The following is a 51,555-nucleotide window of genomic DNA, read 5'->3' as shown; positions in this document are numbered from 1 at the left end:
AATATATCCAGTAATAGTTTATAAGAAGCATATTTTTTTCTAAAAATAAATTGGTAAATTTATCTTGATGTAATTCTACTAGCACATCAGGTTAACTTATAACAAATGTTATTCTAACAATACTGTAAGATATAATGGTAAACTTGAAAGGGAAATCAATACTATGATTTCTCTTGTTTTTTTATAATATATTTAGCAAAAGATAATAAATGGAGGTATTGATATGGCTGTACTAGAAACTAAAGGATTATCTAAAATATATGGTGGCAAAGGCAAAGGAATATCAGTAAAGGCTTTAGATGATTTTAACATGACTATAAATGAAGGAGAGTTTGTTGGCGTCATGGGGCCTTCTGGTAGTGGTAAAACTACTCTTTTAAATATACTAGCAACTATAGACTCACCGTCTTCTGGAGAAGTGCTTATAAGCGGACAGAACCCTCATAGATTAAGTCAAGACAAGCTAGCGCTATTTAGAAGAAATAGTTTAGGTTTTATATTCCAAGATTTTAATCTTCTAGACACACTTTCTGTAAAAGAAAATATAATACTGCCTTTAGTATTAGATGGAGTTAAAAATGTAGATATAGAAAAAAAGGTTAATGAGATGTCCTCAATACTAAATATTCAAGATATTTTAGATAAGAGAACCTACGAGATTTCAGGTGGACAACAACAGAGAACAGCTTGTGCTAGAGCACTTATTAATAGTCCATCTATAATATTAGCTGATGAGCCTACTGGTAACTTAGATTCAAAAGCATCTTATGACCTGATGGAGTCATTAGAAAAAATAAATAAAGAAAGAAAAGCTACTATAGTTATGGTAACTCATGATGCTTTCGCAGCAAGCTTTTGTCATAGAATAATAATGATAAAAGATGGTAAGTTTTTCTTGGAAATAAATAAAAGCTCAAACAGACAAATATTCTTTAAGAAAATACTGGATTCTCTGTCTCTTCTTGGAGGTGGCTATAATGAGAATATCTAATATGGCTGCCAAAAATATAAAAGGCAACCTATACAGATATATAATGTACTATTTAAGCAACGTATTTGCAGTAGGAGTATTTTTTATTTTTGCTAACTTTGTTTTTCATCCCGCATTAAATAGTGGATCGATTTCACCTAGTCAAGGAGCTAATGAAGGTGTTGCTAATGGTATTGTAGCTTGCCAGGTTATAATAGTTATATTTTCAGTATTATTTGTAAGCTATTCAACTTCTATATTCCTTAAGTCAAGAGGAAAAGAGTTTGGCTTGCTTTCTTTATTTGGAATGACTAAAGGTCAGATAAAAAAATATGTATTAATAGAAGCAACTATAATATCTATATTATCAATAGGCACAGGGATACTGACTGGAACTATTTTTTCAAAATTATTCTTCATGGCAATGGAAGCATTTATGGATATAAAATTACCATTTAATCTATCTTTGAAGGCTTTAGGACTTACTACAGGAGTATTTCTTGCATTATTTGAAGTCATTAACATAATCATGCTTTTCCAGATAAGAAACAAACAAATAATTCAACAGCTAAAAACAGACAAGACGCCTAAAGTAGTACCAAAATTTTCTATAGCTAAATCGATTTTAGGCGTGGGTTTAGTTGTAAGTGGATATGTTATAGCATGGCTTGTAAGTGGTGCATATGTCGTCCTAGCTATGATACCAGTTATATTAATAGTTGTAGCAGGGACATATTTTATATTTACTCAATTTAGCATAGCAGTGGCTAATATGGTCAGAAAAAATAAAAGAATTTTTTATAGCAAAACAAATATGGTAGCTTTTTCACAGATGATATTTAAGCTTCAGGATACAGCTAAAGTATTATTTTTGGCAGCTATACTAGGAGCAATAACTTTTTCTGCTACAGAAACTATATATTCCTTCTTCACTGAGATACCAATTATTTCAGGAATAGATACTCCACAAGATATGGTATTGATTCAGAAAGGAGAAACATTAGACGATACTGAAAGTATAGCTCAAGTAAGAGAAATTCTTCAAAAACATAACTTGAAAATATCTGAATTTTCTATAGTAAAAAATGTAAATGTTTTGAATGAAACCAAAAAAAATTCAGAGGGTAATAGTACCGAAATTTTAACTATGTCTAATTCTGATTACAATAAATTGGCTAAATCCATAGGCAAAAATCAAATCACAGTTAAACAAAATGAAGTAGTTTATAATTTTCCATACGAAATAATGGACTTTAATGGAAATATAGAAAATACTAAGAAATTTCCATTTGAAGCTGTAAAGTTAAATTTAAATGGAGAAATAAAAGAATTTAAGGTAAGAGAAGAAGTACATGGTGGTGTCATGGCATTATATAAAGTAGGATATTTCGATGTGCTCATAATGAATGACAGTGATTTTCTAAATTTGTTAAATAAGGCTAAAGACAATGATATAGTAATATATAACGGAGTAAATATTAATAAATGGCAAAAAGCTTTTAATGCTTCTTTAGAAATACAAGATATGTTAGGTAGTAAGTATGAAGGTAGTTATTATTCTAAAGCAATTCCATTTAAAGAAATTAGAAGAAGCTTTGGGATGACATTGTTTATAGGATTCTTTATCGCGTTCCTCTTCTTCATAGCATCAGGAAGCATTATATACTTTAAGCTATTTAACGAAATAAAACAAGATGGTGTTGAATATAATATTCTTAAGAAAATAGGAGTAACTAAAAAAGAAATAAATAAAATGATAACAAAGCAAATAGCTATAATATTTTTCTTACCTTTTGTTGTCAGTACAATACATTCATTATTTGCATTAAAATCTCTTTCCAATTTACTAATGAAAAATCTATTTGCTAATGGTATTGTAGTTATGATGGGATATTTTGTTTTCCAAGCAATATACTTCTTGATAATAAGAAGGATTTATATAAATAGGATAAAGTGCTTGACTATTGATTAGCAATTTAAAGGGAGAAGTTTACTACTTCTCCCTTTTCCCATTTTAACTAATGCTTACTATCTATAGGTTATCTTTTTTATATTTAAATGATGTAGACTATTTAGACTATTTTAAATCCAATTAAATATAGTGAAAATTCAAAAATACACATGTATTTTTGATTAATTAATAGTATAATGGTTATATTTAAATAAGAAGATGAATGCTAATTTAAGGAAAGGAAGAAGACTATGGAATATAATATTTCTGAGGGAAAAAATAAAATAATTATAAAAGATGTAAGAGATTTTGAGCCAAAGCATATTTTTGATTGCGGTCAGTGCTTTAGATGGAATGAAGAGCCAGATGGAAGCTATACAGGTGTGGCGCATAATAGAGTAATTAACGTTAATAAGACAGGAAACGATGTTATACTTTCTAATACCAATATGGAGGATTTCAATAATATCTGGTATGACTATTTCAATCTCGGTACAGATTATGGACAGATAAAAAAAGAGCTATCAAGTGATCCTATATTAAAAAAGGCTATAAAATTTGGGGAAGGTATAAGAATATTAAGTCAAGATGAGTGGGAAATATTAATATCATTCATTATATCCGCTAACAACAGGATACCGATGATAAAAAGGGCTATAGAGTTGCTAAGCGAGAGATATGGTAATTATATTGGTGAATATAATGGCAAAAAATACTATAGCTTCCCAACTGCGGATAAACTAGATAATCTTACAATAGAGGAAGTTGAAAACTGCAAGACTGGATTTAGGGCTAAATACATAGTTAGTGCAGCTACAATAATATCAAGCAAAGAGACAGACATATATAGATTTGTAAATTTATCTACTGATGATGCTAGAAAAGAGTTAATGACATTTGCAGGAGTTGGACCTAAGGTGTCTGATTGCATCATGCTGTTTTCTATGGGCAAATACGATGCTTTTCCTATCGATGTATGGGTGAAAAGAGTTATGGAATATTTTTATCTCAAAGAGGATTCAAAGCTTAATTACATTCAGCAATATGGACAAAATAAGTTTGGTAAATACGCAGGCTTTGCTCAGCAATATTTGTTTTATTATGCCAGAGAGCTTGGCATTGGTAAAAAGTAAAGGATATAACTAAAAAAGAACAACAAAATCTCATAAGCATTCTCTTATCTTTTTTGGTTATATTCTAACATATATGTCAGCGGACATTATAGATTAAGGGGGAGTGATGGTGTTAGGAACAGTAGTAAATGTTATAACAATTATTACAGGAAGCTTAGTAGGAGTATTCTTAAAAAATAGATTTAAGGAAAATTACAGAAATACTATTATGAATGGCCTTGGTATGATAGTAATAATTATTGGCCTAATGAGTGCTCTTAAAACTGAAGATATATTGTTAGTAATAATGAGTGTTGTAATAGGAAGCATAATTGGAGAATGGATTAGAATTGAGGATAGGCTCGAAAATCTAGGTAACATGCTTGAAAGAAAAGCCGGGCAAGGTTCATCTAATTTTTCAAAGGGATTTGTTACAGCTTCTTTAATATACTGTGTAGGAGCTATGGCTATAGTTGGCTCATTGGAAAGTGGACTTACAGGAAATCATCAAACACTTTTTGCAAAATCAATCATTGATGGTGTTTCTTCCATTATATTCTCATCTACATTGGGTATAGGGGTTGCATTTTCCGCTGTATCTGTGTTCGTTTATCAAGGCATTATAACCTTATCAGCATCATTTGCTAAAGAATTTCTTATAGAGTCAGTTATTAGAGAAATGGCGGCTGTTGGAGGAATACTGATTATAGGAATAGGTATTAACATATTAGAAATAAAAAGAATTAAAATAGGAAATATGCTTCCAGCTATCTTTATACCTTTATTATATTTTATTATAAGCAGCGTAGTATACAAGCTTATTTAGTGACATTTTTAGAAAAATAATGTATAAAGTAATAAAAAAATTAATATTAGAAATAAAATAGAGAAAAACAGATATATTAAATGAAAATTCATAATATATCAGGATAACAATCGTTATTCGTTTTAAAACCATGATTATGAATGAAAATGATAGTTGATTCCATATAAACCATTAGATAACATATATGTTGTAAGAATTAGCACTCGGCAATGAAGAGTGCTAACAAAATAGAAAAATATTAAAATTATAATAAATAAGGAGGGTAAAATATGAACATTAAACCATTAGGAGACAGAGTAGTTATTAAAAAGGTTGAAGTTGAAGAGAAAACTAAGAGCGGTATAGTACTTCCAGGCTCTGCAAAAGAGCAACCACAAATAGCTGAAGTTGTAGCTGTTGGTGCTGGTATTACAGAAGATGAAAAGAAGAAAGATGAAATAAAAGTTGGCGATAAAGTTATATTCTCTAAATATTCAGGAACAGAAGTAAAAATGGATGGAGAAGAATATACTATTGTAAAATTAGCAGATTTATTAGCAGTAGTAGAATAATTCTTATTTAAAATAGAATTTTGAAACTAAAATCATTAATATCAAAGGAGTGTGAATATAATGGCTAAGGAAGTTAGATTCGGTGAAGAAGCTCGTCGTGCAATGGAGAGAGGTATAAATAAATTAGCTGATACAGTTAAAGTTACTTTAGGACCAAAAGGAAGAAATGTTGTTTTAGATAAGAAATTTGGTTCGCCACTTATCACAAATGATGGTGTTACTATAGCTCGTGAAATAGAGTTAAAAGATGCATATGAAAACATGGGGGCACAATTAGTTAAAGAAGTTGCAACTAAAACAAATGACGTAGCTGGTGATGGAACTACAACTGCTACTTTATTAGCTCAAGCTATTATAAGAGAAGGACTTAAAAACGTTGCTGCAGGTGCTAACCCAATGATTCTTAAAAAGGGTATACATAAAGCAGTTGATGCTGCAGTAGAAGAAATTAAGTCATTTTCAAAATCAATTGAAAGCAAAGAAGCTATAGCTCAAGTTGCTTCAATATCAGCTGCTGATGAAGAAATAGGAAGCTTGATTGCAGAAGCTATGGATAAAGTAGGTAAAGATGGAGTTATAACTGTTGAAGAATCAAGATCAATGGGAACAACACTTGATGTAGTTGAAGGTATGCAGTTTGACAGAGGATATCTATCACCCTACATGGTAACAGATGCTGAAAAAATGGAAGCAGTATTAGAAAACCCTTATATATTAATTACTGACAAAAAGATAACTAATATTCAAGAAATATTACCAATATTAGAGCAAATAGTTCAGCAAGGAAAGCAACTAATAATAATTGCTGAAGATGTTGAAGGAGAAGCACTAGCTACATTAGTAGTTAACAAATTAAGAGGAACATTTACATGTGTTGCTGTTAAAGCTCCTGGATTTGGTGATAGAAGAAAAGAAATGTTAAGAGATATCGCGATCTTAACTGGAGGAGAAGTAATATCAGAAGAATTAGGATATGACTTAAAAGAAGCTACAATAGATATGTTAGGTAGAGCACAAACTGTAAAAGTTGACAAAGAAAACACTACTATAGTAAATGGTGCTGGAAACCAAGCAGATATCAAAGATAGAATTAAACAACTTAAAGCGCAAATAGAAGAAACTACTTCTGAATTTGACAAAGAAAAATTACAAGAAAGATTAGCTAAATTATCAGGTGGAGTTGCAGTAATCCAAGTTGGTGCAGCAACTGAAACTGAATTAAAAGAAAGAAAATTAAGAATTGAAGATGCGCTAGCCGCTACAAGAGCTGCTGTTGAAGAAGGTATAGTACCTGGTGGTGGAACAGCTTTAATCAATGCAATTCCAGCTGTTGAAAAACTATTAAGTACTGTTTCAGGAGACGAAAAAACAGGTATAAACATAATTTTAAGAGCATTAGAAGAGCCAGTTAGACAAATTGCTGCTAACGCAGGATTAGAAGGCTCTGTTATAGTAGAACATGTGAAAACTAAAGAGATAGGTATTGGATTTGATGCACTAAACGAAAAATATGTAAGCATGATAGAAGCTGGTATAGTAGATCCAACTAAAGTAACAAGATCTGCACTTCAAAATGCTGCATCAGTATCTGCTATGGTATTAACTACTGAAGGTGTAGTAGCAGATGAAGAAGAAGAGCAAGATATGCCACCAATGGGTGGAGGAATGCCAGGCGGAATGCCAATGATGTAAGAACTTCTAAAATAGAAAACATGTATTTTTAGAAGTTTGATAATTAAATAAGTATACAGAATTAACTGTTTGCAAACCAAAAGCCGATAAGAAATGGTTTTAGATATTTCTTATCGGCTTTATGTTTTTGTAAGAGATGAGAATAGTAGTATGAATAGTCACAAACACGTTTTGAAGCATTATCACAACAAACTATTAAACTGTTCGTAAAAATAGACAAAACTAAAGAAATGTTGTAGACATGAGTGTTTTTTATCTTGGTATATAGCTTCTCTCTAAACATGAATCTTTTATCTAGAAAATGCATGATCAAGTCAATAAAAGCTATAGAAATAAAAAATGACAATAATTTAAACAATGGATTCATAATGGTAGACCCTTACAAAGATTATTTCATTTTTTAGCAAACATAAAAGGTCTTGTTTTTATATCGTAAGTAAGCTTTGAATTTGAATTCTCTTCTTTCCAATATTCAATTAAAATCCATTTCTTGTTATTTATATCTATGTCAAAATCCTCTTCTATTTCTGCCCCATCTTCTGATAGAGCGTGAATAGTATGGCTTCCGTCTGCCAAATTATAATAGAAATATAACCAGTTATGCTGGTCTTCAACTTTAAAACTATTATCTATTATCTTTTTTCCATCTATGGCTACTTCTATTTCTACATTTCTATTCGAAAAACTTTGGTTTGAAATTATTATAATTAGGTTTGATACTCCCTCTTTTTCCTTTAAAGACTTATACCTATTATTAGATATAATTTTTCCTATATTGGTTTCAGTGTTAAGAAGTATTATTTTGTGACCTGCATAAGATAACATCATTAAGCATAAAAGTAGTGCTGAGGATAATATTATTATATTTAGTTTTAGCTTTTTCTTTTTCATATATTGTCTACTTCTTTCTTATGTAATCATGACATCGAATGCATTATATTACATATAACTTGTGAATTTTCAATATTGCTAATATTGAACAATCTACTTATCGAGAAAAGAATATTACAGTAATCTTGTAAAAAATTACTATAACCACTAATTTTTATTATAACATAAATTAGAAAAATATGTATAAAGATAAATTACTTTTAGCATAGTGTAAAAACAGTCAATTTTGATATATATCAAAAACCTCCTTGTTAGGAGGTTTTTTGATTATACACTTCGATTGTGCTTTTTATTTCTTTTTCTGTTACCAGCTTTATTCTATTCCATCCTCTTTTATCTATTGCATCATGTATAGAGTATTGAACACTTTGTGAAGACAGTTGGCACTTGGATAATATATCTCTAAGCTGCGAACATGAAGACTCTGTTATTGTATTACTATAGGAAAATGAAATATACTTTTCAGAATATATGAGGTCGTTTAATAAGTCTTTTTCGGTTAAGCTTTTATCTATGTACATAGATAAACCTCTCCTTTTTTTAATATATCCTAGGAATGAAGATAGGATAGTATTGATTGATAGTTTTCTTTGTGTTTTTGACTAGCATTATAGCATATATTTTTTAGTTCACTGTCATATATTTTTTCCCCATAATTCAAGCACTTTTTGTAAAGAAGAAATTCTTGATTTAAATGATCTTCAAGCATATGAAGTGTTTTGCAATCTATATCCACAATATGACCTCCAATCAATGATAGAAATAAAGCTTGTTATATATTATTATTCCGCTGTTACCTAAATATATAGCATGAAAAATATGAAATAGGAGACAATAAAATAGTTTAAATGATAAATTGTGTAAAATAATATGGGAAATAAGATTGTGAGGAGAAACATCTATAATTACAGCCTTAAGGTGAGCAATATGGAACAGAGAGATTATAACTTTATTATTATTAAGAAATATTCACATATTATCAAGAAGTATAAGCTTGACAAGCATATAAACTTTTGTTAAGTTATAAAGAAAAATATATACTGTATGCTCATATATATCCTAGAATATGGCTAGGAAGTCTCTACCAGGCAACCGTAAATTGTTTGACTATGAGTGGAATATATAATATCTTGAATCTTTTTAGATTCTGGTATTTATTGTGTTTTTCAATACACAATTCCACTCGAGGGATTGTGTATTTTTTATTATTTGTAATTGTACGAAGAATTTAGATTCTTAATTATAAATATGTGGGAGGTTAATATAATGGAAAAATTCTTGCAAGAAGGGCTGACCTTTGATGATGTGCTATTAGTGCCTGCAAAATCAGAGGTATTGCCAAAAGATGTTAGAGTAAATACACATCTAACAAAGAAAATAAAGTTAAACATTCCTCTAATGAGTGCAGGAATGGATACAGTAACAGATTCAAAGATGGCTATTGCAATAGCTAGAGAGGGCGGTATAGGTATAATACACAAAAACATGTCTATTGAACAGCAAGCTTTAGAAGTAGACAAGGTAAAAAGATCGGAGCACGGTGTTATAACGGACCCGTTTTATTTATCTCCAGATCATATAGTATCAGATGCTCTAGAGCTTATGGAAAGATATCGCATATCAGGTGTTCCAATTACGGATAATAATAAAAAGCTTGTAGGAATTATTACAAATAGAGACATAAGATTTGAAACTGACCCATCTAAAAAGATTGATGAAGTTATGACAAAGAAAAACTTAGTTACAGCTAAAGAAGGCATATCAATGGATGAAGCTCAGGAAATAATGAAGGCTCATAAGATAGAAAAGCTCCCATTAATTGATGATGAAGGTATATTGATTGGTCTTATTACTATAAAGGATATAGAAAAATCAATTCAGTTTCCGAATTCTGCTAAAGATAAAAGCGGAAGACTATTAGCTGGAGCAGCCGTAGGAATTACAGGTGATGTATTAGATAGAGTAAAAGCACTTGTAAACTCTAAAGTTGATGTTATAGTTGTAGATACTGCTCATGGACACTCAAAAGGTGTTATAGAAGCAGTTAAAAAGATAAAAACAGAATTTCCAGATGTTCAGTTAATTGCGGGTAATGTTGCCACTGCAGAAGCTACAGAAGATTTAATAAATGCAGGGGTAGACGCTGTTAAAGTTGGTATTGGACCTGGTTCCATATGTACAACAAGAGTTGTAGCTGGTGTTGGAGTACCTCAAATAACAGCTATATATAACTGTGCTGAGGCAGCAAAGAAGCATGGCATACCTGTAATAGGTGACGGAGGTATAAAATACTCTGGAGATATAGTAAAAGCTATAGCAGCAGGTGCAGATGTTGTAATGATGGGGTCAATGTTTGCAGGGACAGAAGAAAGTCCTGGAGAAATGGAATTATACGAGGGAAGAAGATTTAAGGTGTATAGAGGAATGGGTTCACTTGGAGCAATGGCAGCAGGTAGTAAAGACAGATACTTCCAAGAAGATAATAAGAAGTTTGTTCCTGAAGGAGTAGAAGGAAGAGTTGCATATAGGGGACCATTAAAGGATATAGTTTATCAACTAGTTGGTGGACTTAAAGCTGGTATGGGATACTGTGGAGCAGCTACAATACAAGATCTTAAAGAAAAAGGACAGTTTACAAGAATAACTAATGCAGGCCTAATAGAAAGTCATCCACATGATATACACATAACTAAAGAGGCTCCAAACTATAGTAGGAAGTAGTATTAAAATATGGGAGTACAGATATAAAAGAACGTTCATGCGATGAGATTTTTTGCTTCTTTCCTCTAGTTTTCTTATCAGAATCGCATAAGCACTTTCTTATCTTTTATATTCATGCTCCGATATCGATTTGTGTTCTAGACTTAATAAAAAAATGGAGGTAAAAGATGAATAATATGATTCTAATAATGGATTTCGGAGGGCAGTATAGTCAGCTTATTGCTAGAAGAGTAAGAGAGGCTAATATATACTGTGAAATTGTCCCATATAATTGCTCAATTGATAAGATTAAAGAAAAATCACCAAAAGGTATAATTTTTTCTGGTGGCCCTGCTAGTGTATATGCTGAAAGCTCACCTAAATGTGATGAAGAAGTATTTAAACTAGGAATACCTGTTTTAGGAATATGCTATGGTGGACAGCTTATGGCGCAGGTATTCGGAGGAAAAGTAAACAGAGCACAAGCGAGAGAATACGGAAAAATAGAGCTTAATATAAAAGATAGAGAAGGAATATTTAATGATATAAATGAAAGTATCATTTGCTGGATGAGCCACACAGATTTTATTGAAGTTCCTCCTGCAGGCTTTGAAATAACTGCACAAACAGATACTTGTCCTGTAGCCGCAATGAAAAGTAACGAAAAGAAGTTATATGCTGTTCAATTTCATCCAGAAGTTGAGCATACTGAAAGAGGTAAGGATATCATAAATAATTTCTTATACAAGGTTTGTGAAATAACTCCTGATTGGAATATGGGAGACTTCGTTAATGAATCTATTGCTCAGCTTAAGGATCAAATAGGAGATAAGAAAGCTATCTGCGCTCTATCAGGTGGAGTTGATTCATCTGTTGCTGCGGTATTAATACACAAAGCTATAGGCAAAAACTTGACATGTGTTTTCGTTGATCATGGTCTTTTAAGAAAAGATGAAGGGGATCAGGTTGAAGAAGTGTTTAGAAACAGATTTGACATGAACTTGATTAGAGTAAATGCTCAAGAGAGATTTTTAGGTAAGCTTAAAGGTGTAACAGACCCTGAAACAAAGAGAAAGATTATTGGAGAAGAATTTATAAGAGTATTTGAAGAAGAGAAAGCAAAGCTTGGTCAAATCGATTATTTGGTACAAGGAACTATATACCCTGATGTAATAGAAAGTGGAACAGACAAGGCTTCAGTTATCAAAAGTCACCACAATGTAGGCGGACTTCCGGAGGATGTAGATTTTGAATTAATTGAGCCATTGAGACAATTGTTTAAGGATGAGGTTAGGAAAGTTGGGAATGAATTAGGGATACCTGATGACATAGTAAATAGACAACCATTCCCAGGCCCAGGACTTGCTATTAGAGTATTAGGGGAAATAACAGAAGAGAAGCTTCATATAGTAAGAGAAGCAGACTGGATATTTAGAGAGGAAATAAAGATTGCAGGATTAGAAGGAAAGATATGGCAATATTTTGCTGCTCTACCAAACATAAAGAGTGTTGGAGTAATGGGAGATGAAAGAACTTATACACATACAATAGCACTTAGAGCAGTAACATCGTCAGATGGCATGACTTCAGACTGGGCCAGAGTACCATATGAAGTACTTGATAAGGTTTCAAGAAGAATTGTAAATGAAGTTGATGGAGTAAATAGAATAGTTTATGATATAACATCAAAACCACCAGCAACTATTGAGTGGGAGTAGAAAACAGGAAACCTGAAAACATATGTATATCTGTTTTCAGGTTCGTTTTTGCTTAGTAGTTCTATCCTTGGCAAACAATCTAAAAATAGAATTGTAAAGGGAATTGAATTTCTCAATTTTCACCTGATTTACAGGGTAAAGTAGACCGAACGAAAACGAATTATATAAGGCAATAATTCACTAAAAGGGGAGATAGAATGCCATATTCAGTAGATAGAGAAGATTTAAACTTTATGCTTTTATCATGCAAGGACATAAAGGATTGTAAGGATGAAGTTCTTAGAATTATTCCAGAGCTTATTATTTGTACTGACTGTGAACAAAATATGCCTGCTCATATTTACAATGTATTTGATCACATATTAGAAACAGTAAACAAGGTAGACTGTAATTTAATTTTGAAAATAACAGCGCTTTTACATGATATAGGAAAACCTTATAGAAAAACTGTTATTGATAGCATTGATAGTTTTAAGGGGCATGAGGAAGCAAGTGTAATAATTGCAAACCTAATTTTAACAAGACTTGGATATGAAAAAGACTTCATAAATAAAATTTGTACACTTATTAAATATCATGACTACGATATTATTTCCACAGTGGAAGGAGTTAAAGACGCTATTAACCTGATAGGAGATGAGCTTATGCCATATCTTTTCTGTTTTCAAAAAGCAGACTTATTAGCTCATTCACAACAACGATACAAGCCACGATTACCTAAATTAAATGAAGCAAAAGAGATATATGACTCAATGTGTCAAAGGGACTTTTGAATGTAGCAATTTCAAAAATCATAGAAAATATAGGAGATTGATTCAAATAAGATTAAAAAAATTAAATGTGAATCAGAAAAACTTCAAATCTTATAAGATTTGAAGTTTTTTCTAATTATATTTATAATAAGGCTTAAGTAAATTTTACATAGATAATCAAATATTGACAAGAAAGGGTTTGTTTATATAAAATATAACACATAGCGGCATAGCACATAGTGATATATCACTATCACAAAAATAAAAAAAGGAGAATTGAACATGAAAACATTATTTAAAAAGGGTACGGCAGTATTTATGATCTTGGCAATGCTTTTAGCAATGGGAGCAACAGCATTTGCAGCAGAAGGTAAAACGGTAGAAGTTAAAGGTTATAGAGGAAATTGGGAATCTTTATCTGAAGAAGAAATAGCTAAATTACCTGCACATTTTTCAGTTTCTAATGTAGTAGACACATTTGATGTAAAAAAAATTGATGAAAGCATTGATGAGGGACTTATAGTAGAACCTTCTTCAAAGATTACTTTATTAGCTGAAGGAGGAGTTATCTTTGATGTATACAAATTGACAAAAAAAGATGAGACTACATACGAATTTAACTATGGAGAAGAGCTTCCAGGATCAGGACAAGTAGAAATTTCTGTACCTGATGAATCAGGTGCTGTAGATGAATATGGATATGCAAAATATGTAGATAAAACCGTTGATATGTCAGAACTTAAAAATTACACTGTTGATTTTCCACATTATCTACCTGGATGTAGTGTAACTTTAACTGAACCAGGTGATTATTACGTAGTTTTTAGATTTGAAGCACAAGAAGGATCTGCTCAAGCTTTTATTAAAGTTAAGGATACGAATTCGCAGCCAACAGAAACAACTGAAATAACAGAAGCAACAGAACCAACTGAACCAACTGAACCAACTGAACCAACTGAACCAACTGAACCAACTGAACCAACTGAAACAACTGAAATAACAGAAGCAACAGAACCTGCTACTGTAACAGCAGCACCAATGGCATCAAAGGTAATGGTTAATGGTGTTGAAAAATCATTTGATGCTTACAACATTAATGGAAATAACTATTTTAAACTAAGAGACTTAGCAACGGTAGTAAATGGATCTGAAAAACAGTTTGAAGTAGAATGGGACAACGAAAAGAAAGCAATTAACTTAATCTCAAACAAAGCTTACACAGCAGTAGGTGGAGAGATGAGCGAAGGTGATGGAGAAGCAAAAAATGGAGTATTAAATACTGCTAAAATATATAAAGATGGTGTAGAAGTACAACTAACAGCATATAATATCGATGGAAATAATTATTTCAAGCTAAGAGATATAGCAAAGGCTTTCAATATAGGTGTAACTTGGGATAATGCAACAAAGACAGTAGGTATTGACACTACAACTGGATATGTAGAAGAGTAACTATTGTATTTTGTTTTCTTGATTTAATATTAATCAAATGGTGTCAGAGGCTTTGACACCATTTTTATTTTTTGTATAAATTACATAGTTTTGTATAATAGTAAACTATATTTTGGGGTATAGGTAAAATAAATGAATATACTAGGTTAGTGTAGATCTATTATCAAATGTTCTAAGAATATTATTGATCCATATGATTATTAGATTACATGAGGGGAGAGATTATTATTAAAGCTTTATTTACGTATAATTACGGTACAGAAAATATGGGAAAAATAAAAGCACTAGGATATGAAATAATAATGAAGGATGAAAGAGAATTATACTTTACTGAAGAACTGAAAGACATAGATATATTACTATGCTACAATCCATTTAATACTTTAAACATATCTAAGTTCACAAGCCTTAAATGGATACAGTTAACCAGCATAGGAATAGATCAAGTTCCACTAGAGGTTGTAAAAGAAAGAGATATAATATTAACGAACAATAAAGGAGGATACAGCATACCTATAGGGGAGTGGATTGTTTTAAAAATACTAGAAATGTTTAAGAATAGCAAAGCATTTTATCAAAAACAAGAACAAAAAAAGTGGAAGATAGATACTTCCTTATTAGAGATTTATGGAAAAACAGTTGGATTTATTGGTACTGGAACTATAGCAGTAGAAGCAGCAAAGAGACTCAAGGGCTTTGGTGTAAATATATTAGGTGTAAATACTAAGGGAACAGACGTTGAGTACTTTAATAAATGCTATAACATAGACAGTCTAAAAGATATGGTAAAGCTTTGTGATGTAATAATAGTATCTATCCCATATACTGACCAAACACATCATTTAATTAATAAAGAACTATTTTTGGAGATGAAAGATGGAGTTTATATAGTAAACATAGCAAGGGGGAGTATAATAGATGAAAAATCAATGATTGAGAGCCTTAAAGATGGTAAAGTAGGGGGTGCAGCATTAGATGTATTCGAGAAAGAACCAATGGATGAAGCTAATCCTCTGTGGGATATGGAAAATGTAATAATTACACCACATAACTCATGGGTATCTGAGATGAGAAATGAAAGACGATTTGATATGATTTATGAAAATCTTAAAAGATATATATCAGGTGAAGGTTTAATGAATATAGTAAACCTTGAGAAAGGATATTAAGATAATTGTGAAGCTAGACGAATTTTCAAGCTATATTAAATATACGATTAAGTGAGTAATTGACTGGTTATATACAGTTTGATGACTCACTTATATTTTTGCAAGAAGTAATGTCTTATGAATATCAGTATAAATCAAATATTTATACATTAAGATATTAAGAAAATAGAAGGAAATGTTTAGGGTATATAGAATTAAGAAGTTTATTACCATAAATTTTATAGTTAATAAATGAACAAGACATATGTTGCAAAATAATAAAGCATTATTAGAGGGGGCAAAAAATGAAAACAAATATATATTTTGTGCGTCATGCTGAACCTGACATTTCAATCAAAGATGATTTAATACGTCCTTTATCAAAAAAAGGAGCAGCAGATACTAAGAAAATTACAAATGTGTTAATGAATAGAAATATTAATGCAATTTATTCGAGTCCATACAAAAGATCTTTTGATACTATAAAAGATTTTGCAGACAATAGCAAATTAGAAATCATAATTAACGAAGATTTTCGTGAACGTAAGGTTGGAGAATGGGTAGAGGATTTTAAAGACTTTTCATCAAGACAGTGGGAGAACTTTGACTTTAAGATTCAAAATGGAGAATCATTAAGAGAAGTACAAAAACGTAATATATCTGCACTTTGTGAGGTTATAAATAATAACCTAGGAAAGAATGTTGTCATAGGAACTCATGGGACTGCGTTAAGTACAATTATAAACTATTATAATCCTAATTTTGGGTATGGTGATTTCTGGAATATTGTTGATAAAATGCCATATATGCTTCTTTTTAAATTTAATAATTTGGATTTTCAATGTGTGGAGGAGGTTGAAATATTATAATGAACAGTAAGAGATATCTCATATCTTCATCGATTATTGGAATATCAATAATTTTAGGTTTTACAATACTAGGAACTTTTATTTATTTAGGGGAAGATAGGAATTTTTCTGAAACTCAGCTTAAAACTGAAGAATTAACTAATGAAAATCACAATATTCTTTCTTTTGAAGAAGCCGCTGTTTACTTAAAAATATCTGATGAAAAGTTAAAAAGTATTATAGTTATTCAAAAAAGCATACCCAATATAAACGTAGATTATGGACTACCATACTTTAAAGTTGATGATGAATATTATTTTTTAAAGTCTCAATTAGACTTGTGGTTAGCTAAAATAGCTGAACAGCAAATTAATTATGATACTGAAAAGTACTCAATATCATATTAAGTATTAATAGGTGAATTCTATGAAAAGATTACTATCACTATTAGTTTTTATTGATAGCAGTTTTAGTATTTAATCAATGGAAGATTAATTTCATGGATATTCATAGAATTGTTTTTTATAAACCTGATGACTATGAAATTACCTCTTATAGAACAGCAACACATGATGATATAATACAGTTATTAGTAGATTCATTTAATGAAACAAAAAAAGTTGAAGAGATTTCTAACATAGAAGATCCAAGTTTCTATATTACAGTTGAATATAAGAGTGGCCGAAAAAAGACTTTTTACTTATGGATTTCTGAAGATAAAGAATATGTATTTTATACTAAGAAAAAGAATAATAATCAGATGTATAAAATGAACGAAGAAAGCACAAATTGGATCAAAATATATTTAGGACTTAAAAATCATTAACTTTTATTTCTAGCGTATAGATATTAAAATGGAAAATACTCTATTAAAGATATAAAATACATGTATCAGCAAATAAAGAGAAAAATGTTAGTTTAGGGGGTAAGGTAATTATGATTCAGATACTAGATATTTCTTATGAAGAAATTGAAGCTATCAGGGACCTTTGGGAAAAGAATAGACAGTATCATGAAAAAAGTTCAGAATACTTCAAAGACTTGTATCATTCAATAAATTTTGATCAGAGAACCAAAGCATTTAGTAGGTTGAATGAAGACACAATAAAAATAACTGTAGCCAAAAACGAGAATGAGTACATTGGATATTGCATTTCGACGATAATTGATAATAAGGGAGAGGTTGAGTCAGTACATGTGGATGAAACCAAAAGAGGACAGGGAATTGGAAAAAAGCTTGTAACAAAGCACATAGAATGGATGCGTGAAAAAAAATGTAAAGTAATAGGGGTAACAGTGTCTCAGGAGAATGATTCTACAATATGGTTTTACAAGAAACTGGGATTTTATCCAAATACCTTATATATGCAGCAAAAGTAGCAAAATTGAACACTTAGTTTGAGATAACAGAGTTTTGAGAATATACTACTTAGGAGTAGTTCAACATATATTTACTAAGGGACGTGATAATATGTATGGTCTTGTATTAGAAGGCGGTGGAGCAAAGGGTTCATATCAAATTGGGGCATATAAAGCTTTAAAAGATTTAGGTATTGAAATAAAAGGTGTAGCAGGTACATCAGTTGGAGCTATCAATGGAGCTATGATAGCACAGGGTGATATTGATAGAGCATATGAAGTATGGTATAACATGAATCCTTCGAGAATACTAGATATTGACGAAAAGCATATCGAAAAAATACTAGAAATGGATTTAAAAAAGCAAGATATTTCTAGTATTGTTAAGAAAGCAAAGACAATAGTTACCAATGGCGGCTTTGATACAAAATATATTAGAGCACTAATAAAAGATAATGTAGATGAAGGAAAATTAAGAGAATCACAAATCGACTTTGGGATAGTAACAGTATCATTAACTGATAAAAAACCCATGGAGTTATATCTAGAAGACATACCTGAAGGGAAGTTAATAGACTATATAATGGCAAGTGCATATCACCCAGCTTTTAAGCTTGAAAAAATGGATGGAAAGCTGTATCTTGACGGTGGGTTCTATGATAATCTTCCTATAAAGCTATTACAGAAGAAAGGATATAAAGATATTATTGCTATAAGACTGTATGCTTTAGGTAGGATAAGAAAGGTTAATGAAGACAATCTTAATATTACATATATATCTCCATCTGAAAAACTATGTAAAACTCTTGATTTCAGTAATAGAAATGCAAGAAAAAATCTTAAAATGGGATATTATGATACTTTAAGAGCGTTTAAAGGACTTAAAGGACTTAAGTTTTATTTCAATCCCAAGGATGATGAAGATTATTTCATGAATTATCTATTAGCTTTTGGGGAAGAAAAGATTTTGAATATCGGCAAGATATTAGGTATTGAAAACATCTCATATAGAAGAATGATGTTCGAGTTAATAATTCCAAGACTTATAGATTTATTAAGCCTTGATAAGGACTGTAGTTATGAAGACATTGTGATAAGATTATGTGAAGAAGCAGCTAAGCATTGTAATATAGAGAGGTTTAAGATACATAGTTTTGAAGACTTTATATCTGAAGTTCATTATAAGTATCCTTCGGATAAAATTAAACCTAAAAGAAATATACCTAGATTTATAAAGCAAAATGAGCTTCTGTCAATGACAGCAAAACAGGAGATAATAGATGAAATAGTAATTGAATTATTTAGAGATATTAATAAGAAAATATAACTTTTATTGTAGTAGATAAGCCGAGAATATGATATGCTCCCCTTATGGTTGACAGTTCCAACTTTTTATTTTTCTACTGTCTTCTTAACAGGGAGCGGTTCAATATTCTCGGCTTTTAAAATAAGAGTTTTAAAAGCAAAATGAAAATTATAACAAATAAAGGAAAAAAATTTTAAATATAGAACATATATATGATACGTTTTTTATTATTTTCAATATCTTATATCAAAAAATGATTATAAACTTTTTCTAATTTAGAGAATAGAGGAGGCCTATAAGTGGACAATAGTGACACACAAGAGAAATTTAAAGAAGAAGTTTTTTCATACAGGGTTTCAAAAGATAATAAAGTATTTCTGTTTTGGTATGGAAAGCAAGTAAAGATATTAAAAGGAAAAGAAAGCGAGAAGTTTCTTGCTAGAATAACTGGGGCAGAATTCCAAGAGTCTCAATTGATTATGGCCAAAATAACAGGTAATTTCAAACGAGGAAATGAAAAGCTTAATAAATGAGATATAGGAATCTTCAAGAAAAGATGATAGATGTTCTAGTTTGATTTAAATCATGCATATAATTATCTCTAAAAATAACAATGAATTTTAATACTGGATCAAAATATATTTTAGGAGGATTAAAATGGATATTTACCAAGTTGATGCATTTTCAGATATTCAATTTAAAGGAAATCCAGCAGCGGTCTGTATTTTAGAAAAAGAGTATGATGATTTAGTTTTACAAAATCTTGCTATGGAAATGAACTTGTCGGAAACAGCATTTGTAAAACAAGTTTCAAGTAATGAGTTCAATCTAAGATGGTTTACTCCTGAAACAGAGGTGCCGTTATGCGGACATGCTACATTAGCTAGCGCTCATATATTGTGGGAGAACAAGATGGTTGAAGAGAATATAGCAATTTTATTTAATACATTAAGCGGAGTTCTAATAGCAAGAAAGAGAAATGAATGGATAGAGCTAGATTTGCCAAAAGGAGAATTAAAGGAGTCAGAGGGAGACAAATATTTACTTGATGCATTTGCCGTATCACCTATAAAAATCTATGAAGATGATATTGTATATTTGCTTGAATTTGAAGATGAAGAAGAAATAATCAATTTAAAGCCTGACTTTAATATACTCAAAAGAGCAAAAAAAGATGAAGTAATAGTAACAAGCAAGGTCAATAACATGAATTATGACTTTATATCAAGATTTTTTGCACCAGCAATAGGAGTAGATGAAGATCCAGTTACTGGTTCAGCACATTGTTATTTGGCTCCATATTGGATAGAGAAATTAAGCAAAGAAGAAGTTTTAGGATTCCAAGCTTCAAGACGAACAGGATATGTAAAATGTAGTTTAAATGGTAATAGAGTGATACTTCAAGGAAAATCCAAGACAATATTAAATGGAACAATACAAATATAGAATTGCAAATATTTTTTGATTATTTTCTGAGAAAAGGGAGTATTATGATGAACACAAAAATGAACAGTTTTGAAAAATATATTGATTTAGGAGATAATATAACGCTGGTTTATCAAGAACCTGATCTTTATTTATATTAAATATATAAAATTAAATGTAGCCAGTGTCTGCAAGAAAAAATGGAGGGAGTATAATGTTAAATAAATTAAAAATTTTTGTATGCGGTTTTATTAGCGCTATTATTATCTTAAATATGCCAGCTGTTATTGCTTCAGTAGAAGAATACACTTTACAAAGAGCAAATTTTAATATTGTTATCGATGGAGAAGAGTATAAGGATGACAAATTGCCTATATTGATAAAGGATGGAAATACTTATATCCCATTGAAGAAGTTTTGCGACATTAGCGGTATGAATATTCATTGGAATAGCCAGCTTAATCAAATTGAAATTAATAGAATTGGCACTGAAATAGGAAAAATCAATAATGAAATAAATATTAACAACGGAATAATAGATATTAATTTAGAAGAACTAATTGGCAAAAAAATATCTGTAAATGATAAGGAGCTTATTTTTACTAAAGATAAGGAAACTAGTGCATTATTCCTGGATGTAGATGGTACAAAATATATTCAAGAAGCATATGTATTTCAAGCTATTGCATCACATAATAAGGTTTACCAATTTAAACGTGACGAACCAATATCTAAAGAGTTTCAATTTAGAAATGATTTGTACCTTCATGAAATACTAAATAACCAGATCGTTAAACAAAATATTCCCACAGTAATATACCAAGGTATAGAGTTTATTGATTACAAATTTTATCTAACTCACATAGCTTCGTTAAAAGCAAATAAATAGCTTATATTACTTAAAAATTTATATTAAAGAAGCTGATTATAAGCAATGCTTTCTTCGAAAAGTATTACTGAGCTGCTAAATATGATTTATAGAAAAGTAGCTTCGAATAATGAAGAGTATCAAAATGATTTATCAATTTTATGTTTTGATTTTTATTATAAATTGAGCAAAATGAGTTGAAAACATTATGTTTAAAATAGCTTACCCTGTACTAAAGATGATATAAAAGAAGTGTTGGAGATTATGTTTAACTTATTTATATGAAGAGGAGGAATAAATGTGAAAAGCATAAGTAACTTATTAAGGATTGCACATTATAATTTGCTTTTTTATATTGAAATCGAGTGTAGCACCTTCAATGTGAAGGGGACGCTTACTATAAAAAATGATTCAAATAAAGATTTCTGTGAAATACCGATCCTATTATATCATCAGCTCAAGGTAAAAAATATAAAACATGAAAACAACAGAAACTTATGCTTTTCACAAGAAAGTTTACCGCTTGCAGACGAAGAGAATTACTATGTAAACTATATTGCCGTTAATCTGAACAATACTTTAAAACAAAAAGATCAGATTAATCTTTATATTGAGTACGAGGGTAGCATTAATGGTTATTCAGACATAATGTTCTATGTTCAAGATAAAATTAATAAGGAGTTTTCTATTATTAGACCTGATTGCCATGCATATCCTATGATAGCTGAACCATGCAATGAAAGCATATTAAAAAGCTTTAGTAATAGTTTTACGTATAACCTTTTCATTGATGTACCAAAGGATTATGTAGTAGGCTGTGGAGGTGTATTGGAAGAAATCATACACGCTGATAAGCGGAAAATTTTTAAATACATAGTTAGCTTACCTACATGGAGATTTGATATTGCGATTGCTCAATATTCTATAGTGGAGGATAAAAATATAAATTTGAAAATATTTGTATTTCCTGAGCATAAAGCCAATGCTGAAAATATCATAAAAAACGAAATTAAAAGAGCTATAAATTTTTTTGCAAATGTATTAGGAAATTATCCAGAAGACAAATATTTTACTGTCATAGAAACAAAAGAAGGCTATGGTTCGCAAGCTGGAGATAGTTATATAATGATGGAAGAGCATGGATTTATTGATGATAGCAAAAGCTTGACTCATTTGTACCATGAAATTGGACATGCTTGGAATGTCAAAGCAAAGTATAGCGTACAAAGAACAAGATTTTTTGACGAAGCTTTTGCTTGTTATTTCGAAGCACTTGCAATAAAAGAATTCTTTGGAGATAAAGCTTACAAAGAGAAGATGGAATTGTATAGGATAAATTTTATTAGGAGCGTAGAGATAGAAAAGACTAATTATGATACTCCTATATGTGATTATGGCAAGTTTGAGATGGGTCACAATAGCTATACAAAGGGTCCTTGGGTTTTATATGTGCTCAATGAAATATTAGGAGATGAAAAATTCCATAAAACCATAAGAAATTTCCTAAATAAGTTTAAACACGAAGAAGTGGACTTTAAAGATTTTGAAGAGATAGTTCAAGAAGGTTCCAGTGTTGATTTGAAAAAGTTTTTTAGTCAATGGATATATGGTGTTGAATCATCAAAATTTTTATGTGAGGGAGTTAGTATATCTGATATTATAGAAAGCATTCAATAAAGTTTCGATAACTTAAGACAGTTACTTTATAATCATATTTCGCAATTTTCTAACTATATAAAAAAATGAAAAGGAAGGTTTATGTTAATGATACAATACGGAAGAAGTGTAAGATGGTTTAATGATTATAACGATGAGATAGAGTTCTCAGAATTAAATAAATTTGAATTTATGCAGATTTGGTTTAAGAAAGGAGAGATAGTACTTGATCAAGTGTTATCTCCAAAAGAAAGATGTATATTAAATTCTAGATTTCCAACAATAATTCATGCACTTTATGATATTAATGATTTTGATAAATATAATAGTGAATTGATCAGATTATTAAAATACCTAAACCATAATGAGGTTATCATACATCCTATATGTGAAACCCTTCCAGTAAATTCAGAAGCTATATATATACTTGCAGAAAACATTTATAAAACAAATCAATTGCTTAAAATGAACAGTATAACACTATATATTGAGAATAATAGTGTTATTAATAAAATAAATTACACACCAGATGATTTAAAATTAGTATTTGATAGAAACCCCGATGTCGAGCTTCTTCTTGATATTGCTCATATTGATGACTATAGTCACCTGCAGAAAATCATTGAAGTAAAATTTCCTAAGTGTTTACATATAGCAGATAAGCGTTTTAGTGTAGAACATGAGCATCTTTCAATAGGACAAGGTGAACTTGATTTCAAGCTAATTTTTCAAAAATATTTAAAAGGATATGATGGAAAAATTATATTTGAAGTAGTTGACGCGGATGAAGAGATTATCAAATCTAAAGATATAATACAAAGGATAATTGAAAACGACTAAATTTTTTAGTTTTTAATTTTTAATTAGTATGAATAATAAATATGACACACTGTTGTCATCTTAGATTTGATATTATTGATTAAAAAGTTATGGGGTGATATTTGTGGCAATATTTAAATTCTATCAAATATTTCTAAGTATAAAGGAAGAATTAGGGGAAGATATGGCAGTTAAGATATTTCCTGAATACTCCACACTTCCAGATAAATCGTCTGAAATGCCTGCAGATGAACAAGCGAAATTAGGGAAAATAGTTATGGACAGAATGGATGAATTGCTTGAAAAAGACACTATCGTTAAGATTAGGCGAAAACATACATGTAATTTAACAAAAAAACAGATTCAAGAGATTAATGAGTTGAAAGAAAAAAGTGGAAGTCTTGATGAATTTTGTGTAAAATACTCGAAGCTACTTTCACCAGGATATGTAAAGAAAGATGGAGATTTGCTAACTGTTTCATTTGGTTGGAACAAATGTGTATGTGGAATGTTTAGAAAATTAGATAAATATGAGCCTGTATCAAAAACATGGTGTGAATGCTGCAATGGTCATGTAATAAAAATGTATAGTCTTATTTGTGACAAAATTGTTGAAGCAGAAATTCAAGAAACAGTGGCAAGTGGAGGACAAGATTGTATTTTTAAAGTGATGCTGTGTCCTGCCAAGGATTGTATATAGATTCTTTGAGTTCTATATTGATGAAGTCGGCAAACTATGTAATCAAGAATTATTTATATAATACAAAATAAAGGGGAATAACAGATGAAGCATGAATGGAAAAAGAAAGAAAAGAATTTATATATGCCAAAACAAAATCCTGAACTTATAACGGTCCCGAAACAAAAATTTTTTATGATAAAAGGAAAAGGAAATCCAAATGATAAACAATTTTCAGAAAAGATAGGTGTTCTTTATTCATTAGCTTATGCTATTAGAATGATGCCAAAACAAGGATATGTTCCAGAAGGATATTTTGAATATACAGTATATCCGTTAGAAGGAATATGGGATTTAACAGAAGAAGGAAAGAAATTTGAAACATTAAATAAAGACGAGTTGATATATATTATCATGATTAGACAACCAGATTTTGTAACAAAAGAAGTAGTAGACAAAGCGTTCGAAAGTGTAAGGAAAAAGAAGCCACATCCATTACTAGATGATGTGACATTTGGTACAATCGAAGATGGCTTGTCTGTGCAAATGCTTCATGTAGGCTCATGTGATAATGAACCACAAAGTTTTGAAGTAATGGAAGAATTTCTAATAAATAATAATCTTGAAAGAGCTTCTTTACAGCATAGAGAAATATATCTTTCTGATGCAAGAAAAGTTGAACCAGCAAAATTAAAAACTATTCTGAGATATATGGTTAATCCAAGAATATGAGCATAATTTATGTTTAACATAAAATGAAAAATCTAAAGAAAATAAATATAAAAATCTTTGAGGAGGTAAAGTATGAGATCTTATATACTTATATACGAAGGCTTTGTTCAATTTGAAGTTATACTGGCAAGCTATTTTTTGAAAACTAAAGGAGAAATAATAACTGTTGGAGTAGATGAAAGTAGAGTTACCTCTGCAGAGGGATTTATTACTGTACCGCATATTACTATTGGAGAGGTAGATGTTAACGAAGTAGACATTTTTATTATTCCTGGTGGGGAACCGGGGAAGCTATTAGAAAACGTAGACTTGCATGAGTTACTTATTAAATTAAATAATCAAAATAAGGCTATTGGTGCTATATGTGCTGCACCTATTCATCTAGCAAAATCAACAGTTTTAAAAGGTAAAAAATATACAACTACACTACCAATAGAAGAGTTTAAAGAATTCCAAGGATGTACTTACTTAGATGAAAATGTTGTAGTTGATGATAATATAATAACTGCAAAAGCAAGTGGATATGTAGACTTTGCTATTGAAATAGGTAAGGTAATGGATATATATGAAAATGAAGAAGATTTAGAGGAGACAATTAGATACTTCAAATATTTTAATAAGATATAATATTGTTAAATTAAATGGGATCAACTGACAATTTAGATTACTTAGGTGTATTAGAATATCAATAGGAGGAGTTAGTATGAATGTTGATATTAAAGTTATTCCTAATTTGCGAACACTAATGATGCAAGGAATAGGCACTTTGGCTCTAGTGGGTGTATTTGTACTATTTTTTTATATTATTTTCATTCTTATTAAATTGCCTAAGAAAATAGTGACTTTAGAAAATAAAGTGAAAACCATAGACGAAACCATAAAAAGAATGGAAAATACTATAACTAAAAATAAAGAATGATATGTAGGAGCTAAGTCTTCAAAAAATCTGAAAGGAGAAGTATATGAATCAAATAGTAGAGTTCTTACTGGAAAATGCTTGTCCATCCATAAAGTATAGAGTAAAAAAGGAAGTTCTAAATGAAATAAGTTTATATGAAGAAGAATATCTACAAAATCAAATTTTAGAGGATAGGCTTGTTAAGGAATTTTTAGAAAAGCAAAATACTGATGGATGGATAGATGAAGACTTTCATAGTGAAAAAGGGGTTGAAACAGCCATCAGATTATTCTTTGAGAAAGGTGTTTTACACAACCAATCTTCAATTCTAAGAATGATTAATGAGTTAGAAAGAAGAGAAGAAATATTTGATAAAGGATGCCTGTCTAATGTCGGTAAAATATTAGATAAAAAAGGATTTGGGGGCTCACAATTAATTCGAGCTACCTCCCTTAGTTATGCTGGCTTAGAAAATAGGACATTTATTAAAAGCGAAATTGAATGTTCATTAGACAAGTTCAAGTTCGTACTTACTGTGGATAAAATAGAGGATATTGCAGAGCAGTATAAAAACAAATTAGTTTTTAAGGATAATGTGAAATGGCCGAGTATATATGACCTTAGACTTCTTGCTTTTACGAAAGAATGGAGAAATGATGAAAATTATAAAATTATTGTAGATTCAATAAGACAATTAGTAAGGCTATCACCAATTCCTGATATACTCGTTTTAGAGAGAAATCAGCTAGTTGCACCGGCTTCATTTTGTATGCATAATTTTAATCCGTGTATTGATACTTTTGAAGATAAAGACTGGATGATGTGGTTTCATAGAATGGAGTTATTATCAAGACTAGGAGTAGTAAATCATATTAAAGAACTAAAAGAGCAGGTTAATTTTCTTTCTAAGAATCTAAAAGAAAATAATGGGCTATTCAAAAAGAAAATGAATCATTATTATTTTACAAAATGGGGCACATATATTGGATTAGCATTAGAAAAAGATTGGAGATCACAAAACAGACGCATATGTGATTTGACGTTTAGAAGTTTATTAATATTATATTATTCAGAGCTTTAATATTATAATAATGTGAAGTAAAGGGAGGAAATAGAGTGGAAGCAAGAATCAGTTTGATTACAATTTGGACAGATGATGTAGTTAAAATGAAAAAATTTTATAATGAAGTTATAGGCTTTAAAATAATTAATGACCTTGGTGAATATATTGAATTTGAAAACGAAGGTGTTAGATTTGCCATTTGTATGAGAACGGTTATGTATGACTATAGTAAAGAATATAAAAAACAAAGTATTGGACAGTCTTTTGAACTGGCTTTTTCATGTGAAAGTCCAGAAGCCGTTGATACAACATATAAAGAAATAATATCAAAAGGTGGAATACCTATTCATGAACCGCAAGATATGCCTTGGGATCAAAGAACCGCACTATTTTCAGACCCTGATGGGAACATACATGAACTCTTTGCAGAATTAAAGTAATCTACAGTCTTTTAATATGATATGACTTCTACAAAATACTCATATAAACAGAATAAGGAGTTAAGAAATGAAATCAAATTACAAAATTAGCGCTGATATTATTGATAGTATTAGTCAAAGATATCGTGGGAAAGTCCCTGGCATTTCAATAATGGCCATAAAAAGTGGAAATATTGTATTTAGTAAACAGTTTGGTTTGGCTAATCTAGAATATGATATACCTATTACACTGAGTACAGTATTTAATCTAGCTTCTATTAGTAAACAATTTACTGCAATGGCAATTATGATGTTAGTTGAAAAAGGCATTTTAGGGTATGAAAAAATGTTAACTGATTATCTGTCTGAGCTATCTTATTGCCAAGGTGTGACAGTACGTCATCTTTTAAATAACACCTCAGGTATTGAAAACTATTATAGAATTATTGAAAGGATAGGTAAGTCAGTTGTTAATGTAACTAATAAAGATGTATATAGTCTATTAATTAATCAAAAAAGCTTGTTGTTTGAACCTGGCAGTAAATTTGATTATTCTAATTCCAATTGGGTATTACTTTCTTTGTTAATAGAGAATCTATCAGGACTATCATATTCACAATTTATTGAAGAAAATATATTTAATAGAATAGGAATGAAAGATGCTATGGTATTTGATGAAATGCAGCCAATAGTAAAGAATAGAGCTTATGGCTACAGAAAGGAAAATAATAACTACTATTGTGATTATGTAGAGGCATTAACAGTAGGAGACGGAGGAATCTTTGCAACTATTGAAGACCTTTACATATGGGATCAGGTGCTTTATACAGATAAGTTAGTAAGCAGAGAAAGCATAGCGTTAGCTTTTACCAATGGAACAGGAGAAGGAGAAGAAAAATATGGGTTTGGTTGGAGTATAGAAGATTATGAAACGGGAAATAAGAAGGTTTGGCATACTGGACTGGATGCAGGCTTTAGAAGTGTAATAACTCGTTATCTAGATAAAGAGTTTACTGTAATTATACTATCTAACTCATCTCAATGTACGTGGGATGAAAGAAAGAAAATAACTAACGAATTATATGAGATATTTAACAAAAAATGAGGTGTCAATATGAATATAAACATTACCAAAAGTAGCTTTGAAAAAATAAAAGAGAAGATGATAACTAGTATTAATAATCAAGTATCGTACTTTGATTCTTTTTTAGAAGATCACATTTTAAAATCTGAACATTACGAAATTCTTAACGGTTCAGAACAAATAGGATACTTTTCCATATTCGATAAAAGTTTATTAACTCAGTACTACTTAGATAAAAGCTTTAGATATTGTTCTCAAGAAATATTCGATAAAATTAGAAGATATGAAGAGATTCAGAGAGCATTTGTTTCAACAGCAGATGAATTTTTTCTGACACACATAATTGATTATTCACGTAAAATAGAACCTCAAGCTTACTTTTTTAAAGATATAAAAGCTGAAATTTCTGATGACAATATATTAAATAATTTTACTTGTAGGCTAGCAGTACAACAAGACATTAAGCTTATAAAAGATAAGACAGGAGATTTTTTTGATGATGTTGTTGAGCAAGTACAAAAAAAGCAAATATATATTGGATATAAAGATGAAGAAATCATGTCTTTTGGGATAATTGAAAAAAGTCAGATATATAGAAATGTAGCAAGCATAGGAATGTATACAGTTTCAGAAAAAAGACAATGCGGCATAGGTAGGAATACACTAATTCGATTAAAAGAGATTTGCTATCAAGAGGGCATAATTCCTATCGCAGGCTGTTGGTATTACAATCATAACTCTAAAAAAACCTTACAAAGTGCGGGAATGATTCCTCAGTCAAGACTTCTTGTAGCAAAACTATAGAATACTAATAATTTATCATCAATTAGAATACCTAATCATGCGTAATATTTAGTTATAGTATAATTGAATTATTTAACGAAATAACATAATTTTATAATAAGAAGAAAAATAGAAAAAATATGTTTTTTAAGAAATTAAGAGGTGTAGTATTGTGAATATAATAGAGAACAATAGGATTAAAATTAGTGAGCCTATTAACATTGCTAAAAAACCAAAGAATTTGTTTGAGCAGAATAAAAGTCAAGAAGAATTTTGGGATGATGAATATATTTCGAAACAAATGCTTGATGCACATTTAAATCCTACATTAGATGCAGCAAGTAGAAAGCGAGAGACTATAGCGGAGACATGTAAATGGATTAGTTCAAAAATAGGTACAATAGATAATACTAAAATATTAGATTTAGGGTGTGGTCCAGGTCTATATGCATCTATTTTAGCTGACTTGGGTTTGGATTTGACAGGAATCGATTATTCAAAAAGGTCTATTGAATATGCAAAGGAAGAAGCAATTAGGAATAATCAATCAATAAGATACATTTATGAGGATTATTTAGATATGTATTATAAAGATGAATTTAATGCAGCATTAATGATATATTGTGATTTTGGTGTGCTATCAAATGAAAGTAGAGGAGTATTACTAAAAAAAGTACATGATGCTTTAAAAAAAGGCGGGTATTTTATTTTTGATGTATGGACAACAAACAACAAAGAATTGACTTCTATATATAAAGACTGGAAAATACATGATAAAGGCGGATTTTGGAGTGAAAATTCATATATTGAGCTAGTAGACAAAAATTACTATGAAGACGAAGAAATTTCTTTAAAGCAGCATATAATCATTGAAGATAGTGGAGACAGCAAGGTTTATAACTTATGGGAACAATGCTATACTACTGAAGATATAACTGCATTACTTGAACAATATGGTTTTGAAGTAATTAGTATATACAGTGATTTAACAGGAAAGCCATATGAAGCTACAACAGAAGTAATGGGATTGTTAGTTAGAAAAAGATAAGTTTTATCCAAATTATATCTTAAAACCACGAAGATAAGAGCCGAATCAATATAAATTATTGATTGAGGCTCTATTTTGTTGCTTAATTTCTTTACCTGAGATGCAAGGCTGATATTTTTTCACATTATACTTGACAGAGCATATTACAAATAATAATATATAGATATACGATACATAGATATAGGAGGTATAGGATTGAAAATCAGTAAGGAGCTTATTAAAGGAAGTACTACAATGTTAATTCTTAATTTACTAAGCACAAATGACATGTATGGATATCAAATGATTAAGGAATTAGAACAGCGATCAGATAATACGTTTACTCTTAAAGAAGGAACTCTTTATCCAATCTTACATACTTTAGAGAGTCAAGGAATGATTGAGGCGTATTGGGAGGATACTGAGTCAGCTCGAAAGCGAAAATATTACAGCATAACCAAAGATGGTCACAAGCTGTTAATTGAGAAGCAAAATGAGTGGCACACCTATAGCGAAGCTGTTAACAAGGTCATAAAAGGAGGTGCTTGCCATGAATAAGTATACTTCTGAATTTTTAGAAACGGTATGTAGCCAAATAAAATACAAAAAGATTCATCAGGATATTTCAAGAGAATTGAGAGAACATATAGATGAAATTACAGGTGAATACATAGATAGCGGAATGACAGAGGATGATGCGATAAAAAAAGCAGTGCAACGTATGGGAAATCCCATTGAAATTGGAAGAGAATTTCATAAAACTCATAGACCAAAACCAGAATGGTCAATTATTATGCTGATTGGCATGATGGTTTTAGTAGGTGCAGGTGTCTTATTTTCTATTGCAAGTGATAGTGCTTTTTCAACTCCGATTGAGCAATTTTTTAAGTCATATTTAATATACACCTTAATAGGAATTGGTGTTTGCATTATGTGCTATTTCTTTGACTATACAAAGATTGAAAAGTATTCGTTACATATTTTTGTGATTACTCTTGCTTTCTTATTTGTGTCTCGACAATGGTCACCAAGCTATGTTAACGGTCTTCCGCAATTCGTGATCGGTCCATTTAGATTTACATCCATATCCATAGTATTGCCCTTTTTCCTTATATCATTTTCAGGTCTTTTAAACAAATGGGTAACTGGTGATATAAAAGATATGTTAAAACTACTTGCTTTGGCAGCAGCAGCCGTATTTATGTGCCTAACTCGACCATCTTTTGCAAATGCCATGCTACTTGGATGTGGTTTTTTAGTTATGCTTACAATATCTATCATGAGCAAAGACTTTAAAGGGAAAAGAAATAACTTTCTATTATGGATATACGGTGGTGTTATAGGGGGGATTTTTTTAAACCTATTCTTGATGATAATGACAGGTGGTTATCATTTATGCAGAATAAAAGCTTTTTTTAACCCTGAGAGTGATCCTACGTCAAGTGGATATGTATATATCACTGTACAAAAAATATTATCTGGGGCAAAACTATTTGGAAGAGGAGATGGCCTATATTTTAACTATAAAGGTATAGATGATGCTTTTGTGCTTCCAATGGCGAATTCAGAGTTTATTTTTACCTATATTGTTTCTGTATTTGGTTGGATTGCTGGAATAATAGTAGTTTTCATTGCTACATTAACAATTATACGAATGTTTCTTGCAACTGGAAGAATTCATTCATCATATGGGAAATATGCTGCAAGCTCAATTGTAACAGTATTTGCACTACAAATAATTGCAAATATACTAATGAACATTGGATTATTCCCTATATTAGGAATTACTTTGCCTCTTATTTCCTATGGAGGAACCAACTTTGTTACTAATATGGCTCTAATCGGATTATTGCTCGGAATATATCGCAGGAAAGATTTAGTTTTGATTAATAGCAATATTAGAGAATAAGTAGTGAGTTTGAATTCTATATTCAGCGAATGTTCAGGAGGAAAAAATATATGGATTTTTTTGGTGCAAAATGTTTTAATAATAGTAAGAAGAAAAGAGGAGGAAAGAGAAAAGTTATAGTTTTAGTACTATTGATTTTGGTGGTTGGTGGTTTGATATATGAGAAGATTGGCGAGTTTATGGACAGCAATAGGTTCCAACCAGTAGGGAGATTAATTGAGATAAATGGACATAAGATGCACATATATGGAGAAGGGATAGCAGATAACACACCGACAGTTGTTTTCACTTCAGGATGGAAAACACCAAGTCCATATGTTGACTATTATCCATTGCAGAAAGAAATATCAAAATACACTAGAGCTATAGTATATGAAAGGCCAGGATATGGATGGAGTGAGGTAGCTAGTGGAGAAAGAGATATTGATACAATTACAAGAGAATTACATGAATTGTTTAATAAAGCTGGAGAGAAGGGCCCTTATATTCTTGTCGGACATTCTTTCGGAGCAAATGAAGTTTTGAGGTTCGCACAATTATATAGTGATGAAGTTGCTGGAGTAATGCTTATCGATGGATCAAATCCTGATTATACTGTAACTCAAAAAAGGCCATCAAAATACTTTTTGAAGTATGGAACTGTTAAAAGTACTATGTTTAATAACATAATTAACGCATTAAACAATCTAGGGATAACAAGAATTCTCTTTAAAACTACAGGTATATATTCTTCAAAACTGACAAGCTATAAAAATGATCTTTCTTTAGCTCCAAACGAATTAAAAGAGCTTGACGAGGCTATGATTATAAAAACTCTTAACAACAAAAATCATCTTCAAGAGTTAAGGATGGATGCATCGAAGCTAGTTGAGAGTAAGGATATAGGAGATATTTCTCTAAAGGTTATTACTTCTTCTTACTATAATGATTCAAAATTTACAAGAAATATTCAAAAGGGATTATTAAGATGGTCTACAAAAAGCGAGCAGATTATTGTAGATGATTCACAGCATTATGTTCATTGGTTTAAGCCCGAAGTTATTAATGCAGAGATTATAGAAATGATTCATGGAGAATAGAGGCATCATTACTACAGAGAATAAAAAAATAATATCAGGATATGACAGAAATTATTGTAAATAACTAATCTGTTAGCGAAAAAAATAATTATTATAAGAAACGGGGGATAATTTTATGAAAAAGAAGCAAATAATTTTATTTTTTATGCTTATTTTTTTGGCCTCAAATACTTCAGCATGCTCTAAAAAAGCCGATAATTCGATAAACAATACTGAGACTGATGGATATTTTGAAATTAGTAAAGACTTATATATAGAAAAAATACAGGATGGAGTATATGTAATTGAACATAAGTTTCCATGGCCTGCAAATTCACTATTAATCGAAATGGATGATTCAAGTTTAGTTTTAGTAGATACTCCATATACACCTGATGCTACAAAACAATTATTAGAATGGTCAAAAAACACTATTGGTGATCGTGAAATAATCGCAATAAATACAGGGTTTCATTTCGATAATTTGGGGGGAAATAGAAGTTTAATTGATAACAATATATCAGTTTATGGTTCAGATTCAACTGTGTCTCTAATTCAAGAAAGAGGAGAGAATGCAAGAAGTCTATTTCTTCAATGGCTTAAGGGCACTGAAGATAAAAGATATTATAAGGTTTATCAAGATCTAGAATATGTAAAGCCTACAAATGTATTTGAATTACAATCTGAAAAGAAAATAAAAATTGGGAAAGAAGATATATATATTTACTATCCTGGAGAATCGCATTCTCCTGATAACATTGTAGTCTATTTTCCAAATAAGAAAATATTATTTGGAGGATGTATGATAAAAAGCTTGGACTCAGAAGATTTAGGAAATACTGAAGATGCCAACTTAAAGGAATGGCCAAATTCAGTTAAAAAGGTAATTAATAGATTCGAAAATACTGAAATAGTTATACCTGGACATGGGAAATGGGGTAAGACTAATTTGATGAACCATACATTAGATTTATTTACGCAAAAATAGTAATGATATTTTGATGTAATTAAAATATATATTTTACTATAAGTCGTACTATGATATTCGACAGTTAAAAATACTTAGGTAAAACACGAAACAATATATTATGCCACAAGCCATTATTATATATGTCTTGTGGTTTTGTTTTTTCTAAATATACAAAATATAAAAAGGAGATTGTGTAGAAAAATAGAATAATATTATTGTAAATCCAAGAAAAAATTAACTGTTTTAATATCTGGAAAAAACAACTATTAGAACTGTGAAATTTATCAGTATCTATAATACTGACAGAAGAATTCTTTATATAGAAAAGGAGTAATATTTATGGTCAATACTAATTCACTTAAATTCAAAAGAGCAACAAAAGAATATCGTGAGTACTGTCGAGACAAGAATGCTTTTCAAAGTAATAATTTTTATATTGCTGTTGATAATGAAGATAATGTTTTAGCTACAGGTGAGCTGTTTATTAATTCCCTTGAAAGTGCTGATTTATATACCTATATGAATAAAGAATATATGCATGAAGATGAGACTATTATAGCATTTGTTGATGAAATCTTGTATTGGAACCCTTTCCTTAAGACGATTTCATGTACATACGGAGAAATTTATAATGATAATCCTGTTAAAGTAAAGAAAATCTCTATTGAAAGCATTCGTCCTTCTCAATTATCTATTAGTGAAGAAAAGCTATCAAATGTTTCAAGCTGGTTAAAATCAGAAGATCAAGTTGTTATCCCTGTAATCAATTCAAACGATAAATATGTGGCAACAGATGGGCATACTCGATTAGTACAAGCAGTTATTAATGGTTATAAAGAAGTATATATTTATATGGATAATGATGCTAACCCAGATACTTATAACTCATTTATTAATTGGTGTGAAGCTGAGAACATTATGAAAGTGAGTGATCTAACTAGCCGTATATTAAGTGATGAAGAGCATAAAGTCAAATGGGTAGGTAGATGTGAAGATTACTTTAGGAGTTTGAGATGAGTCACTAAATATAATGTAAATTAACTAAATGTAGCAAAAAATTTAATCAGTAAGATTAGTGTTAATAGATAAATTTTATTAATTATAAAGAACGGAGGTAAAGAAATGCTGATAGCTCATGCTCCAGCAGGATATGTAGTGTTAAGACTATTTAATAAAATTAAGAAAGAAAACATTTCTTATTTTAAATATGGTATTTTATTTAGCATATGGCCAGACTTTGATTTACTATATTTCTATCTGATAGATAATAAAAGCAGTTTACATCATTTTTATTTTCCACACATTCCACTATTTGCTTTTATATGTTGCTTTTTAGTTATAGTGCTGAAAAAGCTTAAAGTGGATAAAAGAGCTATAAATATTTACTATTTGTTTTTAATCAATTGGTTTATACATTTAGCATTAGATACTGTAACCGGTGGAATCAATTGGTTATATCCGATTAATAATAAATTATTTGTATTTATTAAAATACCTGCAAATTATCAGCACTGGATCATATCTTTTGTACTTCATTGGTCATTTTTATTTGAAATAAGTATTGTTATATGGGCAGTAATATTATTTCTAAAAAGAAAAAATTTACGACATATTAAAAGAGAGGGCGATTTTATTGGAAATAAGGGAAATAGAAGCAAAGTCAGCCTTAAATGAATTAAAGAGACGTGGCTTACCATATAAATATGATTTAAATATTTATAGAGGATGTAGTAATGGGTGTAAATACTGTTATGCAGAAAGCAGCCATAAATATTTAGGTTCAGATAGCTTTCAAAGTGAAATATTTGTTAAAACCAATATAGCTGACGAGCTAGAAAAAACATTATCATCACCTAACTGGAATAAAGATATTATAAATATTGGAGGAGTGTGTGATAGCTATCAAGGTGTAGAAAAAAAATATAAGATAATGCGTGACATATTGAAGATAATGATAAAATATAAGAATCCTATTATTATTAGTACGAAATCAGACTTGATTTTAAGAGATTTAGATTTAATAGATGAGTTAGCAAGCTACACTTATGTAAATGTTGCTTTAAGTATTACTTCTATAAATAATGATATTTCAAAAAAAGTAGAGCCTGGGGCTAGCTTACCTATTGATAGACTGAAGGCATTGAGTGAAGTAGGGACTACAAAAGCACATACTGGTTTTCATTTAATGCCTATACTTCCTTTTTTATGTGATGATGAACATTCATTGGAATCTATGGTGAAGTGGGCATCAGAAGCAAAGGTAGACTACATGTTGACTGGTATGCTATATCTAACATGTGGAATAAAAAAGAGGTATTTATCATTTATTAATGAACACTATTCAGAATACTATGATCGTTATTGCAAGCTTTATCCAAAAGGTGGAGCAGATAAAATCTATAAAAGTAGAATTCATCAATTCCTTTCAAAAATGAGGCAGAAATATAATGTTAACAATCAGTATTCTAAGTTTCTTCCACGATAGTAGAATACTTTAAAATTATGAAAGCAACGTATTTTATTAATTTTTTACCCAAGGTGTCAAAAGCCTTATAATTTGTATGGTTTGCTCTTATTAAATAGGAAAGAAGGTGTCCTATGTTTAATTATAAAAAAACGGCAGAAAAGATATTAACATATTCACCTAGTAGTGTGTGTAAATATAAAATATTAACTGAAATTTTAAATATGGACACAAATTCAAAAGAAATAAAGAAACTGCGACAGCAGGTTAATGAAAGTAAATGGGTAAAGGATATTGTTAATGAACAAAGAAGTGATGGAAGCTGGGGAAGATTTCATTCACAGAACTCAAAAATAAAACAAAAATATAGTACTACAGAAAAGTCTGTTAATTATTTAAATTATCTTGGATTAAAAAGAGGAGATAATTCAGTAGATAGAGTATGTAATTATATGGAGAGTCTTTTAAATGATTTATCTCTATGGCCTGATTCGTGGGAAGATAACAAATGGTATAAACCAGGAGCACCCTTGTTTGCATCATCAAAGCTATCAGTTTTTGGTTCAAGTGATAAACGTTATAAAGAAATTTGTGAAAAATGGATTCATATATTATCAGAGAGTTTTTCAGACGGGAAATACAGCGAATCTAAAGCAAATTCTATAGGAGAAAAGCTGCTAGGTGTTGACATTCATGATAGATATATTGGACTTAACTCTACTTATAATCTAACTCTTTACTCAAACAATACACATAAAATTCCTAAAGAAATACAGAGGTATTATCTGCACTGGTTACATACTAATCCAAAGAATATTTGTTATAAGATCAGTACACCATCAAAGAAACCAAATCAAATTGACAATGTTGGCGAATTATCAGATTGGATTATTGTCATGAAATTATTATCTAATTTTGACGGTTTCTATGATGAATTTAGAGATGAATTGCAATGGTTAATAAACTCTAGCGATGATAAAGGACTATGGGATTTAGATAAAGCATTGTCAAAATATAAGCTAAGTGACAATTGGAGAAGTAGTATTAACAGAAAGATAGATCAAACTATTTATGTGTTAAGTATTTTTAGGAATTATTAACTTAGAGATAAAAAAAGATGATTAATATAATAATGAATTGAAAAGTAATATTAAAAAGGAGCACATATATGAAAGAAAGAAATAATGTACAAGCATTTGTTTTTTCAACTAATCCATCCTTTAAGGTTCTTATTTTAAAGCGGACACCAGAAAGAAGCGGTTACTATCAACCTGTCTGTGGCGGGATTGAAATTGGTGAAGATCCAAGAGAAGCAGTAGTAAGAGAGATATTTGAGGAAACAGGTATAACCGATATAAAGAATATTATAGATTTAGACTATACATTTACATATAAAGAAGTTAAACACGGCGAATTAATGAATATGACAGATATTTGCTTTGCTGTTGAAGTTTGCAATGTTTCAAAAATAAAGCTGTCTGATGAGCATGAGGAATATAAATGGTATTCATATATTGAAGCAAAAGAATGCTTAAAATGGGAGCATAGCTTAATCGCATTGGAGAAACTGATAAACATTGTGTAAATTAGCCGTTGTTCTCTTAAAACTTTATAGTTCTTAATTAGCGCTCGATTGTAAATTGTATTTCAAAAAGTATTTAGATATATTATGATGAAGGAGAAATGACTATGATTTATTATGAAGATAATGAGATTATAATAAGAGATATCATTGACGAAGATGTTGTAAATTTATTTATGTGGCAATTAGACAAGGAAATTAATAAGCATGATCCTAGACCAATACCTAATAGTAGCAAAGCCTTAGTAGAAGAATGCATTAACTATTGTAAAAAATTTGATACTGAAATAGTAAATAAAAATGTTGATGATAGGAAATACAGGTACTTTATTATTAGTAATCATAAAAATCAACCCATAGGATTTGTAAATTTCTTTAGTATAAACAAGGTAAAAAAACAAGGTGAAATGGGTGTAATTATAGGGGATAAAAGATATTGGAATAAAGGAATTGGTTACAAATCTGTAAATATAGTGACTGACTACATATTTAGTAATATGAACATAGATAGAATATACATAGAAACTGGCGAAAATAATATACCGGCATTAAGACTATTTGAAAAGCTTGGTTTTAAAAAATGTGACGAATATACTGAAGATGAAGGATTTAAGTTTATTGTTATGGAGAAAAGAAAGGATTACTGATATTTAATCAAAAGCATTGTTTTCACAGAATATGACGGCAAAGTGAAATTAGCACTAGGAGTAGATAATATTATAACAGAGAATAATTTGTTGTGAGCTTGTGTATAAAGGTTTAATAGTTTCTATAAAATTGGAGTGAATAAAAGTTGAAAAAAGGAAAATTAACAAAAGTAGTTACTATATTTACTATCATAACTGCGATTATAACACTTAGTAGTGCAGTATTTAGTCTTTTAATACCTTTGTATCTATCTTATAAACTACAAAAAGATTTGAGTGGAGCAAGTTCTATAGGGATTATAGGAGGTACAGATGGACCAACAGCTATTTTTTTGGCAAGCCAACCATCTTCACACCTGATTACATTCATATTTGCATTGCTTACAATAGGAGGAGTTGTATATCTAATTTATTCTAAAAAGGCAATGAAATAGTTTTAGTTACTTTAAATAAAAAATCGTGGAATTAATTAGGAGAGTTGAAAAATATGATAAAGAATAATTATTATGACGGTAAATTAAGTATTAATGCAAGAAAGCAATCAATTAAATCTGATATTATATTTACTTATTTATGCAAGGAAAAAGAGAAAAGTAGATTACATTTTTATATTCATAAAGATCTGATTATTCATAATATTACTTGTGGTGGTCTAGATAAGTATGAAGTCGAAGAAGATATAGCAAACTGGAGCCCTTTTATTTCTGAATCTAAAAAAATTACAATTCACTTTAAAGAACCATTGTTAAAAGGAGAAAAAGTTGACATTTCATTTAATTATAGTGGACAAATAAGAAAGATAGAAGGTTCTGGAGTTAACAGGATTACGGAAAAATGGGTAGAGCTTGGTATATATGCGCCATGGTTTCCTTTGCTTGAAAGCTTTGATAAAGCTTGGTTTAAGGTTAAGGTTTCATTTGAAGAAGGAAAATATGTTGTTGTAGGAAGTAATAATATAAAAGAAGTTGAAGATGGCTGGTTAATAGATCAGAAAGTACCTTTTATTGATTGCTCTTTTCTTGCCTCAGAATATTTTGTTGATAATCAGTATGGTAGCCAAGTGAGCCAAATTGATTGTAAAGTTTATTACATTGACGAAAAACATAAGTCAATAGCTAAAACGTTAAGTGATCAATCTCTTTGGATATTGGATAGTTTCATTAATATGTTTGGAGATATAAACCATCAAGATTATTCAATAGTCATTGTACCTAGAGAAGATGGTGGAGGCTATAATAGACCAGGGTTGGTTGTTCTTCCTGACTTAAGTGAAGATCAGTCAGTTACTCATTATAAATATTTATCAGGAGATATTGGAAACTTTAAATACCTTGCTCATGAAATAGCACATCTTTGGTGGTCAAAGGCTGATATGACTTCATGGGAGGATTGGTTGAATGAATCTTTTGCAGAATATTCCTGCTTAATTACTATAAGAAATTATTATGGTGAAAAAGAATTTAAAGACATAATTGAGAAATACATAGAAGGCTCAAAAACGCTACCGCCAATAAAGGGAATAGATAGAGGCCACGAGAGTGCATTCGACGTACTGTATATAAAAGGGCCAGTCTTATTGTATGAACTAGAGAGAGAAATTGGAAAAGAAGTGTTTGAAAAATTATTAAATGAAATCCATACTAATAAAATCAGTAATACTGAAAAATTGATAGATAAGCTTTCAGAATTAACTCATAGAGAAACTGTAGAAAACTTTATCAAAAAATTAAATAGTTAAAATGTTTATAGACAGCTCACAAAATATTTTAAATGGCAAAGGCTGATTAGCAAATGTAAATACCTGAGAAAGAGAGGCACAAAAAATGTATAATCTTATAAATGCTTATCCTCTTTATAATTTTTTAAAGTATTGTAACTCCACATCATGTGAGAAAACAATACTTGATTGTGGAGCAGGAGGGATAAACCCACCTTTATCTCTTTTTTATGAATTCGGATATAAAACTTATGGAATTGAAAAATGTGATGATCAATTAAAGAAGGCTAATGAATTCTGCAAAATGCATAATATGAACTTAAACATTATAAAAGGTGATATGACAAACATTCCTTTTGAAAAAGATTTTTTCAGCTTTCTTTTTTCTTATAATACATCTGTTCATATGAAGAAAGAAGATTTTTTATTAGCGTTACATGAATTTTCAAGAGTACTGAAATGTGACGGATTATGCTATGTTAATTTTTTAACTGAAGAATGTGATTCTTATGGGAAAGGGTTAGAAATCAATTCAGGAGAATTTGTTCAAAGTGAAGAGGGAGAAGAAGTACTATATAGCCATTATAAAGAGGAAGAAATAATAAGATATCTAGATAATTTTGAAATATTATATAGAGAAAAGCGAATAATTACAAGAAATATAGATGGTAAAAAATATACATCTGGTTATTTGGATTATATATTGAAAAAGTGATAGAACTTAAATGAATTATAATTTGTTGATGTAGGGACTTGCTAGACTGATGCAATTTAGCAAAATAAGTCAAGAATTAGCTTCCTAAATGTAGTATCTTTTTTGTAGGAGGTAAGAGCATGGAAAATTGGGAAAAAATTAATGCGGTTCAATGTATGCAGGACTATATAGAGGAGAATATAACTAAACCTATTACTTTAAATATGCTTGCACGAGCTGCTGGTTATTCTCCATGGCATTCTGCAAGGATTTTTAAAGAGTTAATAGGGAAAACTCCATTCGAATATATCAGAATACTTAGACTTTCTCGGGCGGCAATTAAGCTTAGAGACGAGAATACAAAGATTATTGATGTTGCTTTTGATTTTATGTTTAATTCACATGAGGGCTTTACAAGAGCATTTTCTAAGCAATTTGGTATGGCTCCTTGTTACTATAGTAAAAATACACCACCGATAAAACTTTTTATGCCCAATCGTATCCGTGATTATTACCTTACTTTACAAAGAGGAGAGAATAATATGTGTAAGAAGTCTAATGTTAGTACTGTGTTTGTCCAAGTCGTTGATCGACCTGCAAGAAAGTTAATATTAAAGAGAGGTGTTAAAGCAGCACACTATTTTGAATATTGCGAGGAAGTAGGATGTGATGTATGGGGCGTACTTTGCAGTATAAAAGAAGCTATGTATGAACCAATTGGAATGTGGCTACCAGAAAATTTGCGAGAAGCTAGCACGTCAGTTTATGCTCAAGGGGTAGAAGTATTTGCTGATTATGCAGGAAAAGTACCAGAAGGATTTGACATAATTGACCTGCCTCCATGTAAGATGATGGTATTTCAGGGGCAACCCTATGATGATGACGGGAAGTTCGAGGAAGCAATTGGGGAACTATGGGAGGTAATGAATAATTACAATCCTGAGATATATGGTTTTGCATGGGCAGATGAAGATGGCCCAAGATTTCAACTTGCTCCAATGGGTTATAGAGGCTATATAGAAGCAAGACCAGTTAGGCAACTAAACAAAAAATAACACGTGACAGTCCACAAAAAAAGCTGTGGACTGTTTCAAACTGTAAAAAATACTATATAAAATCACTTATATAATTATAGTATACATAAGAAATGTATGAGAAGGAGAAATTGTTATGGAATACAGAATAGCTAGAATTGAAGATTGTTATGAGTTATCAAGAATGAGATGGGATTTTAAGACTGAAGGTAAAGATATTTCTGCTTTTATGAGCAAAGATATATTCTTAAAAGAATGCTGTGAATTCTTAAAAAGAGGGCTAATAGAAGAAAACTGGACTCATTGGACAGCAATAGATAAAGATACGATTATATCTCATATTTCTATTCAACATATTAAGAAAATCCCAAAACCTAATCGGATTACTGATGAATATGGATATATTACAAATGTTTATACAAAGCCAGAATATAGAGGAAAGGGAATTGGGTCAGAGCTTATGGATAAGGTGAAAGCTTGGGCAGCAGAAAAAGATCTAGAAATATTAATAGTATGGCCAAGTTCTCAAGCTGTTAAGTTTTATGAGAGAAAAGGATTCAAAGCGGATAATGAAATAATGGAATTATTCATAAGATCTGATGAATAGTAAAAGGTACAAAGTTTAGCTAGAGGTTTATCAAATAAAAAGGGGGATACAATATGGCAAAACTAGTGAAGCTACAAATTAAACAAATGCCTGATATGTGTATTATTGGGAAATTAGTACATCCGAGTATTGATATGAAGGAAAATCCTATTCCAGCATTTTGGGATAAGTGTTTCAGCGATGGTACATTTACTAGATTAGAAGAGCTATATCAATATCATATTGATAGTGCATATGCAGGATGGATGAGTGATTGGGACAAAGAGGACGGTAAATTTACGTATATGTGCGGGATGCTGATGAAGCCAGAGACTCCTTTACCAGAGGGATATGTTTGTCGAAAGATACCTTCTGCTACAGTAGCTATTGGTTGGATTCAGGGACCAGAAAAAGAAGTATATTCAGTGGCACATGAATTCACACAAAAATCACTAGAAGAACAAGGATACATAGTAGATATCAATGCCCTTTGGTGCATGGAGCTATATGTTTGTCCTCGCTTTACAAAGCCAATGGAAAATGGAGACATCATACTAGACTACTATATACCATGCAAAAAGAAATAAATCATCTTAAGGGGGAAGCGTAATGGGAAAGGTTAGATTCATGGAGGAATTATCAATGAATGCATGGCCGTCACTACAGACAAAGCTTCTTGATGGCTGGGTACTTAGGTTTTCTAATGGATATACAAAAAGAGCAAATTCTATAAATCCTATATATCATTCGAAAGAAGATATAAATAATAAGGTTGATCATTGTGAACAGATTTATAGAAATAAAAATATGAGAGTAGTATTTAAAATGACTAATGAAGCTTTTCCAGAAAGCTTAGATTGTATTTTACAGGAAAAAGGATATGAAATAATAGATAATACAAGCGTTCAGACATTAGATTTGTCTAGATTTACAGGAGTTAACCTAAGCAATATAATAGTAGAAGAAGATTTCAGTGAAGAATGGCTAACAAACTACTGTTTAACAAACTCAGTAAATGAAAGGAATAAAGAAACACTGAGAGATATGCTTAGAAGTATTGGGACGAATAAATATTTTGCTTCTTTGAGGGTTGATGGAAAAATTGTAGCCTATGGATTAGGAGTTTTAGAAAGAGAGCATATGGGATTGTTTGATATAGTAGTAGATAAAGAATATAGAGGGCGTGGTTATGGTGAACAGATGATGAGAGGGTTGATTAAAATTGGCAAAAACAATGGCGCTAAAATAGCTTATTTACAGGTCATGTTGAATAACAGTCCAGCCTTGAAGCTTTATTCGAAAATAGGTTTCAAGGAAATTTATCAATATTGGTATAGGGTTAAAGAATAAGCAATAAATTTCAAAATACTATTTTGATAAAGGTGAAAAAAGGGGATATTTATGAAAGTGATAACTTTACTAGAAAATAGAACTATTTCGAAAGAATATAAATGTAAGCATGGCTTATCATTGTATATAGAAACATCTAATCATAAGATATTATTCGATACTGGAACAGATGAATCATTCGCGTATAATGCCAGTAAGCTAGGTGTAAATTTGGAGGATATAGATATAGTAGTTATATCTCATGGGCACTATGATCACGGTGGTGGACTACAGACATTTTTAAAACTTAATAGTAAAGCAAAGATTTACGTTGGAATTGGTGCGTTTGATAAGCATCTGATAAAATTGCTTGGTGTTATTAAGTATAATATAGGACTGAAAAAAGAGTTAACTAGTAATAATAGATTTGTCTTTGTAGATGGAATGGTAAGAGTAGATAATGAGCTGACTTTATTTGGCAATGTTAAAGGTGAAAATCTGATACCTAAAGGTAATGATAGATTATTAAAAGAATACAGTGATGGTTCGGTAAAAAAAGACGATTTTCAGCATGAGGTAAACTTATTAATTAATGAAAACGATAGATACAGTTTATTTTGTGGATGTGCTCATAAAGGTATTATTAATATAATTGAGAGAACAAAAGAAATTATTGATAAAGATTTGAACACAGTTATTGGTGGATTTCATTTAATGGGAATGAAAGTTAAACATTCGAATTCCAAAGATTTTCTAGATAGTCTTTCAAATATTCTTAGTAACAATAACATAGACAATTATTATACATGTCATTGCACTGGTGAACAATCTTATAAATATTTAAGTCAAAAAATGAGCAATTTAAATGAATTAAAAACAGGAATGGTTATTGAAGTATAGTAAGAAGATAAAGATGTATGCAAAAAAGGCCGAAGTTAAAAAAATATTGGGAGCTGAATATTATGGACGTAGTACTAAAACAAAGAACGAAGGATCACGTTGTGATTTTCTGGGAGAAAACTAAAGATGAAGAGATACAAAAATTATTTCCTTTCAGTACTGAATCCTTAGAGGAAGCATTGAAATTATATGAAGAGTCTCTTGAAAAAGGAGCATTAAGTTATGGAAAAGTTATCTACTACAAAGGAAAATATGTTGGAGATATATGGTGTTATGGTATAGATGAAGCTGATGAGAAAATGGCAATGTTAAGCATTGTTATCTTTGAAAAGGAACTATGGGGGAAAGGTATAGCCACGAGAGCTATTAAAGACTTTATTAGCGAAGTTTTTAATAAGTATAAGATAGAAAAGATTGGAGCTTTTACATATATATTTAACAATAGATCAATAGGTCTATTAGAAAAGGCTGGATTTGCTAAGATTGAAACATTTGTAGAAAATGGAATTGAATCAATATATCTTGAAACAAGTAGATAAGCCTTAATCAGATTTCAAGATGCTTTAAGAAGACTATGAGTTCAGTAGAGCTTTATATTAGGATAGACTTGGATGATATATAGACAGATATTGCAAATTTGGATATATAATGAGTATAACACTACTTTATCTTAAAGGATGAATGGATATGAAAAACAAAAAAATATTTATTTTAGCTTTGTTAATAGCTATTATGTTGACAGCATGTTCAAATAAGTTAAAGGAAGAAAACATAAAAGAAGAAAACATAAAAGAAGAAAAGGTACCGAGTGAAACTATAGATGATTCTTATGAAAGATTTTTCGAAGGTTATGATGGTTGCTTTATTATGTATGATGAAATATCTAAAAACTATCTAGTTTATAATAAAGAACAAGTTAATGAACGGATATCTCCTTGCTCAACATTTAAAATTGTAAATTCACTTATTGGACTTGAATCTGGAGTGATTGAAGGCAAGGAACACAGATATTATTGGGATGGTAAAAAATATCCAATTGAATCATGGAATCAGGATCATACATTGGAAAGCGCAATAGCCAACTCGGTTGTGTGGTATTATCAGAAACTAGCATCTGGAGTAGGTGTAGAACGAATGGAAAAATATTTAGATATGCTAGACTATGGTAATAAAGACATATCAGGTGGAATAACAGAATTTTGGCTAACTTCATCGCTGAAAGTTAGTGCACGAGAACAAGTAGATCTACTATATAGTTTATACAATGATAATTTGCCATTTAGCGAAGGTAATATGTCAACAGTAAGGGATATAATTAAATTAGAATCAAATGATAACTATATACTATCTGGAAAGACAGGAACGTCAGGTTATTCTAAGATTGGTTGGTTTATTGGAACCATACAACATGATGGAAAGAGAGTTTACTTTGCAACAAATATTCTAGGAGATGAAAAGGCAACAGGTTTAAAAGCTAAAGAGATTACTTTAGAGATATTAAAGGACTTAGAATTGTATTAAAAAAGGATGTGAAAATTTGAAAAGCAACAGAGTATTTTTTACTCATAGCTAATTGGGGACGAACGCCAATGTTAGTGAGAATGAAACTACACATACCAGTGGAAGGTGGGACCCACCCGCCTTACAGTGATTAATACAAAGTAAAATAAAATTAATCTAGGTTCGGATTTAAGGATGCAATATGCCTTAATGAAGCAGGAACTGGAAGTAATCGCTGACCCTAAAGGAACAGGCGGTGAATCTGTCAATTGTTCATTTAAGCCTAAATTAGAAAGAATAGAACGGAACCCATTTCTTGATTTAGAAAATAAATCAAGAGAGGGGAAGCTATTTTGAGTAGAAAAAAAGAAAATACAGGATTTGTTTGTGAAAATTGTGGACAGATTGTCCTTTCATTAAATAATGGCAGCTATAGAAATCATTGTCCATTTTGCTTGTATTCTAAACATGTAGATAATAAGCCAGGAGATAGACAGAGTATATGTAAGGGCTTAATGAAGCCAATAGGTATTAAAATCTCTTCGAAAAAAGGAATTCAGATAGTTCATGAATGCATAAAGTGTAGTATGCGTAAGATTAATAAAATAGCAGAACATGATGTTCAGGCAGATAATGTGGAAGAAATAATAAAGATGATGAAACCTTTAGATTCTATTGATTAAATAAAAAACATTTCTTTTCTCTATAAATAAGATAAATGAGCTTTTAGAGGAGAGAAAACTATAAAAGAGATATATGTATTAAGCAATACTAAAGGAGGGCTGGACTATGAATTGCAGAAAAATAGAGCTTAATAATAATGGTACTGATAAGAAATTAGAACTGCTTTTAGCTAAAATTGCAAAATGGCATAATCTTACACCAAAATTATGGAAGCCGAATTACATAATATCAAATACAGATATAGAGAAAACAGTGCAAAGAATCCAAAATACCAAAAACGAAGATTTATTTCTCACTATTGCAGAAGATGATCAAGGACAAGCACAGGGATTCATATGGGCATGTAGACAAGAAAAATCTCGAGATAGTGTAATGATTTTGTCGTTGTATACCACAGAAGAATATAGAAGGAGTGGGGTAGCAACAAGTCTAAAAATGTTATTAGAAGAATGGTGCCGACATAACGGAATTAAAACCATACAGACAACAGTACATTATAACAATCATAATATGATGGAATTGAATCAAAAACTTGGATATACACCAGGTATGGTATATATGTCTAAAACTATATAAGGCTTCAAATGGAAGGAGTTTTAGTTTTGCAAACTAAAGTTGATAGAATAAAAGAAATTGTGGAAAAAGAATTATCTTGCTCAGCCCATAAGCTAGATCATGTTATGAGAGTACATAATATGTGTATTTTTCTATCAAAGTATGAGGAAAATGTTGATTTAGATGTTTTAGTTCCAGCAGCATTGCTACATGATATCGCAAGAGTCATTGAGAGTAAGAACATGACTGGTGAAATTGATCATGCTATTTTAGGCTCCAAGATGGCTGAGGATATATTGAAAAACTTAAATTATGAGGATGAAAAAATTGAAAAAATTAAGCACTGCATTATTACACATAGATATAGAAGTGGAAACGAACCTAAGACAATAGAAGCTAAAATACTTTTTGATGCTGATAAATTAGATGTCATAGGTGCTATAGGTCTTGCTCGTACTTTTATGATTGCTGGACAGTTCGGTCAAAGCATATCAAAGAATAATATGATTAATGACTATCTGGCAACGAACACATGCGAAAATGGAAGGCTTAAAGATGTTTCAAGACATTCACCATTTATTGAATATGAGGTTAAATTTAAGAAGATTCCTGAAAAATTGTATACAAAAAAGGCTAAAGAAATTGGTAAAAATAGATTAAAATTTATGGATGATTTTTTTAAAAGATTAGAGCTAGAGACAGAAGGAGTTGAATAATTTAATTACGGAATGAGTCTATAAACTGGCATATAGCGGGACAGCTTAAGTAAACTAAATAAGGCATAAAACAGAGACTTCTATAAGATTCTATTTCAAATATAAATTGCTTAGTTTCAGATATATCTTGTTCAACGATATCACCAAATTTTATCGTAGGTATAGAGATTAAATATTGAGTAAATATTAAGTGCATAGAAAATAAAAGGTGGTAAGTAACATGGTATTATGCTTTGGGGACAGTATTACAGAGGGTAGACCAGGAGTTTCATATTTGAGATATGTTAAAAATAAGAAATGCTATAAAAATTTCGGATTAGGTGGAGATACTCTAATTGGTACTTCGAACCGCTTACGTAAGATTTTAAAAAATCCAAAATATGAAAATGACAGAACTATTGTGATAGGCATTGGAGCTAACGACCTGTTATTACCATTTTTAAAGGATTATTCAAAGTCTTGGAGCAAGGCAGTTAGTCGAATTATAAAAAGAGGAAGTATTCCTTGCAAAGATGAGAGACAATTCGAAGTTGAATATGAAGAGCTTCTACTAATGCTAAAATCTAATGCTAAAAATATAATAGTATTTGGGATTCCATATATAGAAACAACGGCTAGTGATTTGAATTATAAGGCTGAGATTTATAATAAAGTAATAGAAAATCTATGTAATCAAGCTCAAGTACCTTATATCGATATTAGAACGTGGCAAAAAGATATAAAACAGAAAGAAAAAAATACTGGTTCATACTTTTTTACTAAAGATCATTTAGATGTTGCATTTGATTCGTTACTGACAACTTATTTGCCTTTTACAGACTATGTAAGTAAAAAAAGAAATTTGGCAGTTACCATTGATGGTGTACATTTAAATACTATGTCTGCAAAAGGTTTGGCATATTTAATAGAGAATAAATTGCTAATTTATGAATCTAATTGATAGTAGTTTAAATAGCATTTTTTTATGCTTAAAATGTATACTTGTCAATAGGACAAGCTGAACTTCATATGATTTTAAATTTTCAAAATGTTTAAAAATATAATGAAGTTATTTAAAGGTCTTATTAAAGCTAAGTCGTTAAGGTAATAGAGACATATTTGTAATATAAACTTTCAAGCAATAATACATTGATAAGTAAAGGGGGTTTTAAAATTAACAAAATATCAGCTAATAAGAACAAAGATCAAAGTCCTTCAAAAAAGAAAGGAAAAATTAGAAAAATAGTTTCTATTGTAATAGTAAGCTTTCTAGTAGTATCAATTATTAGTTTGATGATCATACCTCATATTATAATGAAAGATAACATAAATCATCACGTTAACTTTAGTAAAGTTTACGAACCAGAAGGACTTGGATTAACTTCTGACAAGTTATCACTTAAAACATCTGATAATATGAATATAGCAGCATATGAAGTATATAAAGATCATCCAAAAGCTGTTGTAATATTTATCTCCGGGATACATAATCCATCGGTGACTGCATTTTATGGTCACTCAAAAATGTTAAAGAACAATGGCTATGCATCTATCCTTCTTGAAATGCGTGCACATGGTGAAAGTGAAGGAGATGAAATAGGTCTTGGGTATAAGGAATATCTTGACGTTCAAGCAGTAGTAGATTACATAAATAAAGAACCTAAATACAGAGATGTTCCCATAGTTGTATTTGGAGTATCTATGGGAGGGGCTACAGCAATAAATTCAATAGGGCAAACCCCAGAAATAGATGGACTAATTAGTTTATCAGCATATTCTTCGTGGGAGGATGTATTCTGTGATAACATGGTTAATATGGGAGCACCAGAAGCTTTAGTAGCAATACAAAAACCATTTGTTAAATTATATTCTACTATGAAGTATGGAGTAAGTAGTTTTAATATATTCCCTAAAAAGCAGATAAAAAATCTTGGTGCTAGACCAGCTCTAATAGTACATTCAAAGAATGATTCTCAAGTTCCATATCAAAACTTTGAGCGTATTAAAGAGAACTTACCTGATAATGCTGAGACATGGGTACGTGAAGGAAATTTTCATTTTATAATAGAATGGGATAATTTTAATACCCCAGAAAAAGATGAAGAATATAAAAATCGAATTATAGGATTTTTAGACAAGTATTTTGGAGGAGAGCCTAATTAAAAATATTTAATCGTGGAGGTGTATAAAACATGAACGGTTTTTTATTTGCAATCCCAATAATCCTTGTCAGATATGGTCTTTTAGCTATTATTAGTAAAGAAGCTTTAAAAAGGGCAGCTTATTTTCCACCTGTGCAAGGAGAAGAAAAAAAAGCTTATTGGATTTATCAAATTACAAATACGTTCATGTTCATATATTTAATTTTTATCAAAGTAAGATCCACCTCAGAACTATTTTTTATAGGGTTATTTATATATTTCATAGGATTAATTCTATATGTCTTCTCTATAATTAATTTTACTCAACCAAGAAAAAACGGAATAAACAACAATGGATTAT

At 30.3% G+C, this 51,555-nt stretch carries 59 protein-coding genes, 1 riboswitch and 1 other annotated feature; of the genes, 56 read left to right on the top strand and 3 right to left on the bottom strand.

Annotated features, from left to right (window positions below; translation table 11 throughout):
* Positions 1–223 precede the first annotated feature (223 nt).
* The 6 genes from HNR33_RS15825 (at position 224) to groL (ending at position 7,102) form a co-directional block, all read left to right on the top strand.
* The gene (locus HNR33_RS15825; protein WP_429085083.1) at positions 224–991 is read left to right on the top strand and encodes an ABC transporter ATP-binding protein; all 768 of its coding nucleotides are present in this window, start codon (positions 224–226) and stop codon (positions 989–991) included.
* Positions 978–2,942, top strand: coding sequence for an ABC transporter permease (locus HNR33_RS15820; protein ID WP_429085081.1), 1,965 nt, complete (start codon positions 978–980; stop codon positions 2,940–2,942). Before HNR33_RS15825 ends, HNR33_RS15820 begins: the two co-directional genes overlap by 14 nt.
* Positions 2,943–3,172: 230 nt before the next feature.
* A complete protein-coding gene (locus HNR33_RS15815) occupies positions 3,173–4,054 on the top strand; it encodes a DNA-3-methyladenine glycosylase family protein (protein ID WP_429085079.1) in 882 nt (293 codons plus the stop codon).
* 106 nt (positions 4,055–4,160) lie between these two features.
* On the top strand, positions 4,161–4,859 hold the full coding sequence (locus tag HNR33_RS15810) for a DUF554 domain-containing protein (protein ID WP_429085077.1): 699 nt from the start codon (positions 4,161–4,163) through the stop codon (positions 4,857–4,859).
* Positions 4,860–5,128: 269 nt separating this feature from the next.
* Positions 5,129–5,410, top strand: coding sequence for a co-chaperone GroES (locus HNR33_RS15805; protein ID WP_429085075.1), 282 nt, complete (start codon positions 5,129–5,131; stop codon positions 5,408–5,410).
* A 60-nt stretch (positions 5,411–5,470) separates the two neighbouring features.
* The gene (gene groL / locus HNR33_RS15800; RefSeq protein WP_429085073.1) at positions 5,471–7,102 is read left to right on the top strand and encodes a chaperonin GroEL; all 1,632 of its coding nucleotides are present in this window, start codon (positions 5,471–5,473) and stop codon (positions 7,100–7,102) included.
* 393 nt (positions 7,103–7,495) lie between these two features.
* Here groL and HNR33_RS15795 read toward each other — a convergent pair whose 3' ends face one another.
* The 3 genes from HNR33_RS15795 to HNR33_RS15785 all read right to left on the bottom strand — a co-directional run bounded on the left by HNR33_RS15795 (position 7,496) and on the right by HNR33_RS15785 (position 8,729).
* Positions 7,496–7,993 (bottom strand): hypothetical protein, encoded by a 498-nt coding sequence (locus HNR33_RS15795; protein WP_429085071.1) that lies wholly within the window; start codon positions 7,991–7,993, stop codon positions 7,496–7,498.
* 251 nt (positions 7,994–8,244) lie between these two features.
* Positions 8,245–8,514, bottom strand: coding sequence for a spore coat protein (locus HNR33_RS15790; RefSeq protein WP_429085069.1), 270 nt, complete (start codon positions 8,512–8,514; stop codon positions 8,245–8,247).
* Positions 8,515–8,543: 29 nt separating this feature from the next.
* Positions 8,544–8,729 (bottom strand): hypothetical protein, encoded by a 186-nt coding sequence (locus tag HNR33_RS15785; RefSeq protein ID WP_429085067.1) that lies wholly within the window; start codon positions 8,727–8,729, stop codon positions 8,544–8,546.
* Positions 8,730–9,021: 292 nt separating this feature from the next.
* A riboswitch (purine riboswitch) is annotated at positions 9,022–9,123 on the top strand.
* A 136-nt stretch (positions 9,124–9,259) separates the two neighbouring features.
* On the opposite strand from HNR33_RS15785, the gene guaB reads away from it, so the two are divergent.
* The 50 genes from guaB to HNR33_RS15535 form a co-directional block, all read left to right on the top strand.
* The gene (gene guaB, locus HNR33_RS15780) at positions 9,260–10,714 is read left to right on the top strand and encodes an IMP dehydrogenase (RefSeq protein WP_429085065.1); all 1,455 of its coding nucleotides are present in this window, start codon (positions 9,260–9,262) and stop codon (positions 10,712–10,714) included.
* Positions 10,715–10,881: 167 nt separating this feature from the next.
* On the top strand, positions 10,882–12,411 hold the full coding sequence (guaA, locus tag HNR33_RS15775) for a glutamine-hydrolyzing GMP synthase (RefSeq protein WP_488167843.1): 1,530 nt from the start codon (positions 10,882–10,884) through the stop codon (positions 12,409–12,411).
* A gap of 197 nt (positions 12,412–12,608) precedes the next feature.
* The gene (locus tag HNR33_RS15770) at positions 12,609–13,184 is read left to right on the top strand and encodes an HD domain-containing protein (RefSeq protein WP_429085063.1); all 576 of its coding nucleotides are present in this window, start codon (positions 12,609–12,611) and stop codon (positions 13,182–13,184) included.
* A gap of 261 nt (positions 13,185–13,445) precedes the next feature.
* Complete coding sequence (locus tag HNR33_RS15765; RefSeq protein WP_429085062.1) at positions 13,446–14,615, top strand: stalk domain-containing protein; 1,170 nt, start codon at positions 13,446–13,448, stop codon at positions 14,613–14,615.
* A gap of 266 nt (positions 14,616–14,881) precedes the next feature.
* Positions 14,882–15,784: a phosphoglycerate dehydrogenase gene (locus HNR33_RS15760; protein ID WP_429085060.1), complete on the top strand. Its 903-nt coding sequence runs from the start codon at positions 14,882–14,884 to the stop codon at positions 15,782–15,784.
* A gap of 284 nt (positions 15,785–16,068) precedes the next feature.
* Entirely contained in the window at positions 16,069–16,632 is a 564-nt protein-coding gene (locus HNR33_RS15755) for a histidine phosphatase family protein (RefSeq protein ID WP_429085058.1), read from the top strand.
* Positions 16,632–17,018, top strand: a complete 387-nt coding sequence (locus HNR33_RS15750) for a hypothetical protein (RefSeq protein ID WP_429085056.1) — start codon at positions 16,632–16,634, stop codon at positions 17,016–17,018. Before HNR33_RS15755 ends, HNR33_RS15750 begins: the two co-directional genes overlap by 1 nt.
* Positions 17,019–17,068: 50 nt before the next feature.
* Entirely contained in the window at positions 17,069–17,437 is a 369-nt protein-coding gene (locus HNR33_RS15745) for a YhfM domain-containing protein (protein ID WP_429085054.1), read from the top strand.
* Between the two features lie 110 nt (positions 17,438–17,547).
* The gene (locus tag HNR33_RS15740; RefSeq protein ID WP_429085052.1) at positions 17,548–17,991 is read left to right on the top strand and encodes a GNAT family N-acetyltransferase; all 444 of its coding nucleotides are present in this window, start codon (positions 17,548–17,550) and stop codon (positions 17,989–17,991) included.
* 91 nt (positions 17,992–18,082) lie between these two features.
* Entirely contained in the window at positions 18,083–19,297 is a 1,215-nt protein-coding gene (locus HNR33_RS15735; protein WP_429085050.1) for a patatin-like phospholipase family protein, read from the top strand.
* Positions 19,298–19,575: 278 nt separating this feature from the next.
* On the top strand, positions 19,576–19,809 hold the full coding sequence (locus HNR33_RS15730; protein WP_429085049.1) for a hypothetical protein: 234 nt from the start codon (positions 19,576–19,578) through the stop codon (positions 19,807–19,809).
* Between the two features lie 124 nt (positions 19,810–19,933).
* Positions 19,934–20,722, top strand: a complete 789-nt coding sequence (locus HNR33_RS15725) for a PhzF family phenazine biosynthesis protein (RefSeq protein ID WP_429085048.1) — start codon at positions 19,934–19,936, stop codon at positions 20,720–20,722.
* A 193-nt stretch (positions 20,723–20,915) separates the two neighbouring features.
* The gene (locus tag HNR33_RS15720) at positions 20,916–21,590 is read left to right on the top strand and encodes a stalk domain-containing protein (protein ID WP_429085046.1); all 675 of its coding nucleotides are present in this window, start codon (positions 20,916–20,918) and stop codon (positions 21,588–21,590) included.
* 279 nt (positions 21,591–21,869) lie between these two features.
* Positions 21,870–23,246: a M1 family aminopeptidase gene (locus HNR33_RS15715; protein ID WP_429085045.1), complete on the top strand. Its 1,377-nt coding sequence runs from the start codon at positions 21,870–21,872 to the stop codon at positions 23,244–23,246.
* A gap of 87 nt (positions 23,247–23,333) precedes the next feature.
* Entirely contained in the window at positions 23,334–24,065 is a 732-nt protein-coding gene (locus HNR33_RS15710; RefSeq protein WP_429085044.1) for a sugar phosphate isomerase/epimerase family protein, read from the top strand.
* Between the two features lie 103 nt (positions 24,066–24,168).
* Complete coding sequence (locus HNR33_RS15705; RefSeq protein WP_429085042.1) at positions 24,169–24,744, top strand: DUF6144 family protein; 576 nt, start codon at positions 24,169–24,171, stop codon at positions 24,742–24,744.
* An 84-nt stretch (positions 24,745–24,828) separates the two neighbouring features.
* On the top strand, positions 24,829–25,455 hold the full coding sequence (locus HNR33_RS15700) for a GyrI-like domain-containing protein (protein ID WP_429085040.1): 627 nt from the start codon (positions 24,829–24,831) through the stop codon (positions 25,453–25,455).
* Positions 25,456–25,527: 72 nt separating this feature from the next.
* The gene (locus HNR33_RS15695) at positions 25,528–26,082 is read left to right on the top strand and encodes a DJ-1/PfpI family protein (RefSeq protein ID WP_429085038.1); all 555 of its coding nucleotides are present in this window, start codon (positions 25,528–25,530) and stop codon (positions 26,080–26,082) included.
* A 76-nt stretch (positions 26,083–26,158) separates the two neighbouring features.
* A complete protein-coding gene (locus HNR33_RS15690; RefSeq protein WP_429085036.1) occupies positions 26,159–26,374 on the top strand; it encodes a hypothetical protein in 216 nt (71 codons plus the stop codon).
* A 43-nt stretch (positions 26,375–26,417) separates the two neighbouring features.
* The gene (locus HNR33_RS15685) at positions 26,418–27,434 is read left to right on the top strand and encodes a hypothetical protein (RefSeq protein ID WP_429085035.1); all 1,017 of its coding nucleotides are present in this window, start codon (positions 26,418–26,420) and stop codon (positions 27,432–27,434) included.
* A 35-nt stretch (positions 27,435–27,469) separates the two neighbouring features.
* Complete coding sequence (locus HNR33_RS15680) at positions 27,470–27,856, top strand: VOC family protein (protein WP_429085033.1); 387 nt, start codon at positions 27,470–27,472, stop codon at positions 27,854–27,856.
* Positions 27,857–27,923: 67 nt separating this feature from the next.
* Positions 27,924–28,940, top strand: coding sequence for a serine hydrolase domain-containing protein (locus HNR33_RS15675; protein ID WP_429085032.1), 1,017 nt, complete (start codon positions 27,924–27,926; stop codon positions 28,938–28,940).
* Positions 28,941–28,949: 9 nt separating this feature from the next.
* Complete coding sequence (locus tag HNR33_RS15670) at positions 28,950–29,723, top strand: hypothetical protein (protein ID WP_429085031.1); 774 nt, start codon at positions 28,950–28,952, stop codon at positions 29,721–29,723.
* A gap of 151 nt (positions 29,724–29,874) precedes the next feature.
* Positions 29,875–30,750 carry a class I SAM-dependent methyltransferase gene (locus HNR33_RS15665; protein ID WP_429085029.1) on the top strand — a complete coding sequence of 292 codons (876 nt, stop codon included), beginning with the start codon at positions 29,875–29,877 and terminating at the stop codon, positions 30,748–30,750.
* Between the two features lie 195 nt (positions 30,751–30,945).
* On the top strand, positions 30,946–31,287 hold the full coding sequence (locus tag HNR33_RS15660; protein WP_429085027.1) for a PadR family transcriptional regulator: 342 nt from the start codon (positions 30,946–30,948) through the stop codon (positions 31,285–31,287).
* Positions 31,280–32,638, top strand: a complete 1,359-nt coding sequence (locus HNR33_RS15655) for an FtsW/RodA/SpoVE family cell cycle protein (protein WP_429085025.1) — start codon at positions 31,280–31,282, stop codon at positions 32,636–32,638. The genes HNR33_RS15660 and HNR33_RS15655 overlap by 8 nt, the downstream gene beginning before the upstream one ends.
* A gap of 50 nt (positions 32,639–32,688) precedes the next feature.
* Positions 32,689–33,717 carry an alpha/beta fold hydrolase gene (locus HNR33_RS15650; protein ID WP_429085024.1) on the top strand — a complete coding sequence of 343 codons (1,029 nt, stop codon included), beginning with the start codon at positions 32,689–32,691 and terminating at the stop codon, positions 33,715–33,717.
* A 115-nt stretch (positions 33,718–33,832) separates the two neighbouring features.
* A complete protein-coding gene (gene bla / locus HNR33_RS15645) occupies positions 33,833–34,684 on the top strand; it encodes a subclass B1 metallo-beta-lactamase (RefSeq protein ID WP_429085022.1) in 852 nt (283 codons plus the stop codon).
* Between the two features lie 321 nt (positions 34,685–35,005).
* Positions 35,006–35,683: a hypothetical protein gene (locus HNR33_RS15640; RefSeq protein WP_429085020.1), complete on the top strand. Its 678-nt coding sequence runs from the start codon at positions 35,006–35,008 to the stop codon at positions 35,681–35,683.
* A gap of 105 nt (positions 35,684–35,788) precedes the next feature.
* Entirely contained in the window at positions 35,789–36,340 is a 552-nt protein-coding gene (locus tag HNR33_RS15635; RefSeq protein WP_429085018.1) for a metal-dependent hydrolase, read from the top strand.
* Entirely contained in the window at positions 36,300–37,151 is an 852-nt protein-coding gene (locus HNR33_RS15630) for an SPL family radical SAM protein (RefSeq protein WP_429085016.1), read from the top strand. Before HNR33_RS15635 ends, HNR33_RS15630 begins: the two co-directional genes overlap by 41 nt.
* A 113-nt stretch (positions 37,152–37,264) precedes the next feature.
* Positions 37,265–38,230: a hypothetical protein gene (locus tag HNR33_RS15625; RefSeq protein ID WP_429085014.1), complete on the top strand. Its 966-nt coding sequence runs from the start codon at positions 37,265–37,267 to the stop codon at positions 38,228–38,230.
* 68 nt (positions 38,231–38,298) lie between these two features.
* The gene (locus HNR33_RS15620; protein ID WP_429085012.1) at positions 38,299–38,715 is read left to right on the top strand and encodes an NUDIX hydrolase; all 417 of its coding nucleotides are present in this window, start codon (positions 38,299–38,301) and stop codon (positions 38,713–38,715) included.
* A gap of 104 nt (positions 38,716–38,819) precedes the next feature.
* Complete coding sequence (locus HNR33_RS15615) at positions 38,820–39,359, top strand: GNAT family N-acetyltransferase (protein ID WP_429085010.1); 540 nt, start codon at positions 38,820–38,822, stop codon at positions 39,357–39,359.
* Between the two features lie 146 nt (positions 39,360–39,505).
* Positions 39,506–39,793 (top strand): sodium ion-translocating decarboxylase subunit beta, encoded by a 288-nt coding sequence (locus HNR33_RS15610; protein ID WP_429085008.1) that lies wholly within the window; start codon positions 39,506–39,508, stop codon positions 39,791–39,793.
* Between the two features lie 53 nt (positions 39,794–39,846).
* On the top strand, positions 39,847–41,097 hold the full coding sequence (locus HNR33_RS15605) for a M1 family aminopeptidase (protein WP_429085006.1): 1,251 nt from the start codon (positions 39,847–39,849) through the stop codon (positions 41,095–41,097).
* An 85-nt stretch (positions 41,098–41,182) separates the two neighbouring features.
* Complete coding sequence (locus HNR33_RS15600) at positions 41,183–41,791, top strand: class I SAM-dependent methyltransferase (protein ID WP_429085004.1); 609 nt, start codon at positions 41,183–41,185, stop codon at positions 41,789–41,791.
* Positions 41,792–41,910: 119 nt separating this feature from the next.
* A complete protein-coding gene (locus tag HNR33_RS15595; RefSeq protein WP_429085003.1) occupies positions 41,911–42,825 on the top strand; it encodes a helix-turn-helix domain-containing protein in 915 nt (304 codons plus the stop codon).
* Between the two features lie 115 nt (positions 42,826–42,940).
* The gene (locus tag HNR33_RS15590; RefSeq protein ID WP_429085001.1) at positions 42,941–43,411 is read left to right on the top strand and encodes a GNAT family N-acetyltransferase; all 471 of its coding nucleotides are present in this window, start codon (positions 42,941–42,943) and stop codon (positions 43,409–43,411) included.
* Between the two features lie 53 nt (positions 43,412–43,464).
* Complete coding sequence (locus HNR33_RS15585) at positions 43,465–43,977, top strand: GyrI-like domain-containing protein (RefSeq protein WP_429084999.1); 513 nt, start codon at positions 43,465–43,467, stop codon at positions 43,975–43,977.
* Positions 43,978–43,999: 22 nt separating this feature from the next.
* Positions 44,000–44,740, top strand: coding sequence for a GNAT family N-acetyltransferase (locus HNR33_RS15580; RefSeq protein ID WP_429084998.1), 741 nt, complete (start codon positions 44,000–44,002; stop codon positions 44,738–44,740).
* 51 nt (positions 44,741–44,791) lie between these two features.
* Positions 44,792–45,619, top strand: a complete 828-nt coding sequence (locus HNR33_RS15575) for an MBL fold metallo-hydrolase (RefSeq protein ID WP_429084996.1) — start codon at positions 44,792–44,794, stop codon at positions 45,617–45,619.
* 62 nt (positions 45,620–45,681) lie between these two features.
* Positions 45,682–46,158, top strand: coding sequence for a GNAT family N-acetyltransferase (locus tag HNR33_RS15570; RefSeq protein ID WP_429084994.1), 477 nt, complete (start codon positions 45,682–45,684; stop codon positions 46,156–46,158).
* Positions 46,159–46,306: 148 nt separating this feature from the next.
* Positions 46,307–47,140, top strand: a complete 834-nt coding sequence (locus HNR33_RS15565) for a penicillin-binding transpeptidase domain-containing protein (RefSeq protein WP_429084992.1) — start codon at positions 46,307–46,309, stop codon at positions 47,138–47,140.
* 84 nt (positions 47,141–47,224) lie between these two features.
* Positions 47,225–47,393 (top strand) — a sequence feature (16S ribosomal RNA rRNA prediction is too short).
* A 79-nt stretch (positions 47,394–47,472) separates the two neighbouring features.
* Entirely contained in the window at positions 47,473–47,802 is a 330-nt protein-coding gene (locus HNR33_RS15560) for an RNHCP domain-containing protein (RefSeq protein WP_429084990.1), read from the top strand.
* Between the two features lie 106 nt (positions 47,803–47,908).
* Positions 47,909–48,379: a GNAT family N-acetyltransferase gene (locus HNR33_RS15555; protein ID WP_429084988.1), complete on the top strand. Its 471-nt coding sequence runs from the start codon at positions 47,909–47,911 to the stop codon at positions 48,377–48,379.
* Positions 48,380–48,405: 26 nt separating this feature from the next.
* A complete protein-coding gene (locus HNR33_RS15550) occupies positions 48,406–49,074 on the top strand; it encodes an HD domain-containing protein (RefSeq protein WP_429084986.1) in 669 nt (222 codons plus the stop codon).
* 220 nt (positions 49,075–49,294) lie between these two features.
* A complete protein-coding gene (locus HNR33_RS15545) occupies positions 49,295–50,014 on the top strand; it encodes an SGNH/GDSL hydrolase family protein (RefSeq protein ID WP_429084984.1) in 720 nt (239 codons plus the stop codon).
* 188 nt (positions 50,015–50,202) lie between these two features.
* On the top strand, positions 50,203–51,216 hold the full coding sequence (locus HNR33_RS15540; protein WP_429084982.1) for an alpha/beta hydrolase: 1,014 nt from the start codon (positions 50,203–50,205) through the stop codon (positions 51,214–51,216).
* A gap of 29 nt (positions 51,217–51,245) precedes the next feature.
* Positions 51,246–51,555 (top strand): hypothetical protein (locus HNR33_RS15535; RefSeq protein ID WP_429084980.1); only part of this gene is annotated, 310 nt, incomplete at its 3' end.

It is taken from the genome of Brassicibacter mesophilus (assembly GCF_050433385.1).
In the GTDB taxonomy this organism is placed as follows: Bacteria; Bacillota; Clostridia; order Tissierellales; family Proteiniboraceae; genus Brassicibacter; species Brassicibacter mesophilus.
Note: the sequence above shows the minus strand (reverse complement) of the source record. Positions and strands in the feature narration are given on the sequence as shown.

Coding starts and splice junctions, on each gene's coding strand:
- HNR33_RS15825 (WP_429085083.1), top strand. CDS start 224: ATGGCTGTACTAGAAACTAAAGGATTATCTAAAATATATGGTGGCAAA.
- HNR33_RS15820 (WP_429085081.1), top strand. CDS start 978: ATGAGAATATCTAATATGGCTGCCAAAAATATAAAAGGCAACCTATAC.
- HNR33_RS15815 (WP_429085079.1), top strand. CDS start 3,173: ATGGAATATAATATTTCTGAGGGAAAAAATAAAATAATTATAAAAGAT.
- HNR33_RS15810 (WP_429085077.1), top strand. CDS start 4,161: ATGGTGTTAGGAACAGTAGTAAATGTTATAACAATTATTACAGGAAGC.
- HNR33_RS15805 (WP_429085075.1), top strand. CDS start 5,129: ATGAACATTAAACCATTAGGAGACAGAGTAGTTATTAAAAAGGTTGAA.
- groL (WP_429085073.1), top strand. CDS start 5,471: ATGGCTAAGGAAGTTAGATTCGGTGAAGAAGCTCGTCGTGCAATGGAG.
- HNR33_RS15795 (WP_429085071.1), bottom strand. CDS start 7,993: ATGAAAAAGAAAAAGCTAAAACTAAATATAATAATATTATCCTCAGCA.
- HNR33_RS15790 (WP_429085069.1), bottom strand. CDS start 8,514: ATGTACATAGATAAAAGCTTAACCGAAAAAGACTTATTAAACGACCTC.
- guaB (WP_429085065.1), top strand. CDS start 9,260: ATGGAAAAATTCTTGCAAGAAGGGCTGACCTTTGATGATGTGCTATTA.
- guaA (WP_488167843.1), top strand. CDS start 10,882: ATGAATAATATGATTCTAATAATGGATTTCGGAGGGCAGTATAGTCAG.
- HNR33_RS15770 (WP_429085063.1), top strand. CDS start 12,609: ATGCCATATTCAGTAGATAGAGAAGATTTAAACTTTATGCTTTTATCA.
- HNR33_RS15765 (WP_429085062.1), top strand. CDS start 13,446: ATGAAAACATTATTTAAAAAGGGTACGGCAGTATTTATGATCTTGGCA.
- HNR33_RS15760 (WP_429085060.1), top strand. CDS start 14,882: ATGGGAAAAATAAAAGCACTAGGATATGAAATAATAATGAAGGATGAA.
- HNR33_RS15755 (WP_429085058.1), top strand. CDS start 16,069: ATGAAAACAAATATATATTTTGTGCGTCATGCTGAACCTGACATTTCA.
- HNR33_RS15750 (WP_429085056.1), top strand. CDS start 16,632: ATGAACAGTAAGAGATATCTCATATCTTCATCGATTATTGGAATATCA.
- HNR33_RS15740 (WP_429085052.1), top strand. CDS start 17,548: ATGATTCAGATACTAGATATTTCTTATGAAGAAATTGAAGCTATCAGG.
- HNR33_RS15735 (WP_429085050.1), top strand. CDS start 18,083: ATGTATGGTCTTGTATTAGAAGGCGGTGGAGCAAAGGGTTCATATCAA.
- HNR33_RS15725 (WP_429085048.1), top strand. CDS start 19,934: ATGGATATTTACCAAGTTGATGCATTTTCAGATATTCAATTTAAAGGA.
- HNR33_RS15720 (WP_429085046.1), top strand. CDS start 20,916: ATGTTAAATAAATTAAAAATTTTTGTATGCGGTTTTATTAGCGCTATT.
- HNR33_RS15710 (WP_429085044.1), top strand. CDS start 23,334: ATGATACAATACGGAAGAAGTGTAAGATGGTTTAATGATTATAACGAT.
- HNR33_RS15700 (WP_429085040.1), top strand. CDS start 24,829: ATGAAGCATGAATGGAAAAAGAAAGAAAAGAATTTATATATGCCAAAA.
- HNR33_RS15695 (WP_429085038.1), top strand. CDS start 25,528: ATGAGATCTTATATACTTATATACGAAGGCTTTGTTCAATTTGAAGTT.
- HNR33_RS15690 (WP_429085036.1), top strand. CDS start 26,159: ATGAATGTTGATATTAAAGTTATTCCTAATTTGCGAACACTAATGATG.
- HNR33_RS15685 (WP_429085035.1), top strand. CDS start 26,418: ATGAATCAAATAGTAGAGTTCTTACTGGAAAATGCTTGTCCATCCATA.
- HNR33_RS15675 (WP_429085032.1), top strand. CDS start 27,924: ATGAAATCAAATTACAAAATTAGCGCTGATATTATTGATAGTATTAGT.
- HNR33_RS15670 (WP_429085031.1), top strand. CDS start 28,950: ATGAATATAAACATTACCAAAAGTAGCTTTGAAAAAATAAAAGAGAAG.
- HNR33_RS15655 (WP_429085025.1), top strand. CDS start 31,280: ATGAATAAGTATACTTCTGAATTTTTAGAAACGGTATGTAGCCAAATA.
- HNR33_RS15650 (WP_429085024.1), top strand. CDS start 32,689: ATGGATTTTTTTGGTGCAAAATGTTTTAATAATAGTAAGAAGAAAAGA.
- bla (WP_429085022.1), top strand. CDS start 33,833: ATGAAAAAGAAGCAAATAATTTTATTTTTTATGCTTATTTTTTTGGCC.
- HNR33_RS15640 (WP_429085020.1), top strand. CDS start 35,006: ATGGTCAATACTAATTCACTTAAATTCAAAAGAGCAACAAAAGAATAT.
- HNR33_RS15635 (WP_429085018.1), top strand. CDS start 35,789: ATGCTGATAGCTCATGCTCCAGCAGGATATGTAGTGTTAAGACTATTT.
- HNR33_RS15625 (WP_429085014.1), top strand. CDS start 37,265: ATGTTTAATTATAAAAAAACGGCAGAAAAGATATTAACATATTCACCT.
- HNR33_RS15620 (WP_429085012.1), top strand. CDS start 38,299: ATGAAAGAAAGAAATAATGTACAAGCATTTGTTTTTTCAACTAATCCA.
- HNR33_RS15615 (WP_429085010.1), top strand. CDS start 38,820: ATGATTTATTATGAAGATAATGAGATTATAATAAGAGATATCATTGAC.
- HNR33_RS15605 (WP_429085006.1), top strand. CDS start 39,847: ATGATAAAGAATAATTATTATGACGGTAAATTAAGTATTAATGCAAGA.
- HNR33_RS15600 (WP_429085004.1), top strand. CDS start 41,183: ATGTATAATCTTATAAATGCTTATCCTCTTTATAATTTTTTAAAGTAT.
- HNR33_RS15595 (WP_429085003.1), top strand. CDS start 41,911: ATGGAAAATTGGGAAAAAATTAATGCGGTTCAATGTATGCAGGACTAT.
- HNR33_RS15590 (WP_429085001.1), top strand. CDS start 42,941: ATGGAATACAGAATAGCTAGAATTGAAGATTGTTATGAGTTATCAAGA.
- HNR33_RS15585 (WP_429084999.1), top strand. CDS start 43,465: ATGGCAAAACTAGTGAAGCTACAAATTAAACAAATGCCTGATATGTGT.
- HNR33_RS15580 (WP_429084998.1), top strand. CDS start 44,000: ATGGGAAAGGTTAGATTCATGGAGGAATTATCAATGAATGCATGGCCG.
- HNR33_RS15575 (WP_429084996.1), top strand. CDS start 44,792: ATGAAAGTGATAACTTTACTAGAAAATAGAACTATTTCGAAAGAATAT.
- HNR33_RS15570 (WP_429084994.1), top strand. CDS start 45,682: ATGGACGTAGTACTAAAACAAAGAACGAAGGATCACGTTGTGATTTTC.
- HNR33_RS15565 (WP_429084992.1), top strand. CDS start 46,307: ATGAAAAACAAAAAAATATTTATTTTAGCTTTGTTAATAGCTATTATG.
- HNR33_RS15555 (WP_429084988.1), top strand. CDS start 47,909: ATGAATTGCAGAAAAATAGAGCTTAATAATAATGGTACTGATAAGAAA.
- HNR33_RS15545 (WP_429084984.1), top strand. CDS start 49,295: ATGGTATTATGCTTTGGGGACAGTATTACAGAGGGTAGACCAGGAGTT.